At 59.6% G+C, this 55,810-nt stretch carries 54 protein-coding genes and 3 pseudogenes (1 of these 57 cut by a window edge); 39 read left to right on the top strand and 18 right to left on the bottom strand.

What is annotated here, in order from left to right:
* Positions 1 to 453: the beginning of a naphthalene 1,2-dioxygenase/salicylate 5-hydroxylase systems ferredoxin--NAD(P)(+) reductase NagAa gene (gene nagAa, locus RV1423_RS22045; RefSeq protein WP_011801871.1), read on the bottom strand. It extends 534 nt beyond the left edge of the window; only the first 453 of its 987 coding nucleotides appear in the window; the start codon lies at positions 451 to 453; the stop codon falls past the left edge of the window.
* Positions 454 to 569: 116 nt separating this feature from the next.
* Between nagAa and RV1423_RS22040 the strand changes: the two genes are divergently transcribed.
* The 5 genes from RV1423_RS22040 to RV1423_RS22020 all read left to right on the top strand — a co-directional run bounded on the left by RV1423_RS22040 (position 570) and on the right by RV1423_RS22020 (position 4,685).
* The gene (locus tag RV1423_RS22040; RefSeq protein ID WP_011801872.1) at positions 570 to 1,526 is read left to right on the top strand and encodes a LysR family transcriptional regulator; all 957 of its coding nucleotides are present in this window, start codon (positions 570 to 572) and stop codon (positions 1,524 to 1,526) included.
* Between the two features lie 425 nt (positions 1,527 to 1,951).
* On the top strand, positions 1,952 to 2,686 hold the full coding sequence (locus RV1423_RS22035; RefSeq protein WP_155835215.1) for a hypothetical protein: 735 nt from the start codon (positions 1,952 to 1,954) through the stop codon (positions 2,684 to 2,686).
* 36 nt (positions 2,687 to 2,722) lie between these two features.
* Entirely contained in the window at positions 2,723 to 3,481 is a 759-nt protein-coding gene (locus tag RV1423_RS22030) for a hypothetical protein (protein WP_011801874.1), read from the top strand.
* Complete coding sequence (locus RV1423_RS22025) at positions 3,478 to 4,089, top strand: hypothetical protein (RefSeq protein ID WP_011801875.1); 612 nt, start codon at positions 3,478 to 3,480, stop codon at positions 4,087 to 4,089. Before RV1423_RS22030 ends, RV1423_RS22025 begins: the two co-directional genes overlap by 4 nt.
* Positions 4,090 to 4,100: 11 nt before the next feature.
* Complete coding sequence (locus RV1423_RS22020; protein WP_011801876.1) at positions 4,101 to 4,685, top strand: lytic transglycosylase domain-containing protein; 585 nt, start codon at positions 4,101 to 4,103, stop codon at positions 4,683 to 4,685.
* Here RV1423_RS22020 and RV1423_RS30015 read toward each other — a convergent pair.
* Entirely contained in the window at positions 4,615 to 5,169 is a 555-nt protein-coding gene (locus tag RV1423_RS30015; RefSeq protein WP_011801877.1) for a hypothetical protein, read from the bottom strand. The two genes, RV1423_RS22020 and RV1423_RS30015, sit on opposite strands and share 71 nt — an antisense overlap.
* Positions 5,170 to 5,201: 32 nt before the next feature.
* On the bottom strand, positions 5,202 to 5,558 hold the full coding sequence (locus tag RV1423_RS22010) for a hypothetical protein (protein WP_011801878.1): 357 nt from the start codon (positions 5,556 to 5,558) through the stop codon (positions 5,202 to 5,204).
* A gap of 221 nt (positions 5,559 to 5,779) precedes the next feature.
* Here RV1423_RS22010 and trbB point away from each other — a divergent pair, with 221 nt between their 5' ends.
* The 3 genes from trbB (at position 5,780) to trfA (ending at position 8,525) form a co-directional block, all read left to right on the top strand.
* Positions 5,780 to 6,745 carry a P-type conjugative transfer ATPase TrbB gene (trbB, locus tag RV1423_RS22005; protein ID WP_011801879.1) on the top strand — a complete coding sequence of 322 codons (966 nt, stop codon included), beginning with the start codon at positions 5,780 to 5,782 and terminating at the stop codon, positions 6,743 to 6,745.
* A 29-nt stretch (positions 6,746 to 6,774) separates the two neighbouring features.
* A complete protein-coding gene (locus RV1423_RS22000) occupies positions 6,775 to 7,239 on the top strand; it encodes a hypothetical protein (protein WP_155835214.1) in 465 nt (154 codons plus the stop codon).
* A gap of 404 nt (positions 7,240 to 7,643) precedes the next feature.
* A complete protein-coding gene (gene trfA, locus RV1423_RS21995; protein ID WP_011801881.1) occupies positions 7,644 to 8,525 on the top strand; it encodes a plasmid replication initiator TrfA in 882 nt (293 codons plus the stop codon).
* Between the two features lie 14 nt (positions 8,526 to 8,539).
* Here the strand turns inward: trfA and RV1423_RS30010 are convergent, their stop codons facing one another.
* Positions 8,540 to 8,683, bottom strand: a complete 144-nt coding sequence (locus tag RV1423_RS30010) for a hypothetical protein (RefSeq protein WP_011801882.1) — start codon at positions 8,681 to 8,683, stop codon at positions 8,540 to 8,542.
* A 414-nt stretch (positions 8,684 to 9,097) separates the two neighbouring features.
* On the opposite strand from RV1423_RS30010, the gene RV1423_RS21990 reads away from it, so the two are divergent.
* From RV1423_RS21990 to RV1423_RS21965, 6 genes are all read left to right on the top strand, one after another.
* Positions 9,098 to 9,439 (top strand): TrbC/VirB2 family protein, encoded by a 342-nt coding sequence (locus RV1423_RS21990; RefSeq protein WP_011801883.1) that lies wholly within the window; start codon positions 9,098 to 9,100, stop codon positions 9,437 to 9,439.
* A 26-nt stretch (positions 9,440 to 9,465) separates the two neighbouring features.
* Positions 9,466 to 9,789 (top strand): conjugal transfer protein TrbD, encoded by a 324-nt coding sequence (gene trbD / locus RV1423_RS21985; protein ID WP_011801884.1) that lies wholly within the window; start codon positions 9,466 to 9,468, stop codon positions 9,787 to 9,789.
* Between the two features lie 3 nt (positions 9,790 to 9,792).
* A complete protein-coding gene (locus RV1423_RS21980) occupies positions 9,793 to 12,237 on the top strand; it encodes a helicase HerA domain-containing protein (protein WP_011801885.1) in 2,445 nt (814 codons plus the stop codon).
* A 158-nt stretch (positions 12,238 to 12,395) separates the two neighbouring features.
* Positions 12,396 to 13,097: a conjugal transfer protein TrbJ gene (locus tag RV1423_RS21975; protein ID WP_011801886.1), complete on the top strand. Its 702-nt coding sequence runs from the start codon at positions 12,396 to 12,398 to the stop codon at positions 13,095 to 13,097.
* A 14-nt stretch (positions 13,098 to 13,111) separates the two neighbouring features.
* Entirely contained in the window at positions 13,112 to 14,737 is a 1,626-nt protein-coding gene (trbL, locus tag RV1423_RS21970; RefSeq protein ID WP_034301401.1) for a P-type conjugative transfer protein TrbL, read from the top strand.
* Between the two features lie 9 nt (positions 14,738 to 14,746).
* Entirely contained in the window at positions 14,747 to 16,246 is a 1,500-nt protein-coding gene (locus RV1423_RS21965) for a toprim domain-containing protein (RefSeq protein ID WP_011801888.1), read from the top strand.
* 96 nt (positions 16,247 to 16,342) lie between these two features.
* On the opposite strand, the gene RV1423_RS21960 is transcribed toward RV1423_RS21965, so the two are convergent.
* Together RV1423_RS21960 and RV1423_RS21955 are read right to left on the bottom strand one after the other, a co-directional pair.
* Positions 16,343 to 17,254 carry a hypothetical protein gene (locus tag RV1423_RS21960; RefSeq protein ID WP_011801889.1) on the bottom strand — a complete coding sequence of 304 codons (912 nt, stop codon included), beginning with the start codon at positions 17,252 to 17,254 and terminating at the stop codon, positions 16,343 to 16,345.
* Complete coding sequence (locus RV1423_RS21955) at positions 17,251 to 18,345, bottom strand: hypothetical protein (protein WP_197034987.1); 1,095 nt, start codon at positions 18,343 to 18,345, stop codon at positions 17,251 to 17,253. The genes RV1423_RS21960 and RV1423_RS21955 overlap by 4 nt, the downstream gene beginning before the upstream one ends.
* A 164-nt stretch (positions 18,346 to 18,509) precedes the next feature.
* Between RV1423_RS21955 and RV1423_RS21950 the strand changes: the two genes are divergently transcribed.
* From RV1423_RS21950 to RV1423_RS28675, 3 genes are read left to right on the top strand one after another with little or no spacing between them, the layout of a single operon-like run.
* On the top strand, positions 18,510 to 19,163 hold the full coding sequence (locus RV1423_RS21950) for a type IV secretion system protein (RefSeq protein WP_011801891.1): 654 nt from the start codon (positions 18,510 to 18,512) through the stop codon (positions 19,161 to 19,163).
* 11 nt (positions 19,164 to 19,174) lie between these two features.
* On the top strand, positions 19,175 to 20,305 hold the full coding sequence (locus tag RV1423_RS21945) for a TrbG/VirB9 family P-type conjugative transfer protein (RefSeq protein WP_231502472.1): 1,131 nt from the start codon (positions 19,175 to 19,177) through the stop codon (positions 20,303 to 20,305).
* Positions 20,302 to 21,774 (top strand): TrbI/VirB10 family protein, encoded by a 1,473-nt coding sequence (locus RV1423_RS28675; protein ID WP_051516850.1) that lies wholly within the window; start codon positions 20,302 to 20,304, stop codon positions 21,772 to 21,774. The genes RV1423_RS21945 and RV1423_RS28675 overlap by 4 nt, the downstream gene beginning before the upstream one ends.
* Before the next feature lie 149 nt (positions 21,775 to 21,923).
* On the opposite strand, the gene RV1423_RS21935 is transcribed toward RV1423_RS28675, so the two are convergent.
* Both RV1423_RS21935 and RV1423_RS21930 read right to left on the bottom strand, forming a co-directional pair.
* The gene (locus tag RV1423_RS21935; RefSeq protein WP_011801894.1) at positions 21,924 to 22,658 is read right to left on the bottom strand and encodes a cytochrome c biogenesis CcdA family protein; all 735 of its coding nucleotides are present in this window, start codon (positions 22,656 to 22,658) and stop codon (positions 21,924 to 21,926) included.
* A 12-nt stretch (positions 22,659 to 22,670) separates the two neighbouring features.
* Positions 22,671 to 23,051, bottom strand: coding sequence for a thioredoxin family protein (locus RV1423_RS21930; protein WP_011801895.1), 381 nt, complete (start codon positions 23,049 to 23,051; stop codon positions 22,671 to 22,673).
* Between the two features lie 123 nt (positions 23,052 to 23,174).
* On the opposite strand from RV1423_RS21930, the pseudogene RV1423_RS21925 reads away from it, so the two are divergent.
* The 21 genes and pseudogenes from RV1423_RS21925 to RV1423_RS30910 all read left to right on the top strand — a co-directional run.
* Positions 23,175 to 23,531, top strand: a pseudogene (locus RV1423_RS21925) (transposase family protein); the annotation flags it as partial.
* A 215-nt stretch (positions 23,532 to 23,746) separates the two neighbouring features.
* Entirely contained in the window at positions 23,747 to 24,355 is a 609-nt protein-coding gene (locus tag RV1423_RS21920) for a TetR/AcrR family transcriptional regulator (protein ID WP_034301395.1), read from the top strand.
* Positions 24,356 to 24,427: 72 nt separating this feature from the next.
* Positions 24,428 to 25,015: a hypothetical protein gene (locus RV1423_RS21915; protein ID WP_034301393.1), complete on the top strand. Its 588-nt coding sequence runs from the start codon at positions 24,428 to 24,430 to the stop codon at positions 25,013 to 25,015.
* A gap of 109 nt (positions 25,016 to 25,124) precedes the next feature.
* A complete protein-coding gene (locus tag RV1423_RS21910; protein ID WP_034301390.1) occupies positions 25,125 to 25,571 on the top strand; it encodes a DUF883 domain-containing protein in 447 nt (148 codons plus the stop codon).
* Between the two features lie 198 nt (positions 25,572 to 25,769).
* The gene (locus RV1423_RS21905; RefSeq protein ID WP_034301386.1) at positions 25,770 to 26,471 is read left to right on the top strand and encodes a DUF6781 family protein; all 702 of its coding nucleotides are present in this window, start codon (positions 25,770 to 25,772) and stop codon (positions 26,469 to 26,471) included.
* Positions 26,471 to 28,219 (top strand): AarF/ABC1/UbiB kinase family protein, encoded by a 1,749-nt coding sequence (locus RV1423_RS21900; RefSeq protein WP_034301383.1) that lies wholly within the window; start codon positions 26,471 to 26,473, stop codon positions 28,217 to 28,219. The genes RV1423_RS21905 and RV1423_RS21900 overlap by 1 nt, the downstream gene beginning before the upstream one ends.
* On the top strand, positions 28,216 to 30,855 hold the full coding sequence (locus RV1423_RS21895; protein WP_034301380.1) for a UDP-N-acetylglucosamine--LPS N-acetylglucosamine transferase: 2,640 nt from the start codon (positions 28,216 to 28,218) through the stop codon (positions 30,853 to 30,855). Before RV1423_RS21900 ends, RV1423_RS21895 begins: the two co-directional genes overlap by 4 nt.
* Entirely contained in the window at positions 30,852 to 31,817 is a 966-nt protein-coding gene (locus RV1423_RS21890) for a patatin-like phospholipase family protein (protein ID WP_034301377.1), read from the top strand. Before RV1423_RS21895 ends, RV1423_RS21890 begins: the two co-directional genes overlap by 4 nt.
* A complete protein-coding gene (locus RV1423_RS21885) occupies positions 31,810 to 32,595 on the top strand; it encodes a polyprenyl synthetase family protein (RefSeq protein WP_034301374.1) in 786 nt (261 codons plus the stop codon). The genes RV1423_RS21890 and RV1423_RS21885 overlap by 8 nt, the downstream gene beginning before the upstream one ends.
* Before the next feature lie 20 nt (positions 32,596 to 32,615).
* Positions 32,616 to 33,716, top strand: coding sequence for an efflux RND transporter periplasmic adaptor subunit (locus tag RV1423_RS21880; RefSeq protein ID WP_034301371.1), 1,101 nt, complete (start codon positions 32,616 to 32,618; stop codon positions 33,714 to 33,716).
* A complete protein-coding gene (locus tag RV1423_RS21875) occupies positions 33,713 to 36,994 on the top strand; it encodes an efflux RND transporter permease subunit (protein WP_034301367.1) in 3,282 nt (1,093 codons plus the stop codon). Before RV1423_RS21880 ends, RV1423_RS21875 begins: the two co-directional genes overlap by 4 nt.
* A complete protein-coding gene (locus RV1423_RS21870; protein WP_034301364.1) occupies positions 36,991 to 38,289 on the top strand; it encodes a TolC family protein in 1,299 nt (432 codons plus the stop codon). The genes RV1423_RS21875 and RV1423_RS21870 overlap by 4 nt, the downstream gene beginning before the upstream one ends.
* A 19-nt stretch (positions 38,290 to 38,308) precedes the next feature.
* Complete coding sequence (locus RV1423_RS21865) at positions 38,309 to 39,418, top strand: HlyD family secretion protein (protein ID WP_034301361.1); 1,110 nt, start codon at positions 38,309 to 38,311, stop codon at positions 39,416 to 39,418.
* On the top strand, positions 39,397 to 41,379 hold the full coding sequence (locus RV1423_RS21860; RefSeq protein ID WP_034301358.1) for an ATP-binding cassette domain-containing protein: 1,983 nt from the start codon (positions 39,397 to 39,399) through the stop codon (positions 41,377 to 41,379). The genes RV1423_RS21865 and RV1423_RS21860 overlap by 22 nt, the downstream gene beginning before the upstream one ends.
* Complete coding sequence (locus RV1423_RS21855; protein ID WP_034301355.1) at positions 41,376 to 42,530, top strand: ABC transporter permease; 1,155 nt, start codon at positions 41,376 to 41,378, stop codon at positions 42,528 to 42,530. Before RV1423_RS21860 ends, RV1423_RS21855 begins: the two co-directional genes overlap by 4 nt.
* Positions 42,527 to 43,696 carry an ABC transporter permease gene (locus RV1423_RS21850; RefSeq protein ID WP_034301352.1) on the top strand — a complete coding sequence of 390 codons (1,170 nt, stop codon included), beginning with the start codon at positions 42,527 to 42,529 and terminating at the stop codon, positions 43,694 to 43,696. The genes RV1423_RS21855 and RV1423_RS21850 overlap by 4 nt, the downstream gene beginning before the upstream one ends.
* 4 nt (positions 43,697 to 43,700) lie before the next feature.
* Positions 43,701 to 44,555, top strand: coding sequence for an ABC transporter ATP-binding protein (locus tag RV1423_RS21845; RefSeq protein WP_051516849.1), 855 nt, complete (start codon positions 43,701 to 43,703; stop codon positions 44,553 to 44,555).
* Between the two features lie 17 nt (positions 44,556 to 44,572).
* Positions 44,573 to 45,355, top strand: coding sequence for a lipid asymmetry maintenance ABC transporter permease subunit MlaE (gene mlaE / locus RV1423_RS21840; protein WP_034301346.1), 783 nt, complete (start codon positions 44,573 to 44,575; stop codon positions 45,353 to 45,355).
* An 11-nt stretch (positions 45,356 to 45,366) separates the two neighbouring features.
* Complete coding sequence (gene mlaD / locus RV1423_RS21835) at positions 45,367 to 45,855, top strand: outer membrane lipid asymmetry maintenance protein MlaD (RefSeq protein ID WP_034301446.1); 489 nt, start codon at positions 45,367 to 45,369, stop codon at positions 45,853 to 45,855.
* 208 nt (positions 45,856 to 46,063) lie between these two features.
* Positions 46,064 to 46,804, top strand: a pseudogene (locus RV1423_RS21830) (IS5 family transposase); the annotation flags it as partial.
* A 17-nt stretch (positions 46,805 to 46,821) separates the two neighbouring features.
* Positions 46,822 to 46,953, top strand: a pseudogene (locus RV1423_RS30910) (IS66 family insertion sequence element accessory protein TnpB); the annotation flags it as partial.
* Here RV1423_RS30910 and istA read toward each other — a convergent pair.
* Positions 46,914 to 48,389, bottom strand: coding sequence for an IS21 family transposase (gene istA / locus RV1423_RS21825; protein WP_306410666.1), 1,476 nt, complete (start codon positions 48,387 to 48,389; stop codon positions 46,914 to 46,916). The pseudogene RV1423_RS30910 and the gene istA sit on opposite strands and share 40 nt — an antisense overlap.
* Here istA and RV1423_RS30950 point away from each other — a divergent pair.
* On the top strand, positions 48,367 to 48,783 hold the full coding sequence (locus RV1423_RS30950; protein WP_373419975.1) for a transposase: 417 nt from the start codon (positions 48,367 to 48,369) through the stop codon (positions 48,781 to 48,783). The genes istA and RV1423_RS30950 overlap by 23 nt on opposite strands.
* Here RV1423_RS30950 and RV1423_RS21820 read toward each other — a convergent pair whose 3' ends face one another.
* The 9 genes from RV1423_RS21820 to RV1423_RS21780 form a co-directional block, all read right to left on the bottom strand.
* A complete protein-coding gene (locus tag RV1423_RS21820) occupies positions 48,784 to 49,716 on the bottom strand; it encodes a tyrosine-type recombinase/integrase (protein WP_051516848.1) in 933 nt (310 codons plus the stop codon).
* 25 nt (positions 49,717 to 49,741) lie between these two features.
* Positions 49,742 to 50,554, bottom strand: coding sequence for a GAF domain-containing protein (locus RV1423_RS21815; RefSeq protein ID WP_049763678.1), 813 nt, complete (start codon positions 50,552 to 50,554; stop codon positions 49,742 to 49,744).
* 36 nt (positions 50,555 to 50,590) lie between these two features.
* A complete protein-coding gene (maiA, locus tag RV1423_RS21810) occupies positions 50,591 to 51,229 on the bottom strand; it encodes a maleylacetoacetate isomerase (RefSeq protein WP_011801836.1) in 639 nt (212 codons plus the stop codon).
* A gap of 9 nt (positions 51,230 to 51,238) precedes the next feature.
* Complete coding sequence (locus RV1423_RS21805; protein ID WP_011801837.1) at positions 51,239 to 51,940, bottom strand: fumarylacetoacetate hydrolase family protein; 702 nt, start codon at positions 51,938 to 51,940, stop codon at positions 51,239 to 51,241.
* A 93-nt stretch (positions 51,941 to 52,033) separates the two neighbouring features.
* Positions 52,034 to 53,089 (bottom strand): cupin domain-containing protein, encoded by a 1,056-nt coding sequence (locus tag RV1423_RS21800; protein ID WP_011801838.1) that lies wholly within the window; start codon positions 53,087 to 53,089, stop codon positions 52,034 to 52,036.
* Between the two features lie 18 nt (positions 53,090 to 53,107).
* A complete protein-coding gene (locus RV1423_RS21795; protein ID WP_011801839.1) occupies positions 53,108 to 53,698 on the bottom strand; it encodes a hemerythrin domain-containing protein in 591 nt (196 codons plus the stop codon).
* Between the two features lie 36 nt (positions 53,699 to 53,734).
* Positions 53,735 to 54,448, bottom strand: a complete 714-nt coding sequence (locus tag RV1423_RS21790) for an ABC transporter ATP-binding protein (RefSeq protein WP_011801840.1) — start codon at positions 54,446 to 54,448, stop codon at positions 53,735 to 53,737.
* A gap of 2 nt (positions 54,449 to 54,450) precedes the next feature.
* Complete coding sequence (locus RV1423_RS21785; RefSeq protein WP_011801841.1) at positions 54,451 to 55,203, bottom strand: ABC transporter ATP-binding protein; 753 nt, start codon at positions 55,201 to 55,203, stop codon at positions 54,451 to 54,453.
* Positions 55,200 to 55,810, bottom strand: a 611-nt coding sequence (locus RV1423_RS21780) for a branched-chain amino acid ABC transporter permease (RefSeq protein ID WP_034301335.1), incomplete at its 5' end; no start/stop codon positions are given. The genes RV1423_RS21780 and RV1423_RS21785, both read right to left, overlap by 4 nt.

Raw genomic sequence — 55,810 nt, 5'->3', positions numbered from 1 at the left:
ACTACTCAAGCCGGCCATCGAGTAGGGTCGGATGTGTTCGGGCGTGAATTGCACCGTGGCATATTGACCAGCGCTGAACTCAATCGGCTTGGCCAACTTGACCCGAATGCGACGAATGTCATGGGTTGCCTCTTCGATTGCAGTGACAGTGCCCTTCACAATGCGTGCGGTATGTACCACAACCTCGTCGACCTCGGGCAATTCGATCACGCAGTTGTCGGTCAGCACCGATTGGCATGCCAGTACGTAGTCGTCTTTTCCAGTGTGTGGTCTGCCGGCCTCAGGTCCACTGCTGCGCACCTGACCTGACAGCACACGGCAACGGCAGGTACCGCAGCGCCCTGACATGCAGCTGTAGGAAATTGGCAATTGGTTGGCTCTGAGCACGTCCAGCAGATTGCTTCCGCTGTCCACATTCAGACGCACGTTGAGAGGTTTTACGACGAGTTCCATATGTTGAGGCTGATGCCTTTGTCTCCTGTTTGGAGGTATTATGGAGACACCGTTGATATAAGTCTATAAAGAAAATCCAATAGATATAATCACCGTTGTGAATATTGGGGTGATGCATGGATCTGCGTGAAATTGACCTAAATCTTCTGGTTGTCTTCAACCAACTGCTGCTGGATCGCAGCGTTTCCACGTCTGCAGAGAAGCTGGGGTTGACGCAGCCTGCCGTCAGCAATGCACTCAAGCGCTTGCGCGCCGTGTTGAAGGACGAACTGTTTTTGCGGACCTCACGCGGTATGGAACCCACGCCGTATGCATTGCATTTGGCAGAACCGGTGATTTACGCACTCAACGCGCTGCAGACCGCATTCACCACACGCAACTCTTTCGACCCACTTGCCAGCACGCGCACCTTCAACTTGGCCATGACCGACATCGGCGAGATGTACTTTGTGCCGCCACTGATGAATGCTTTGTCTGAGGCAGCACCCCATGTGCGAATCAGTACCGTACGGCCTAACGCTGGGAATCTGAAGGAAGATATGGAGTCCGGCACAGTCGATTTGGCTCTAGGTCTGTTGCCCAACTTGCAGACCGGCTTTTTTCAGCGCCGGCTCTTTCTTCACAAGTACGTTTGCATGTTTCGCAAGGGACACCCATTGGCTAAATCGCCAATGACTCTCAAACAATTTACGGAACTCGATCATGTTGGCATCCTAGCCGCCAATACCGGGCATGGTGAAGTGGATGGCTTGCTTGATCGCGCAGGCATCAAACGCAAGATGCGCCTGGTCGTTCCGCATTTCATTGCTGTGGGTCACATACTTCAGACTACCGATCTCATCGCCACTTTGCCGGAACGGTTTGCCGAGCGATGCGAAGTGCCATTTGGTCTTGTTACGTCCCCCCATCCGGTCCGCCTGCCAGACATAGCAATCAACCTCTTTTGGCATGCGAAGTTCAACCGGGATCCCTCCAACATGTGGATTCGACAGCTCGTTGTCAAGCTCTTCGCAGACAGTGACGGAGAGCAATCTCCGCCGCGTGCGGCAAGGAGTACCCCAAGTTCAAGGTGACTGAAGGCGCATGAAACCACTCAATATTCACCACTTTGAGCGGCTCACATTTTGAAAGCTCCCGGCTTTGCCGGGGGGTCGGTACTTTCAATTCAACGGATTCAATGACCGCTGTCGGGCAGGAATTTCAGTTGTCTGGCCGTCAGGTATGGGCACTTAGCGTGCGCCTATCGCAGTCGGGTATCCGGCATATCGTTGTGTTGAATTTGGCGTGCTCCAAACCTGCCGTTCGAGACCGACGGCCGGAGTGGCCAGTCAACTCATTCGCCAACGTACCAGATATCCCCCACCCCGCACACTTCAGTCTCTGCTACTTCCACGCTGCTGGTGAATTGATTCGCCTGTCAGCGTACCTGTCAAGCAGGTTGTGCCACCTGTCGTGCCGCCTGTCACGCCACAACTTGCGCCCTGTCGGTATGGGGATCATGCACAGCATCAAATCGGAAATAGATTCAATTCTTCGTGAAGAAATTGTACTTGCCCAAAAGGATGACCCCGCTCTGATCGTGCGGTCGGCCTTCGAGGTCATTGAAGAATTTTTGGGTCAGGGCATGTCGCTGGAGAGAATCGCATCTGCGCTTCAAAAACATGACATAAAGATCACCAAGGGGCACCTTGTTCGCCACCTTGGCATAGTTCGGGAAGAGCGCGGGCTGAAGCCATTAAAAAGAGGCAAAAAACCCAGGTCCCCCGGTGCAGCGACTCCGGCCCCATCAGCGTCATGTCTTCAAATTCAACCGCTTACGCCTGCCAAAGCTCAAGGTGATACGCCCTACTCTGCTCTTGCTGCCGAGACGGACTCCGCGCCCAAGGCAACCGAACTGACTCGCAACCCTGATGAACAGGCAAAGCCGGTGACCACAGATACGGCGCGGTCAGGTGGAAAACATGGCGCAGCCCAACCAATTGGGGCAAGTCAAACTGTATTTCCAGACGAAATCACCAGGCTCAAATTCATCGAAGTGAAAGGCGAATTGCTGGACGTCACCAGGATGAATATTGATGACTATTTGACCGTCTCCAAGACTATCCCTGACAACGCAAAAATCCCCGACGGCATGTTCGAAATCATTGCCGCAGAAAACAGGATACGAGGCATGTACGAACGCGCGCTACTCCAGTATGACGAAGCCATCGCCAAGTGGAAATCAAGCCAATAGCTTCTTGCACGAATTTAAACAACTCAAAGGATGGTCATGATCAAATCGTATTTTGTGGACGGCGACAAAGGCGGCGTGGGCAAAAGCTTCGTCTCCCGGTGCCTGGTAGACAGCTTCATCAACCATGAAGTGTCGGGAATGCCAAAGATTGACAAATTGATTGTCATTGACGCCGATCCCATGAACCCGGATGTGGTGTGTGACAACGGCTACAAAAATGAGGCTGTCAACAACATCCATGTCATAGGCCTGCAACGCCCCATCAAATCAGAAGACGACTGGCTGAATCTGATCAACGAATTGGCTGAAACCCAGATCAATGAAACGGACAAAATCCGCCTTGTTTTTTCATTGCCGTCTGCGGCCGGTCTTTACATCACGGAGTCAGTGTTAAGCCTGATGGCATTGATGAATCCGACACCGATCTGGGTGATGGGCATTGATGCGTCGAGCACAAATCAGCTGGAGGCCCGCGTTGGCAAAAGCCCCATGTTTTACCAAAACGGGGTGGTGCTGATCAATCTGAAGCACGGGCCTGGCAAGGCTTTTGAATTCTGGGACAAATCAAGCATCCGCAAGACCCTGTTAAGTGGCGTGGACTATGCATGGTCGGAGCTGGAGTTGCCAGCCATGATGCCACGCGCGGCTGAGTTGATCGGGTCAATGCCCCTGCACATGGTGATCGACAAGGGCAATTTGCCGGGATCTGGTGTGGCCATCGGCACGCGCACGGTCGCCCAAACCTACCGTGGCATTGCCGGGCGCAAGCTGGCTGTCCTGGAGTCTTCGAGATGAGTGGTGTGGATGATGAAGACAAGCGCATCGGCAACACCATTTCCGGGGTCATCTCGCCTTCGCCCGCCGCGGCGCTTGCACGCCGCGCTGGCACCTTGATTGATGAACTGGCGGCCCGGCTCGCGCCCTCTGGCCTGCCATCTGATGTGCAACACATTGTTGACGTGGCGGTGCGTGCCGGCATGGGTGAGAGTGATCCCAACTGGATCTGGCTCTTGCCAGTATTGTTGCGCCAGGTGCCTGCTGCAGCCATGCGCATCGAATTTGAAGCGCTGTCTGGCGCATTGGTCAAAGGTGCGCCGGGGCTGGCGAAAGGACCTGGTCACGATGATGACAGCCTTGAGTCGATTGTGGTCATGATGACTGCCATGCGTGGGGAACTGCAAAAATTCCCGCGCCGTGTCGGTGAGACGCTGAAACCTGCAGTTGCTGAGGCGGTAGTGGATGCTTTGGAGGCTGCGCCTGGGCGGGTCAAAGTTGACCTGGATGATGCCAAGCTCCTGGCTGCAGCCCGCGAGGCATTCATGTCGCTTTACGTGTTGGCCGCTGTCGGGCTGGGTGCGTTTTCAACCGTGGCGGCTTTCATCATCGGCTCCAAATTTGGCTGACTGGGGGCGCCGTGCTTGAGCTCTTGATGATGTGTGCACCCGCCGTCGATCCGGTCACCATGGCCGCTGTTGTGAAGCAGGAATCCGGCGGCCAGCCCTGGGTTGTCAACAACAACACGACAAGAAAATCAATGGCCTTTGCGTCCAAAGCTGTGGCCGTGGCCGCTGCGGTGGCGGCTGTCGGCCGTGGCGAAAGTGTTGATATGGGGTTGGCGCAAATCAATAGCAAAAATTTGCCCGCGCTGGGGCTGACTGTGGAACAGGTGTTCGACCCCTGCACCAACATTGCTGCCGGGGCAAACATTCTGGCTGCGAGCTATGGAAGAGCCGGCTCGCTCGGCGGCGCCCTGAGCATGTACAACACCGGCCGGTTTGATTCAAAAATCGGCGCTACCTACGCCCAAAAGGTGTTCGGACAAGCCGGGGAAAAGGTACCCAGAATACCGGGTGGGCAACTGGCAAAACTGCCTGAAACGTCTTCTTTTGCAGCCAACCCTGCCGCCATGGCGGCCGTGCGACTGACGGTTACGCCGTCGCCGTTTGCTGCCGGGCTTTCGCCCGTGAGGACGGCTTTACAGCCCGCAAATTGGCGTTGAACCGCTTTTGGGCACTGGCGACAATTTGCCTTTTGAGTTGGGACAAAACGGCCCGGCCATTTGCACCCGTGAAGCCAAAGGCATCGCCCAAGTCGCTACCGGCCAAATTGTTCAGTTCATCAATTTGGTCCAGTTCCTGGCAGAACACCTGCTCAAATTGCAGCCGCTTGTCGAGCTGATCGGCCTTTTCATCTGGCGACTCAAACTCGTCGTGAATGTCGATCTCGCCAGCATCGTCTTCGTCACCCACGCCACCCAATCGTCTGCCACTGCCGCCCAAGCTTTCCAGGTTGTTGCCCCTGATTTTGTGCTTCAGAAGCTCAAACAGTGCGCCTTCATGGCCGGGTCGAAAGATGTCAAGGTTCTTGTTTTCTGATTGCCGAGTGAGATAAAAAACAATAATTTCCTGCTCAATATCCCGTGCATCTTCACGCAGTTTGAAAGCCCATTTTTTCGACAAGGATCTGAAGTGTTTTGTATCCATCAAGAACCACCTTTGCGGATTTATTAAGCTATTCACCAAGCAGGCGATATTTGCAAACTATTCGTCTTGATTAGTTTCTCAATCTGCCTTTTCAATGAATCTGGCAACTCGGCAAATTCTGTCAAGCGTTTGAACCCGGCCACCATCGCCTTGAGTGCGGCCTGCAGCGCCTTGACAGTAATTTTCCAGGTACGGGATTGGCCTAATTTTTGCCAGGTTCGACTGAGTAAGAAAGCTTTTTGAAGCAACTTTTGATACGCTTGATACTTCTTGACTGCCGCAACAAACGCAGAGTCACTATTGCAAATAGTCCTCAAGGTTTGCAAGTTCTTCTGTTCGCCAGCAGAGGCCGTTTTGATAATGCCATTGGCAAGCTCAGCTACCTTCATTTTTATCCCTTGAAAATGTGTTGATGTCTGTAAATATACAGAGTGGCCACAATTTCACAAGCTGAATAAATACCTCAAAATAAGGCAAGTGTCTGGCCAATAATTGGACAGCCGACAGCCAGTATTCAACGGCAATACCCCTTCAGTGCTGTCGGATTCTCGGGTTAGCGCACCTCTGAAAATGGATCTGCTTTGTGCTTGCGGATGGACGGTATGCCGGCATGAGCACACACCAGAACACGTCCAGCCATGAGTTCCACCGCAGGTCGGACGATGCACTGCGGCGCGCCCTCGGCGCTGACATCCTGGCCGCCCTGGCTGATGACCGGGTGGTAGAGATCATGCTAAACCCGTCGGGCGACCTCTGGACTGACTCCCATGTAGGCGGGATGCAATGCATTGGCAAGATTGACCGTGTACGAGCCATGGCGATTGTTGCCACGGTGGCGGCCATGCTGGGTACCACGGTCACACCTGACAACCCGATTTTGGAATGCGAGTTGCCCTTGGATGGTTCGCGGTTTGAAGCCTTGATTCCACCGGTTGTGCCAGCGCCAACTTTTGCCCTTAGAAAAAAGGCAACATTGATTTTTAGCCTGGCTGACTATGTTCGGACCGGGGTGATGACTGAGCTGCAAGCCACATTGATCAAAACGGCGGTTGCAGACAGAAAAAATATCCTGATTGCCGGGGGCACTGGCTCTGGCAAAACGACTTTAGCCAATGCCGTCTTGAATGAGATTTCTTTCATATCACCTGATCACAGAATCGTCATTATTGAAGACGTGTTGGAGCTGCAATGCAGCGTGAAAAACACGGTATTTTTAAGAACATCAGCCAATATTGACCAAGTTGGTTTATTGCGAGCAACGCTTCGATTAAGACCTGACCGAATTGTTGTGGGTGAGGTCCGGGACAAGTCGGCTCTGGCGTTGCTGAAGGCATGGAATACGGGGCATCCCGGCGGCATTGGCACCGTCCATGCAAATTCTACTGGTACAGCCTTGGTCCGAATCGGACAGTTAATTCAAGAAGCGGGTGTGCCTGCGGCACCTGAGTTAATCAGCGAAGCGGTCAATATGGTGATATCCATCCGCAGGAATTCCACCGGCCGAATTATTGATGAAGTAGCTGAAGTAACCAATTGGTCGAGTGCGATTGGTTTTGAGCTGAGACGACTTGGCTAATTTTGAATCAAATTCAAAACGAACGCCTTATGCAATTCAACTATTTTTTAGACACCCATATTTTGAATATCTTTGTTCAAAAATCGTATGGAAAAGCAATGTTGGCTTGTGAGTTTCTGATTGTCGGCATCTTACAATTTGACGTTGTTGCCGGCAATTTTTATGGTCAGGCAGCATGTCTTGTGGTTGGCATGGTATTTGTCAAATTGGCACACGTTGCCACACAAGCAGGGATCGGCAAGGCGGCTCAAATAGAGTACGCCATCAAACAAAAAAATAGGAACAGGGATGCTCATCAACAAAAAATTGCCAAGGTACTGCGGCGAGCTGCAACCGCACAGGTTGTGGCGCAATCATCGGTTTTTTGGTCGGCCATAAAAGCAATCGTTGCAGCAGAACTGCACGTGCGTTCAATTTTCAAATCGGTCCTGTGCACGGTGACCGACACACTCACGCCAAAGCTTTTCCCGTGCCCGCCAACCGCCTGCGCGTAAGCGTCGGCGGGTTATCGATCCCGTCCGCCGGCTGCGTGGGCGCGCAAAACCTCCAAGAAGCCCGCTGGGATCAACTTTCAAAAGTTGATCAGAATGCAAAGTTTGGAACTCCTGGCTGCTGCTGATGTTGCGGCAATACTCAAGATCAGTGAAGCATCCATTTGGAATTGGCAATACGGGCGCAAAACGCCGCCAATCGGCTTCCCTCCCCCGGTCAAAATTGGGGCATCCGTTCGGTGGCGGTCATCAGACATCCAGGTGTTTATCCTGGGTTTGCCGCTCACGACCACCGGTCGCATCCCACTCCCCGGGCTGGCACAAGCAGCCCCGGCCACGGTCGTACTGACCAAGCCGGTGCGTGGCCGTGGTCGGCCTCGTAAGAATCAAACAGGCGCCTCGGGTTGATGCGCCAAAAGCGGACCTTTGAAGAAAACCTGGCACTGGCCAAAGCACGGGGGCAGCAAGCTGCGGCACTGCAAACCGTCGTTGCAGAAAAGTCTTTGGAAGTCCAGTTGCCGCTGTGGGCAGAAGTTTGCCGGGGTGTTCCCAACAGCGTCCTGCGGTCGGCACTTTTTGGTGTGGTACGACGTGGCCCACGATCTTTCCAGCAGCGCGTGCAAAAAGCCAGCGTCGAAGGTATCAAGATCATTCACACAGGGCCACAACTGGATCAAGCGGATCTGGATGTCTGGGAACAAGCACTGCAGCTGGCCAGAACTGGCGGGCTTGGGTGCCGGATTCAGTTCACCGCATCACAATTCTTGAAGAGCATTGGACGCGGCAACGGCAAAAGCCAGCATGAATGGCTCAAAGGGGCATTCGCACGGCTGGCGGCCAGCGTGGTGGAAATCAAAGATGCGCACCGGGCATATTTCGGGGCCATCCTGCACCACGGTGGCAGGGATGATAAGACTGGCCGCTACGTCATTGAGATGAACCCGAAAATCATCGAACTCTATGGCCTCGACGGCTGGTCAAGTGTGGAATTTGACCAGCGCATGGCGCTGAAAAAGCGGCCGCTTGCCCAGTGGCTACACGGCTATTACAGCTCCCATGCCAAGCCCTTCCCCGTCAAAGTCGAAACCCTGCACCGGCTGTGCGGAAGTCAAAATGCGGCCATCAAGGGATTCAAACAGGACCTCAAGTCAGCCCTGGAAAAACTGGAAGAAGTCACCAACTGGACTTGGAAAATCGATGCTTCAGACTTGGTGCACCTGTCAAAAATGCCAACTGCAAGTCAATCAAGGCACTTGCTGAAGCGTGGTCGATTTCGCGGACTGCCCTGAGCCCGAGCGTCAAATCAAGTAACTGTGACCCAGTTGCCTGGCTGCAAGCCAGGCAACTGGGCAAACTCGCGGGTGTGGTTGGTGACCAGCAGGGCCTGTTGGCTCAGGGCGTGAGCGGCAATCATGGTGTCCGGCGAGCCGATGGGTGTGCGTGCCACGGCGCTCCGGGTCAGCCCGATGCAGGGGCAGTTTTGAACGCCGCAGATTAGAGATAGATTAAAGACAGATTAGCTGCATTTTGCACCACCCCCAAGCGATTGATTTGCCTTGAGATTTTGACAATTTTTACTTTGTCGCGGTATGTGCTATGCCGTGCGCCGGTACCTGCTATGCCGTGGTTTGGTATGCGCTATGCCGTGCCGGTATGTCCTATGCCGTGTTCGCCGGTATGTGCTATGCCGTGGTTTTGTGGATAACTTTTGCCGTCCGGCTGCTGGCCTCTCACTCCGCCAGACCCGAGTAGTTGAGCTGTATGGCACGGGAGCGCGACGCGTCGATTTGTTCATTTGCAGTCCAGCGGTATCAAGCACCAGCCAAACAGGCCGGTGTCTTTTTTCCAACTGGAGTAGATCGTGCATTTCCAAACAACCAAGCCTATCAAATCACTCAAAAAGCTGGTCACGCCCGTCATCTCGGGCATGGCCGCACTGGTATCCCAGGTGGCCCACGCTGGCCCAGCCCTGCCCTGGGACGGCCCGATCACCACGGTGGTCAACAACCTGACTGGGCCGGTGGCCACCGGCATTTCGACCGTGGCCTTCCTGGCAGCAGGCGCGGCACTGATTTTTGGTGGTGACGACTTGGGCGGAATTGCGAAGAAACTTTTGTACGTGGTGCTCGGTGTGGCGCTGATCGTCTTTGGTGCCAACTTCCTGAGCATGATCGGTCTGGTCAACAGCGGCGCCTTGATCTGATGGTCCGTCGTTTCTGATCGCAAATCATGGCTGATCAAAGCAAAGATAGCGGCGCTGACTTTTCAGTACCGTTGCATCAATCCATGCTCAGGCCCATGCTGCTGCTGGGCGCTGAGCGAGAGCTGATCCTGGCACTGGGCATCGTGGCCGGTGTGTTCATTGTTTCCTTGTTTCAACTCTGGGCCGCCATTTTTGGTCTGATTTTGTGGGCCGTCGGCGCATGGGTGCTGACTCGCGCGGCCAACTTTGACCCCCAACTCTCCAAGACCTTTGCTCGCAGTTTGCAATACCGCAAGCTGTACAAGAGTGCCGCAACACCGTTTGCGTCGCCGCGCAAATTCGGAGGCTGAAAAATGCTCTTGAAAGAATTTCGCAGCCAGGCCCAAGGCCTGCCGGATCTGTTGCCCTGGGCGGCGCTGATCGACAACGGCGTGGTACTCACAAAATCTGGTGGCCTGCTGGCGGGTTTTGAATTTCGCGGCCCGGATCTGGACAGTGCCACCAAAGAGGAACTGGCGGCCGTGTCGGCTCGGATCAATGCGGCCCTGGCTCTTGATGACGGCTGGTGCTTGCATGTGGATGCCGTGCGCCGTCAATCCCCTGGTTACCCTTTGGACGGCGCTTTTCCGGACCGTACCACCCGACTGCTGGACGATTGCCGCCGTCTCGCCCATGAAGGCGATTGGGCTGGCTTTCAAAGTGACTACACGCTGGTCTTGTGCTGGCATCCGGACCGTGATGCTGCGGCAAAAGCCGAGATGCTGTTTGTGGACGGGGCTCAAAAGACTGGAGTGGCAGAGCGCAGTTTGACTCGCTTCAAAACTGTTCTGGCTGAAATTGAATCGCGGCTGGCAGGAACGCTAAAGATCCGTCGCCTGGTGGACACTGTCGACACTGAAACCGGATCGGTTGAGAGTCAGCTTCTGGCGCATTTGGCTTCTTGTGTCGCTCTGGCACCACGCGCCAGTTTTGTCATGGGCACGGTGCCAATGTACCTTGACGCGGTACTAGGCCAACACGACTTTGTGACGGGATTCGAGCCCCGGATTGACGACAAAACAGCTATTTGCATCGCCGTGACGGGCTTTCCTGGCGCCAGTTTCCCCGGCATTCTGGACTTCTTGTCACGCTTGCCGGTGGAATACCGCTGGTCAAATCGTTTCATTTTCATGCCGGTGCGTGAAGCGGACAAGGCCCTTGGCAACTACCGTTCAAAGTGGGCGCAAAAGCGGCTGTCACTGATGAACTTGATGCGCTCAAGCCAGGGTGGCGGCGTCACCCACGTGAATGCGGATGCAGACGATATGGCTGCGGATGCGGTCGCCGCCATGGCTGAGGCCAGCAGCGGCCTGGTGCGATTTGGCTTTTACACCAGCGTTATCCTGCTCTCCAGCGCAAACCTCCAACAATTGCGTGATGCCGCGCAATACGTAACCAAGATGATCGCCAATGCCGGGTTTTCAGCTCGGGTCGAATCCGTCAATGCGGTGGAAGCTTATCTGGGAAGCATGCCTGGCAATCTGTATGCCAATGTGCGCCGCCCACTGGTCAACACCTTGAACCTGGCGCACTTACTGCCCCTCACGGCAATTTGGGCCGGTCCGGATGCTCACCCGTGTCCCTTTTATCCTGAGCATTCGGCGCCGCTGTTGCAGGCAAAAACTGATGGTGCAACACCTTACCGGCTTTGTCTGCACGCGGGCGATCTGGGTCACACGGCCATCATCGGACCGACTGGATCGGGCAAGTCCACTCTGTTGGCAACACTGGTAGCGCAGCATTTCCGCTATCCGGGCGCGCAAGCCTTTGTCTTTGACAAGGGCTATTCCATGTTCCCCTTGGTGGCTGCTGCCGGTGGTCAGCATTACGACATTGCAGGTGAATCGGACAACATCACGTTTTGCCCCTTGGGACAAATTGACAATGAACTGGAGCGCACCTGGGCGGCTGAATGGCTTGAAAGCCTGGCAGAACTGCAAGGTGTGGCCATGTCACCAGAACTGCGCAAAGAGCTCTTTCGCGCCGTCAACCAGTTGGCGGCCTCCACAGACTGCGCGGAGCAACGCACGCTGTCAAACTTTCTGTTGACCCTGCAGGACAACCGTCTGCGTGAAGCGCTGGAATACTACTCGCTGCGTGGATCAGCGGGGCGGTTGCTGGATGCCGAAAGCGATGGACTGCAGGCGGACATCTTCCAGGTCTTCGAGCTTGAACACCTGATGGCTCGCGGCGAAAAGATCGTGCTGCCCGTTCTGGCTTACCTGTTTCACCGGCTTGAGCAGCGTTTTCACGGTCAACCTACCTTGTTGGTGCTTGATGAGGCCTGGATCATGCTGGGGCACCCTGCATTCAGGGCCAAGATTCGCGAATGGCTGAAGGTGCTGCGCAAATCGAACGTGGCCGTCATTTTTGCGACCCAGTCCCTGAGCGATCTGTCTGGCAGCGGGATTGCCGATGTGATTTTCGAGTCTTGTCCCTCAAAAATTCTGTTGCCCAACCCGCAAGCGCAAACCGAAGCCTTGTGCGGGCTGTATCAAGCGATTGGACTCAACCGTCGGCAAATCCAGATCGTCAGCAATGCCATACCTAAGCGCCAGTATTACCACCTGCACCCGGACGGCTCCCGCGTTTTTGAATTGGGACTGACTCCGCCGGAAATGGCCTTTGTTGGGGCAAGTGGACGCGAGGATTTGGCGCGGATTCGTCATCTGCAAAAGCTCGATGCGCTTACCTGGCCGTCTGCCTGGTTGCGGGAACGCGGTCAGTTCGATGCCGCCCGTTTATGGGATAGCTATTGACTGTGACAGGTCAGCAAAGAGCATCTGGCCCGACGCTCGCACAGACCTCCCCTGTGTCACCACGGTTTTACTGGTTGTTTGATCGTGGGAGGGCCACTTTTTTGCGTCAACTTGCGTCTGGCCGGTATGGGACAACAGTATTCAATAAAGGAAATCCCATGAAGCCCAAGAAGCTGCTTTCCAGCGCCGCAGTGGCGGCTGCCTTTGCTTTTGCGTTGATACCATCCGCTCACGCCGGTGGCGGTGGGTTTGTGGGTGCCATGGAAGCCACCCAGTGGCTGAACAACGCCGAGCTGGTCAATGTCTATTCAAGCAATCTGGAACAGCTGCAGCAGCAAATCCAGATGTACCAGAACATGTACCAGAACACGCTCGGCATTCCGATTCAGGCGTGGAGCGGCATTGCGGCGCGTTTGACATCGTTGGTCAGCACGATTCAAAACACGCAAGGCATTGTGAACGCCACTGTCAATTCCATCACCGACATGCAAACAACCTACGGCAACGGAAATTTGCTTTCGAACCAACAGCAAAATCTGGTGAATTGGAACAAGGGCTTGAACAACCAGATTGGGGCGGCTTTGCAGCAATTGGGCTTGAACGCAAACAATTTTTCGACAACGCAAAGTGCTTTGCAGCAAATTCAGTTAGCATCCCAGACTGCGGCGGGCCGGTTGCAAGCAATTCAGGCTGGCAATCAAATTGCCGGCATGATGATCAATGAAACCCAAGCACTGCACGGCACCATCATTGCGGCGGAACAGGCCCGACTGAATGCCATCGCCAAACAGGAAAACGAAAAGTACCAAGACGAGCTTTTGTACCGCAACTTCTTTCGTAACCATTCCGGCCAATACTGAGCGGAGTGCTATCGATGCGGGTCGCCATTTTTCTGCTGCTGTGCGGCATCACGCCATGGGCGAATGCCGCTGGCATGATGGACACGCTGGTGAGTCAGGTTCAAGGGGCATCCGGCGGCTGGATGACGACTGCTTTGGGTTACGCCACCAATTTGTTCTTTGGCTTGGCTGCCCTTGAATTCGCCTGGTCGGCGATTCAGCTCACGCTCAAAAAGTCAGAGCTTTCGGAAATCATGGTGGGGACCTTGTTCAAGGTCATGTCCCTGTCATTTTTTGCCATGGTGCTGATCAAGGCGCCCGAGTGGATTCCTGCCATCATCAATTCCTTCAAGGCGGCCGGTGCCGGTGTGGGTGGGACTTCGGTTTTGTCGCCATCGGCGGTGTTTGATCAAGGCTTGCAAGTGGCCGCCAGTCTGATGCAGTTCTCCAATGATGCCGCGCCCAGCACCGGCAGCATGATCATCAACACCTTGACAAACTCTGGCCAGGGCCTGGGCAAATTCATGTTGAGCTCCATCATCATTGGCGTTGCCTCTGTTTTCATCATTCTTGGCTACGGTCTGATTGCCGTTCAACTGCTCATCACATTGGTTGAGTCTTATTTGATTATTGGCGGGGGTGCCTTGATGCTCGGGTTTTCCGGCTCACGCTGGACGCACAATTTGTCTGAAAAATACTTTGGCTATGCGATTTCCATTGGCGTCAAGCTGTTCACGATTTATTTGATCATTGGCTTTGGCAATAGCTTTACCCAAGCGCTGAAAGACACCATTGCAGCTGCCTACGCCGCACATCCTGAAGGCCCCAGTTTTGGTGACTATTTGGGTGTGGGGGGCGCGTCGCTGTTCTATGGAGTCACTGGCTACATGGCACCCGGCCTGGCGGGGTCGATGCTCAATGGCACGGTGGCCATGTCTCTGCAAAGCGCTGGCACTGCGGCTGGCATGGTGGGTGGCGCGCCGGTGGCGGCGGGACTTGCTGCAAGTGCGGCTGGTGCGCGCGCCCTGGGGCTTGCGGGCGGTGCCATGGGTGCGTTAATGCCCGTTCAAAGAGCTGCGGGTGCCATTGGTGGCTCTTCTGCTGGCGTCGGATTTGGTGGTGGCATCAGTGGCATGGTCAACCCTGTCAACCCTTTTCAAACCAGTGCGAACGCGAGCAGTGGTGGCCAGGGCGTACCCGGTGGTTTGGGCGCTGCAGTCCAAAGCGGCATGGCTGGCAAGTCGGGTGGCGGCACTGGCAGTCACCTCGGTGCATTTTCACCCTCCCCCTCGCCGCCTCCTTCTGACAGTCCTGTGGGTTGGCAAGGCTTGAACGCGGGTAGTCAAAGTTTTGGCCAGACCCAAGCTCCCGGTTTTGTTGATGCGCGTTTTGATCCGTTTGCCAGTTCACGTGATGGCGGCTCCGGAAAAAGCCAGCCAACCAGCAACGAAACTGGTGGCATGCCTGCCAATTCATTCGATGCAAAGTCTGCCCAACAACGATTTGAGGCTGACTACAAGCAAGAACCAAGTGGCGTGGCAGACAAGCTCAACAGTTTTTCAAAGCGTTTGCAATACGCTGCGGATCGCAGGAAGCCGCATTGGGTGAGTGATGGTCATCTGGGTCACGCGCCAGGCTTGCGCATGGGGCTCGATTCTTGAGGAATCACCATGGATTCACTGCAAAAGACTGAGAACTACCTTGTTGCCCGAGGCTGCGACATCCACAAAGTCAAGGACCATTTGGTCGAATTTCGTCTGCCCGGTGAAACCAGCCGAACGCCCGGTGGCCGACTGTCCCTGGCACGGGACGGTACTTTGAAAATGTGGCATCGCTACGCAGAAAAAGGACTTGCAGCGGGTGAGCCTTGGCTTCCCGCAGGCGACATCCCGATTGGCGACAAATCGACTCCGGCGCTGCGGGCGCATGTTGACCAGCTGACCGTGCACCAAGAACTGGCGGCATTGATCAAAGTGCCCAAATTTTCGTCTGTACCAGGGCAACTGCGCTCGTATGACCCGGAACAAGTGTGGCGAGCGGCTGATGCGGCCTTGCAGGCGGCGGGTTTGATTCCGTCGCGCTTGAACGGACGTTACTGCGATGGCTCGGATCAAAAACCTGTCTACAAGCTGCTGGTGTCCAACGACGGTCTTGCAACCGCTTTTTCATTTCGTGGCGACATCGATCTGCCTGCACCGTGGCGGGTAGGCAGGCAAACCAGTGATGGCAAGAAAACCATGTTTGTCACGGGACGCGATTTGGGGCTGGATGGCGATCTTGCACCACCCCGGTCTTCACCTGCTTTACCGCGCCCGGTGAAAACGCCTGAAATTCATCCGGCCGATCTGGATCTGAATCGAGACACCATCAAGTCATGGATGGCTGCTGAAAACCCGCCTGCTGATCATAGGCACCTTGTCAAAGGTAATGCCACTTTGGATGGCTCGCAGTTGCGGGTGTATCCCGGGCATCATAGATATACCGGCACGATGATGGTTCCCATGTTTCGCCCTGATCCGATGGGCAGGCGAGACACGGTGGAGGTGTGCGGTGTGCATCACCTGATGCCCAAGCTTACGTTCAGCACCGACAAGATCATGGCCAAAGGCTCGCGAACGGTCGGCGCCTTTGTGCCTTTCCCAGCTCCTGATTCGTTGATGAGAGCAATCGTCGGCGATTCCCTGGCTCCGATTCAGGCATGGCTGGCAGTCGCTGACAAAACGAAGCCACTCGTGATCTGTGAAGGGGTGGCAACAGGACTTGCGATTCAACAGAGCGGTGCAGGCAACACGCTTTGCGCCTTGTCGTCAAACAATGTGATGGAAGTCGCCAAATGGGTCAAAAATGCGGGCCTTTTCGATTCATTTCCGGGTGTCGTGATCGCGACTGACCACGACATCGGCCGTGACGCGGCGGGAAGACTGAAATCAAGCGCCATCCCGAGGGCGTTTGAAGCTGCCAAGGTGACGGGGTTCGCTTTGGCCGTGCCTACTGCGACAAGTCAAGTTGGCACTGATGCGCGGGATCTGCTCGGCGAGGGCGGTCCCCAGGCCGTTCGTGACTACATTGCCAGCGCTGCACCGGCTGCCGACGTGGAAAAAGCGAGACCCGATATTTTTCTGTCGGCGAACGTAAATCAGCTTTCCAAAGAACCAGAATTCGAGCGGTGACACCAGACACTGATTGATTCTCTGGCGTCAGCCTTGTCCCTGGCATTGGACGCCAGAATGATGATCAGGTCACACGCCAGGTGGCTTGCGACGCATTCATCGGACCTTGGTAAGTTGCAGGTAGCGCCGGATGGCAATATTGAATTGGCGCATGTCCATAGGTTGGCTGGAAAGCAGTCCGAAGTTCACGCTGTGCAATGCCTCAAGCTGATCCTCATAGCTGTCGAGCAAAGCCTGCATGCCAGTATTGATGGTGTCCAGTTTGGCTCGGGTACTCTCGGGTGCTCTCAACTCCTGCACCGCCTGCTGCCAGATGTGGGGCCATTGTTCGACGGCGGTTTCGTCGAGTTGGTCACAGAGGTGGGCCATGGCAACGACGCGGCCGAGGTCTTTGTTCGCGCGTTTGATCAGGCGCCCATCCATGGGGTCAGACATCCTTTTCTCCTCAATTTGAGGATGGTGCAGGAGGTTGGACAGCGCCATAGTTGCAACGCTGGCCAGCTGAAGGCCACTTGCGTGCCTCACCGGTTTGAACTGGGTTACACCCAGGTACGCAAAGCTGGGAATTTCGAAGTGACTGTGAGGGGTCTCCACCCGTTCGCTGTAACGGGTTTTACCTTCCGCGTCGGGAGCCAGCTCTGGCGGGGCGCCGAGCAACTCCAGGAACCACTCGTCTTTGCCTTGGCCAGGTGGCTTGAGGCGCACCACGGGCAATTTATCCTGTGGGGTTGTGCCATCAGCGGGGTGATCGTACTTTTCGGTGTTCACCCGCGGCTCCCACCCTTCATTGATCAATGTGGTGGCTATTTCCTTGGCAGAAATGACGGCGGTGGCGTTGGGTGTGAGCATGCCATCGATGTCCTTGGTGCGCAGTTCGGTGTCGGCATCCTGGATCAGTTGAGCGGCAGCAGAGAGGCTGCCGACGATGATGATGTTGCTGTGGTGCTTTTTGGGTAGTGCCAGGGCCAGCTTGTGCAAGACGACGTGGGCGTTGAGGGATTGGCTCATGGTTTTTGTCCTTGCTTCATCAGTTGCAGTGCATCATTGACTTGGTGGGTCAAACCGGCTTTTTGCATGTTGGCGATGCAATCGGGCAGTGCCCCCCAGTTTTGGCCGTCCTGATACACAAAGAGTGAGGCCGGTCGGTCGATGAAGTGGACCACGACATGGGCCATTTCAGTGCGGCCTTTGTATCGCTCCAAGCCGGGGTCAATTTCAGTGATGAACGACAGATCTGTTCTTCGGGTGCCGTGCACGAGGATGTCCAACTGCGGGGAGTTGGTGGCGTCCAAAGTCGGCAAGTGGTGCAGTGCCCCCATGAGGCCGCCAACGGCGAGGTCGTCGCGCTGCAATCGGGCTAGTTCCTTGGCCAGACGGTTGGCACTGCGCGGTGCGCCCGAGCGATCAATGAAGTAGGCACTGGAGAGCTGGTTGGTGCGCTGGATCCAGTGGAGCCAGTCGCTCTGGGCAAAGTAATGCAGGCGAAGGGTTTTGTCTTCCGGGTCTTTTTCTATGCAGTGGTCATAGGTGTTGAGCACTTTATAGATGGTTGGCAGGCTGGCCTTTGTGTCGGCGGCTATGGTGCTTATGCTGACCCCCGGCAGGGATTGAAGGTGGCGCTGCAGAAAGTAGGCCAGGACAGCTTCCTGACTGGCTGTGGTGGGTTTTCTGAAAGGGTCGCTGACAGTGGATGCGCCATCCATGGCGAGCCTCTCGCTGTGCTGTGCCGTGGCCCGGATGTCGTGAAGCATGATGCGTCCCGCGATGTGTGGCTGAGTGATGCGTTTGAATTGCTCGACTTCTATCTCCACCCGTTTTTTGGCAAGTGTGCAGCTGTGCAGGTAAATGTGGGCGTCGGTGAGGTCCGGTTGTGCCTGAAGTTCATACGCAGCGTCCAGCAGCAGGGTGCGCAGGTCTCGCGTGTTTTTGAGGTCGTGCGATCGCAGCTGGAAGTGGCGGCCCAGTGCATCTGACACTTCGCTGTAGTCGTCAGGGTTGCGACGCACGGTCCGGTAGGGGTTCTGTTCTTGCATGGGCTTTATGTGCGCATTAAATTTGTGGCGCGTATTTATTTTAATGCGCGCAAATAAATGATGCAAGTTCAACACATTGCAGGTGGCTGGCTCGGGAGACCATTTTCTGTTTGTGGATGGTGGCGTTGGTAAATGTGCCCTTACCCGCCAGCTGGGCTCCATGCTTTCCCTTTTTTGTGCTGCTTGCGCCAAAACGGTATTTGGCAACAGCACTCAAAAAGGACGCATGCATGTCAAAACAAAATCCATACCTCAACGCCCGCCGGGAGTGGGATGAGCGCTACGGAGGGTTGATCTCACGCGCGCGCAATTGGCAACTGATTGCGGCTGGCTCCTTGGCTGTCGCGGTTGTGGCTGTGGTGGGCATTGCTTTCATCGGGTCCCAATCAAAGATTCAACCGTTTGTGGTTGTCACCGATCAACTCGGCTCTCCGGTTGCTGTGGCCCGTCCTGCGCCGGTTGCAAAAAGTGATTTCGACAAGCGGTTAATGGTGGCCCAACTGGCCGCCTTCATCAAAGACGTCCGCTCCATGTTGCCCGATGCTGTTGCCCAACAGGTCACGCTCAACCGGGTGTATGCCATGGCGGGGCGCGACGTGGCCGGATTCTTGAATGACTTCTTCAAGGACAACTCGCCTTTCTCGGTCGATGGTTCGGTCACCCGCGTGGACATTTCGTCGGTCATTCCCCAAGGCGGTGAAGCCTACCAAGTGTCCTGGGTGGAAACCAAAGCCAGGCCCGGCGCGACGTCTGTGGCAGAACACTGGAAAGCCGTCGTCACGGTCGGGGTTGACGCCAAGCTGGCAGAAAACCCCAAAGTCGCGCTCTGGAATCCATTTGGCATTTACGTCAAGTCCATCTCCTGGACCAAAGAAGCTCTGTAAAGGCAGTCATCATGAAAAAATCCCTCCTCACCCTCACCCTCACCCTCACCGCTCTTGCCTTAGCTGCCAGCGCATTTGCACAGTCAAATGCTGCTGCTTCGCACACCAAGCCGCCCACCGTCGAAACCATTGAAGCGGACGATCATGGCCAGATGTCCACTCAACCATTACCCCCGCGATCAGTTCCAGCAGTTGAATCCCTGGCTTTGCATCCCACCCCTGCAAAGCAACAAATCACGGCATCCCCTGAAGTCTTGGCTCCGACACCCATGCTGCCATCAGCCAAGGTCCAGGTAAGAAAACTTCCTGTCGCCGATGCCGCAAGGCTTGCCGCCGCGCAACGCTGGGAACAAACGGGCGTGGCTGATGCGCTCGTCGGTGCCGGTGGCGCTGTCGAATATCCCTATGGGTATTCACGTCCCACGATTACCTGCGCCCCCTTACACGTCTGCTCTGTTGCGCTGCAAGATGGCGAGGCAGCAACCAGCGTGTCGATTGGCGATACGGTGCGATGGCTATTGCAAAACGCAACGGCTGGAGCGAAACCTGTGATGATGATCAAACCGACACAGGCAGGCCTGTCAACCAATCTGGTGGTGACGACTGACAAAGGCCGCATCTATTACATGCACCTGGTGTCGAGCAAAACCGAGTACGTGCCTATGGTGAGCTGGTATGACCCAGCGGCCATGACCCGAGATCTGAGTGCTGAGGCGCAGGCGTTCGCACGGCAAAAGGCAGAACTTGAGGCATCGATTGCGGCCACCAAGCTTGCCGCTGAACAAGCCAAAGCCCAACGGGTCGTGGCTGACAGGTCGGTTGGCAAGCTTGATCCGACAACACTTGATTTTGGCTACAGCTGCATGGGTGAGGCGGCGTTCAAACCGGCACGGGTGTTCGCCAATGAAACGCACACGTTCATTCAATTGCCGCCGGGTGCAGCAGCCAGCGATGCACCAGCCGTGTTCAATACCTCGAACAACGAAACCGAGCTGCTGAATTCCCGGCTGGTGAATGGCTATTACATCCTCGATGGCAAACCCGCCAAACTCAGTCTGGTTCTGGGTGTGGGTGCCAGCGCCCAAACCGTCAAATGCCAAAAATTAGTGCCAAACAGTTTGTTCAGCTGGGGCGCCAAATGATGTTCAGATTTGGCAAAAAGTCCCAGACTGACGATCCAGCGGACGTTGAGGTGGCGGCCATTGATGGCCCGGGTCAGCCGCTGGAAATTCATACGCCACCACCTGGCACCAAGCGACTGTCCAAGAAAGGGCAGTTTTTACTCTTGGGCGGCGCGTCCACGGTGGCATCGGCGATTTTGATCGGCGTGATGATCAGCGGCAAAAGTGGTGGCAATGCTGAGTCTAAAAAGCAATTGACCGCCAGTGATGCACCGGGCCAAACGGCCCCGTACAAGGAAAACGCAGAAGACATCCAGCGCAGAGCAACTGTTGCCGCTGCAGCGGTTGGCAATCAAGCCACTCTTCAAATAGCTGATGGTCAGCAGACAGGGCCATTGACAAGCCGCTCGTCAAATCCAAAAGGCAGTTCTGGTGGAACTCAAACTGCCAGTGGTGGTGCCTCACCGCCCTCGCCCGCTGAGGCCCATCGGTTGTGGCTGCAAAAGCGCAAGTATGAGCGCATTCAGGGGCAGATCATGGCTTCTGATTCCGCAGAAACCTCTGACATCAGCAAGGGTGGTGCCGCGCTGGCTGCCAAATCGGCTACGGGAGGAATCATGGGAGTGAATGCTGATGGTGAGGGCGTGGTTGGCGGTGTGAATCAAAAGCTCTCAGCCGCCAACGGGCGTGCTGCGAATGCGCGTGCGTCTGCCACGGCTGAGGCCATGCGCATGGCGAATTTGCCAGCCGGGGTGGCAGGTATCAGCAGTAACTCAGGAAATTTACCTGCCACTCTGGCCGGTGGCGGTTCCGCCGGTCTTGATCCTGCAGTGGCGGCCCAAGCGCGCAACAAGGCTTTCATGAAAGAAGCATTTGACAACGGCTACTTGCCAGAATTGCTCAAACCCAAATTGGGGGAATTTGAATTGACGGCTGGCTCCGTCATCCCCGCGGTCATGCTGTCTGGCATCAATTCCGATCTGCCTGGAACCATCGTGGCCCAAACCCGCCAAACTGTTTATGCCACCAATGACCCTGACGCTGTGGTGATCCCGCAGGGCTCGCGTCTGATCGGCAGGTACTCTGCTGATGTCGCCTATGGTCAATCACGGGTGCTGGCGGCTTGGGATGAACTGATTTTGCCCAATGGCTCGCGGATTTCATTGCATGGCATGTCGGCGGCCGACGGTCAGGGTCAATCAGGCATTGAAGATCAGGTCAATAACCACTTCTGGAAAACCTGGTCGTCAGCTCTGTTGGTGTCCTTTTTGGGTGTTGCCGCCCAACAGTCGCAGCCACAAAACCAGGGTGCATTCAACACCCCGTCCGGTTCGGCTCAAGCCTCTGCTGCCGCCATGAATTCCTTGAGTGATGTCAGTTCGAAGATTTTGCAAAAAAGCTTGAACATTTCGCCCACTCTGCAAGTTCGCCCTGGCATGGCTTTCAACGTCATGGTCAACCGCTCGATCATCTTGCCGACCTACCGATGATCATGGCACGGCACTGTGACTCTAACACCCCTTCAAACAGGCTGATGCCAGGGAGTGTCAGCTTACGGGCAAATCAATTTCATGAATTTGAAAGCCATCTAGCCGCCCATCTTGGCTGACTCCAACATGCCCGAGCAAACGTGTCGTCTCTATATTCCTACAGTGAAATTAACCCAGGCATCCGGCAACCACTTCAGAACCTGCGCTTCAAGCCATTTATCGCCGCCAGTCAAAATCGCGACCCCCATGGCACCGAGTAACAACGCAAAAACATAACGCACGCTTTCGATGCGTGCTAGAACCCAGTCTCGCATGCGCATAAAACCACTGCGCGATGCGTAAGCCACCGCCACCAATGGGATGGCTGCACCCAGGCCAAAAATGCCAAGCACCAAACCACCACGCGCCACACCACCTTCACTGGCTACCAGCGTCAGGGCCGATCCCAGCAATGGTCCAGAACAGGGGCTCCATACCAGGCCGAGAACACTTCCAAGCATCAGCGCGCCCACCAAGGAGCCACTGTCGAGTTTGGCCGATGCAGCATTCGCCGAACTGGCAATCGGTAACATCCATTGCGTGAACCGTTCACCCAGGGCCGGAACCAGCATCACAATAGCGAAGGCAATCAGCATTGCAGCACCACCCGCGCGCACGGTGTCGCCGTCAATACCAAGAGCCGGGCCTAGCGCACCGAGGACCATTCCGATCAACGCAAATGAGGTCGTCATGCCCACACCCATGGCGACGGGTGCGAAGCGGTTACCCTGCAAAGCGCCTCCCAATACCAGCGGCAACAGTGGAAAAACGCACGGCGACAAAGTGGTCAGGCTACCGGCAAACAGGCTCAACCCAACTTGTGGAACAGTCAATGAAAGGGTCATGGTCGCACCGGGTCAAAGTGCTGATTTCAAGGCGCCGCGAAGACCCCCTGGTGAGGTATCGCCGACCACGCGATAGGTCTCTTTCTGACCACGCAGCACCACCAGAGTGGATTGGGCTCGCACATTGAAACGGCGTTTCAGGTCTTTTTCGGTGTCGTAGTTCGCCACCAACACCGTGATATCCAATCCGGCTTCGGACTTCAGATCTTGCAAGACCTTCGTTTGAGCGCGACAAGTCGGACACCAATCAGCATGAAAGTGAAGCGCCACCGGTTTGTCGGCCTTTTGCGCCTGATCCAACGCACTCGCAGAGTACGGCTTGATCTCCAACGCATGCGACACCAACGCACCGAACACAAGAAGCGTTGAGAAAATGATTTTTCCGATATTCATAAGAACCTTTCAAGGATGTAATGCGCAAACAGTTGCGGCTACTTTTTTTGGTTCTTCGTCAATTTCACTGTAATTTTTTGGTTACTGCGGGAGAATCCAGTTTTCAAAATTGTCAATAGCAGTATGAAAGACACCGCGCTGTATGAGCATCTTCTTGGACTGAAGTCCCCCTGGTCGGTTAAGAAGGTAGACCTTTCCTTAACGGACCAGTGCGTGGTGGTCGAAGTTGTTTTGAAGAAGGGCCAGGTGTGGGCTGACCCAACAGACGCAACCAAGAGGGCACACATCAATGGCTGGAGCGAGCGCCAGTGGCGACACCTCGATACTTGCCAGTTCGAGACCATCATCAAAGCCCGAGTCCCCCAACTCAAGTACAGCGACGGCACAGTCGAAGAATTGACGGTGCCCTGGGCAGAACGCTACAGCCGGGTCACCACAATGATGGCCGGGTTCGTTATCAAGCTGCTTGAGGCCTGCCCAAGACGCAATCGACCTACATCCGGGCCGTTCGCAGGTTTGCCAAGTTTCTGGGTACTCAATTGCAGAATGCTGGAAATGCATGTGCCGCCTAGACCCAGACTCCTAACAGCGCATAGCGAAGAAAACTGCCCTTTGATTGTCGGTTCGGGTTGCAGGATAGCAAGAATTCGTGTTTAATGAACGTTCGTTAAATAAAAAAGCAAAGGTAATATCGAATGGCGAAGCAAGCTTTCACGAATACACGAGAAGAAATACTCAGTCTGTCAGTTTCGCTCTTCGCAGCACGCGGATTTGACGGGGTGTCGATGCGCGATATCGCACAAGGAGTGGGCGTGGCGCCGGCTGGCCTCTACCACTACTTTTCGGACAAGGAGCAACTCTGTCTGGACGCCGTCGGATATGCATTCAAAGAAAAGGTCGAGCCCTTAACGTTCTTTTTGAACGGCGCAGGGGATCCCTGGGGTCGACTTGAAGCGTTCATAACCCAGCTTACGCGCATGCTTGCCAAGGAGAAGGACTTTAGGCGCCTGATTCAGTGGGTATTGCTGGACAGCAATGAGCAGCGCTTGCAAAGCCTGGCCGATCGAGTCTTTCGAGACCTATTCAACGCACTGCGCAATCTCGCCGGCGAGGTCGCTCCGGGCCATGACCCCCAGCCGCTCGTTATTTCAATGATCGGTCTGGTGATCTATCCCTTTGAAACCCAGGCGGTGCGACGTTTCCTGCCGGGCTACCAGCTACAACATGAAGACCCCAAGGCCATTGCGCGGCATGTCGTCGGCGTGTTGCGCAACGGTCTTGGTGGAGATAACGAGGAAAAATGACAACAGCGCCCCGTCCAAGGCAAACGTGCGGAGCAGACGTACCCTGCTTCATAACTGCAAGGGGAAGAAGTGATGAAACTGAAAAAATGGTTGATCCTGTCGGCACTGGTAATCGGCGCAAGTGCGCAGGCCGCGGAAGAAACCGCGGCAAAGCCGGTTGAGACGCCCAAGGTGTCTTTGCTACAGAAGGCTGAGGAAGGCGCGAAGAAGGCGGCCGAGGACGCAAAGGATGCGACGCGCAAGGCCGCAGAAGCCGCCAAGCAGGCGGCAGAGAAGGCTGAACAAGCCGTCAGTGAAGCCTCGCAGAAAACCGCCGAAGCAGCCCATCAGGCCGCGCGAGATGCTGATGAAGCTGCCAAATTGGCAGTCCGCAAGACTGCACAAGCCACCCGCAAAGCGACCGCAGCTACCAAGGAGGCCGCACAGAAGGCCGAGGAAGCCGCTAAAAAGGCCGCCGTAGCGACCAAGGAAGCCGCTCAGAAGGCCGGGGAAGCGGCGAAAAAGGCAGCTAGATCTGGCAAAGAGGCTGCGCAGAAAGCGGCCGAAGCCGCCAGAGACGCCGCACAGAAAGCCACGCAAGCCACCCGAGAGGCTGCCGACAAAGCGCTTGAGGTAACCAAGGAAACGGTCAAAGACGTCAAAGATGCCGTGACGAAGTAACCCTTGGCAGGCGGACTGCTTCGAACGGGCTAGGCCGCCATGAGCGTGCTTACTAACCTGAAAAATTGTTATACCGATATTTTTTCTTAATCACTGATGGAGGTTTTCCATGTCTGAATTCAACAAGCCCGGTTCTATAACCAAAGACAAACTGATAGCCGACGTGAAGCAGATTGTTGCCGATGCCGATGCGCTTTTGCAGGCCACGACCGATCAAGCCAGCGAGAAGATCGCCGGCTTGCGCACCCGCCTGCAGGCAAACCTGAAGGCGGCCCCAGACCGACTTGCCGAGTTCGCGGCCACGGATGTCGACAAAACCAGGCAAGACATCCGGGACGCGCTGCAAAAAACGTCGGACGCGGCTCAGCGTGCGGCAGAAGCCGCTGTTGAAGCGGCGCAGAAGGCCGAGGAATCGGTCAAAAAAACTGTCGAGTCCAGCAAGGAAGCAGCCCAGCAAACGGCTGAAGCCGCCAGAGACGCAGCCCAGAAAGCAGTTACCGCCACCAAGGAAGCTGCCGACAAAGCACTGGATGCGATGCAGAGCTGGATGCGTTAACGGAAATGGCCGGCATGGCCAGAGTTGCCATCGACAAGTCGTTCTTGGCAAGTACACCCCGTCCACATGAGTGGGCGGGGCGGGTGAACGACAGGTGTTCTGGCGACGTTTTCCCACTCCGACGGTGGATATTTGTGATGCATGGCATCGTACTGACACCTCATTATTCAGGCACTCATTTTTACGAGGATCGCCATCGTGCAAGATGAAACAGGCAACACTTTGAGCGTTGCCAACGATACAACGACACTCGAAGCTGACGTGTGCAGCGCCGTCGAGCAGGGGCGCGATGTGCAGAAAATTGTGCGACTGCTCACCTTGCGCAAGATCAATGCGCGCTCGCTCGATATCGAATCCCTGCGGCAGATCACGCGTGCTGTACTGAGCGGCGCGCGAGCAGGGGCGCAAAGGGGGTTGCAGCACTCAGCGGAACAAACCAACATCACACGAGTACACCTCCAACGGGCTGTCGCCGGGCTGGACGCTGCGTTGGCGCAGCTGGCCGAGGCCTCCAAACTGGCGCTGGAAGAAGCGGCGGCCCGGGCGCAGGCATTTTCCAGAGAAGACCTCACCCGCGCGCGATTCGACCTGGAGAGCCTGGAAGCGATGTTTCTCGAAACCATGCAAGCATCGGCCTTGGGAGTCAAGGATGTAGCGCAAGAAATCCTCTACGACCTGGTTATGCATACCCGCATTCATGGTTCTGCGGTGGGCAGACAGTTGAGAAAAACCTTGCCCGTCATTACGCAACAGCTTGACGCCGCAGGACGCACTCAGGTCGTGACTGGCTTGCATCTGGCACAGGCCACTTCCGACCTGTTGCGTCAAATCGCTGCTGGCGAGCTCACCGGCGTGGCCGATCACGTCATGCCTGGCCATCCCCAAGGCAAGGGCGACTGATGCTGTGGCAGGCCATGACTGCAGTGCGTGACCTCGGTCGGCTGCACGACATCGCCTCGATCCTGATCCGCTACGGCTTCGGCGATATGGTGCGCCGAATGGGACTTGCCGATGCGCTGGCGCGGACCGGACGGGCATTGCACTGGAACAATGCAGAAGAATTCGCGCACATGCCTCCGCCCGCCCGGGTGCGCCGGGCGCTGGAAGAGATGGGGCCGACTTTTGTCAAGCTCGGCCAGGTGCTCGCTACCCGCGTCGATCTGTTCGAGCCAGAATGGATCGCCGAATTCGGCAAGCTACAGGACAGCGCACCCGCTGCTTCCTACGCCGGGATACGTCAGCAGCTCACCGAAGACCTGGGCGCACCGCCCGAGGAGGTGTTCGCCACCTTCGATCCCGAGCCGCTGGCGGCTGCCTCCGTCGCACAGGTACACCGCGCCCGCCTCGAAGACGGCAGTGAGGTGGTGGTCAAGGTACGTCGGCCCGGCATCCGCCCGATCATCGAAGCCGATCTGCGCTGGCTCGCGAGGCTGGCGGAACTTGCTGAGGGGGAAAGTCAGGAATTGCGCGCCTTTCGACCGCAGGAAGTGGTGCGCCAGTTTGCCCAGTCGCTGCGCCGCGAACTCGATTTCGCCGGTGAATGCCGCAATGCCGAGCACATTGCGGAGAATTTTTCCGGCTATGCCGACCAAGACGAGCGCACCGGCGACATCACTGCCGAAGCTGCGCCTGAACCGTCTGCCGTGCTCCCGATCATCGTCATTCCCCGCGTCTATTGGCAGTGGACCGGCGAGCGGGTGTGCGTGCAGGAATTCATCGCCGGTATTTCCGGGCGCAAGCTGGCTGACGTCGACCAGGCCGGACTCGACCGCAAGGTCCTCGCCCGGCGCGGCGCGCGCGCGGTACTGAAGATGATCGTCGAGGACGGTTTCTTTCACGCCGACCCGCACCCCGGCAACGTGTTCTACCTGCCCGGCAACCGCATCGCCTTCATTGACTTCGGCATGGTCGGGCGACTCACCGAGGAGCGGCGCGACCAGTTGATCCGCCTGCTGCTGGGGCTGGTCAAGCACGAGCCGCGCCGCGTCGCGGACGTGATGCTCGACTGGACCGGCGACAGCGCGGTGGACGAGGATGGCCTGCTGCTGGAAATCCAGACCTTTGTGCAACAGTACCATGGCGTGGCGCTCAAGCAGCTCCGGCTCGGCGCCATGCTCTCCGATCTGGTGGCCATTTTGCGTCAGCACCAGCTGGCATTGCCGCCCGATCTGAGTCTGCTGGTCAAGGCTTTCATCTCGCTCGAAGGCATGGGCCGCGAGCTCGACCCCGACTTCGACATGGCCGGCGAGGCCATGCCTTTGCTGGAGCAGGCGCTGCGCGCACGTTATGCCCCCACGGCCATCCTCCAGCGCGGCTGGCGCGGGGTCAGCGAGGCGCTGTCGCTGGTGGCCGGTCTTCCCCAGGATGTCTCCCGGCTGCTGCGCGCGGCGCGGCGCGGGCGGCTGGAAATCCACATCGATGTCACGCACTTGAAACGTGTCGGCAACCAGCTCGACAGCGCCGCCAACCGGCTGGTGGTCGGCATCGTCATTGCGGCGCTCATCATCGGCTCGTCCATCGTCATGACCGTGCCCGGCGGACCCACCTTGCTGGGGCTGCCCTTCTTCGGCCTGCTCGGCTTCGCCGGTGCCGTCATCGGCAGTCTCTGGCTGCTGCTCTCGATCTGGCGCAGCGGGGGCGAGAAATGAGCGGACCGCAGACCTTGGGCGTGGACCCGCTCATCGCGCTGGCGCTGGTGATCGCATTCGCCCTGCTGGCGGCCCTGGCATGGCGGGCGCTGGTGCGGCGCCGTCACCGGGTGCGGCAGCGGGCTGCGCACCCGCTGGCGGCGGGCGATGCCGGGACCACTCCACCCCGAAAGATCGTCATTTTTTACTCGTCCATCGGCCACGGCCACATCAGCGCCGCGCAGGCCATCGAGCAGGAGATCGGCCGGCTGGCGCCGGACGCGCGCGTGGTACTGCAGGACATCCGCGAGTTCATGCACCCGCTCTGGCGCCGGGTGGACGAGCGGCTCTACTGGTTCATCGCTGGCAATCTCCCGGAAAGCTTCGACGCGCTGTTCCATGCCCTGCAGGCGCGCGGCAAGCGGGTGCCTTCGCTGGCCTGGCTGTCCAACGACTACCCGCAAGACAAGGTGCGCAGCTTCCTGGAGGCACAGGCCCCCGACACGGTGCTCGCCACGCACTACGGATCGGCGCAGGTGCTCGGGACCCTGCGCGAGCGCGGGCTGCTGGCGCAGGTGAACATCGGCTGGCTGCACACGGACTTCTTCGAGGGCTATTTTCCGCGCATCTCGAAACGGATCGACCGCACTTTTCTCGCCCACACCGACCTGGAATCGCGCTGGCTGGCGGCGGGTGTTCCGCCCGACAAGGTCACCACCAGCGGCATGCCGGTGCGCGCCCCGGCCGCCGACGGCGCAACCCGGGAGACGGCGCTCACGGCGCTGGGTCTGGCCCCGGATGCGCCCACCGTTCTCATCACCTCCGGCAAGGAGGGCGTCGGCGACTACGCGCTCGTGGTGGAGAGCCTCGCCCGCCACCACCCGGGCCCGCTGCAGATCATTGCCGTCTGCGGCGCCAACGCCCGGCAGCAGGCGCTGCTCACGGCACTGCAAAAGCGCCTGCCCGAGCCGGTGGCGCTGAAGGTCTGCGGCCTGGTGCCGCACGCCGACCTGCTGGCCTGGATGCGCGCGGCGGACCTGTTGATCACCAAGGCCGGGGGCATGACGCCGGCCGAGGCCTTTGCCGTAGGCACCCCCACCATCTTGCTCGATGTGGTGAGCGGCCATGAGCGGGAAAACGCCGCCTTGTTCGTCCGGCTGGGGGTGGCCGATCTGGCCGACACCCTGGCGCAGGCGGGCGAGCTGGCGGCCGCGGTGCTCGCCAGCCCGCAGCGGCAGACGGCAATGCGCCGCGCCCAGCTCGCCTTTCACGACCGTGCCGGCCTCGGGCGCATCGCCCGCTTCGCGCTCGACCCGGCCCTGCCTGCGCCGGGTCTGCCTGTGGACTTCGGCGCCGAGCACGGCAGTGCCGTCGCCGACATCGACGCGGCGCTGGCGCGGCTCCAGGCCGAGGTGCCCTGCGACATCGAACTGCTGCTGTCCTACTCGACCGCCAAAACACCGCAGCGCGTGGTGCTGGAAAACCCGTTCGGGCACATTGCCATCCGCGTGGACGACACCGTCTACAGCGCCAACTATGTGGCCGTGCCGGGACAGGACCCGAACCTGCTGCAGCATGTGACGCTGGCCGACTACCTGTACGGCGTGCAGCCGCCGTCGCCGTCGCAGGTGCATACCAACACCTATGGCATGGCCTATGGCCGCGAAACGCTTGGCTTGCGGGTGGCGGGCGTGGCGGGGGAGCGCAAGGCGGCCATGGCCGCCGAGGCGCACCGGATCGAGGAGGCGTTTCGGCAAGGCCGCCTGCTGTGGGACCGCAGCGAGTTCAATTGCGCCGATGTGGTGGTGCGCATCCTGCACGCGGGCGGCTATGAGCGCTCGCCACCGCTGGGGCGGCGGTGGCTGCCGGTCATGCCGCTCGATATTTTCGAAGAAGCCCGGCAGGCTTGCGAGGAAGACGCTTCCCTGCGCATGGAACTGGTGGCCTACCGGCAGGTGCCGGGCGCCCACGCGGTCTATCGCTTTTCGCGTTTTCCGCTGTCGCTCGGGCAACCGCTGCGCTCGGTGGCGCGGGCGCTGCGCGAGGCGCCGCGGGAGCCTCTCGAAGCGGCCGCGACCAAACAGCTGACCGGTTATTTCGGCGACCACCAGCTTTATTTTGAGGACCTGCGCGGCCACGGGGCTGGCGCCCTGGCCGACGATCCGGCGCATTTCAGCCGCGTGCAGCGCAGCCTGGCCGGCGCCCTGGCGGCCGACCTGCGGCGCTTGCTGGCGGCCCAGGCCAGACGGCCTCTGCGGGAGATCGGGCGCCTGGGTGATCTTGACGGCGCACAGGACATCCTGCGCCTGCTGGAGCGCAGCCTGGCGCTGGCGCGCATCGCCACCGAGCGGGCCGACGAGGTGCTGCAAGACCGGGGGGCGCGGCGCATGCGGGTGCTGTTCACCGAACTCGTGGACGAGTACGGCCGGATCGACGCCTGGCGCCTGCGGCGCCAGGAGATCGAGGCCTATCTCAAGCGCTTTCAGGTCTTCGAGGCCGCCGTGGGGCGTGAATTCCCGGCCCGCCATGGCGCGCGACTCGCGCGGGCCACGACGCTCCGGCGTTCACTGCGGTACGGTATCCGGCGTCTGCGCCGGCGCGTCGGTGGGCGGCACCGGCCTGCGGAGCATGGACCAGACAAGGGCAAAAGCCAATGAACGAGCCACAAACCAACCAGGCCCCGGCGGCGGGCCTGACGCCGCCAGCTCGGCCCCGGATCGGCCTGGCGCTGGGCAGCGGTTCGGCGCGTGGTCTGGCGCACATCGGCGTGCTGCGCGCCCTGAAAGAGGCGGGCATCACGGTCGACCTGGTGGCCGGCACAAGCATGGGGGCGGTCATTGGTGCCGTCTTTGCCTCGGGCAAGATTGACGGCCTGAGCGCCAGACTGCGCAATCTCGACTGGCCGGGCATCGTCGCCCTGCTTGACCCGGTGTTTCCCCGCTCGGGGCTGATCGACGGCCAGCGGGTCGCGGAATTCGTGCGCGCCCATGTGCCCAGCGCCCGCATCGAGGACCTGCTGCTGCCCTTTGCCGCCGTGGCCACCGACATCACCAATGGCGAGCAAGTGGTGGCCACGAGGGGCGACCTGACTGAGGCGGTGCGTGCCAGCATCGCGGTCCCTGGTATCGTGACCCCGGTGCGCAGCAACGGCCGCATCCTGGTCGATGGCGGGCTGGTCAATCCGGTGCCGGTAAGCGTGGCGCGTGCCATGGGGGCCGATCTGGTCATCGCCGTTGACCTCAACCACGACATCGTGGCGGGCCGACTGTCCCACCCCGTTGCCCACTCCAACGGCCATGCACCCATCATGGCGCGCCTGTTGGAGAGCCTGCAGGCCATCAGCAGTCCGGTGCTGGCGCAATTCGAGGCCTGGCTGCACAAGGCACCCCTGGAGCCGCTTCCAGGCATTTTCGACGTGCTGCTCGCCTCGCTCTACATCATGCAGGCGCGCGTCACCGACGCCACCCTGCAGCAAGACCAGCCAGAGGTGCTGATTCAGCCGCCACTGGGCGCGGTGCGCTTCATGGAATTTGACCGCGCCGAGGAAATCATCGACATCGGCTACCGCAGCGCGGCCGAACAACTGGCCCATTGGACAAGAACAAAAACCCATGAATGACGACCATCCCATGAACTTCCCCGAGACCGTGATCGCCAGCGTCCACGCCGCCGTGGCGAGTACCCTGACCTGTGAGGCCTTGCCGGTCCGCGGCGCCTTGCGCCTGTTGCTGTCTGGCCAACATACGCCGATCCGGGCGCTGGTGACCTGCAGCCTCCACGCAGGGCAGCCGGGCATCGACGCCGGCACGGCGCTGGACCTCATTCATATCGGCTTGCAGCAATTGCATGCCCACGTCGATGCGACGAGCGGCGCGTCCGCGCTGCTTGGTAATGCCGCCGCCGTGCTGGCGGGTGACTACCTGACCACCGGGGCTTTCCGCTTGCTGGTGCGCTGCGCTGACATGCGCGTCCTGGCGTTGGTTTCCGATGCGGTCAACCGGGCTTCGGAGCTGGAGGCCACCCAACTGGGCCTGGATCCAGACGCCCGAGACGATCCGTCGCGGCTGTTGCAGACCCGGCAACGACTGGCAGCGCCGCTGGGTGAGGCGGCCGGCGCCACGGGCGCCACCCTCGCGGGCTACCCTGAGCCGCTCGCCGGCATGGCCCGGCGTTACGGCGAATACCTTGTTTCAAGCCACGTTTTGCAACAGGAAGCCGATGCCATGCCCCCTTCCAAGGCACGCACGGCCCTGCAGGACGCCGCGCTCGATTTGTGCCGCCAGGCGACGCGGGAAGCGCGGGCCATCGCGGCGGCCACAGGCAACGGGCGCCCGCCCGAACTGGCTGAACTGATCGCGGCCAACCTTGGCGCCAAGGCATCGGCATACAAACCCTAAATCAGTACCTCGACATCATCATGAAAGTCCCTCTTGTGAAAAAAAGAAAAAACATCCTCCTCTGCCTGGCGCCGTTGGCGCTGGCGGCACTCCTGGGCGCCTGCGGCAAGGCGCCGCAGACTGCGGCTGCACCTGATGCGACCAGCCGCCCCCTGCCGGTCATGACTGCGTCCGCCGGGGCGCCGCTTGAATACACGGTGGTCGGCTCGGTGGTGTCGGACCAGCGCGTCGAGGTCGCCTCGCGGCTGAGCGGCTATATCCGCGACATTCTGGTGCAGGAGGGCGACCGGGTGCGGCGCGGGCAGTTGCTGGCCCGTCTTGACGCCTCGGATGTAGAAGGCGGCATCCGCCAGGGGCAAGCGGCGGGCGGCGCGGCAGAGGCGGCGTTGCGTGATGCACAGATTGACCTGGAGCGCTTCCAGCGTTTGTTCGAGCGCGGCAGCGTTTCGGACAACGAATTGCGCAAGATGCGCCTGAAATTCGAGGCCGCGCGCGAAGCCCGTAACCAGGCGCGCGCCGGCCTCGACACGGCGCTGGCTCAGCGCGCCTACGCCGAAATCACCAGCCCGGTGGACGGCGTGGTGGTGGCGCGCCACAAACGAACGGGCGACCTCGCCGTGCCCGGCGCGCCGCTGCTGACCCTGGAGTCGGGCCGCGGCCTGCTGTTCGAGACCTTCGTCGCCGAAGCCCAGGTCGCTGCCATTGCAGCCGGCAAGGCGGTGGAGGTCAGAGTCGACGGTCTGCCCGCGCCCTTGAAGGGCACGGTGAGCCGGGTCGTACCTTCTGGCGACCCCGTCAGCCGCAGCTATCAGGTCAAGATCGCACTGCCCGAAACGGTGGGGCTGATGCCCGGCATGTTCGGGCGTGCGGCGTTCGGGCTCGGCGCGAGCCAGGCGCCACTGGTGCCCAGACAGGCGTTGGTCGAGCGCGGCGGGCTCACCGGTGTCTTTGTGGTCGATGGCGAAGGCCGGGCGCGCTTTCGCTGGCTGCGCATAGGACGCGAGTGGCCCGATCAGGTCGAGGTGAGCGCCGGCCTGGCAGCCGATGAGCGTTTCGTGGCAGCGGCTACACCGGCCCTGCGCGAGGGCGACCGCGTCACTGCCGCGAAGGAGGCGCAATGAGCAAGCACAAGCTCAACAGCGCCGGCCGCCTGGCAGACCTGTTTGCCACCTCCAAGCTGACCGTGCTGTTCATGCTGGCCTGCACCCTGCTGGGGCTGCTGGCCGTGACGCTGACCCCGCGCGAGGAAAACCCCCAGATCATCGTTCCCGGCGCCCAGATATGGGTGACACTGCCCGGCGCCTCTGCCGAGGAGGTGGAAGAACTGATGATCCGCCCGCTGGAGGGCATCGTCAAGCAGATTGCCGGCGTTGATCACACGTATGCAACCGCCGTGAACTCGATGGGGGTGCTGATGGTGCAGTTCAAGGTCGGCGAGGACAAGGAAAAATCCCTGGTCAAACTCTACGACCGGGTGCTGGGGCAGCGCGATCGCCTGCCTGCGGGCGCGGGCGAGCCGCTCATTCGCAGCGTGGATGTGGACGACGTTCCCATTGTCACGGTCACCCTCGCCTCCGAGATCTACGACGACTACGCCCTGAAGCGTCTGGCCGACCGCCTGATGGAAGGACTTCGCAGCCTGGACAAGGTCTCTGCCATTTCCGTCAAGGGCGGGCGCGACCGGGAACTGCGCATCGAGCTGGACCCGCAGCGCCTGCAGGCCTTCGGCGTCACGCTGGACCAGGTGCATGCCACCCTGCGCGCAAGCAATGTCGCCGCGCCCCTGGGCACGGTGGTGCAACAGGGCCAAAACCGCCAGGTGTTCCTGGACGGCTTTCTGACCTCGGCGCAAGACCTCCAACGCCTGATCGTCGGCAGCCACGCAGGACGCCCGATCTACCTGGGCGATGTGGCGCAGGTCATCGACGGCCCGCCGCAAGAGCGCACGCACCTCAGTCGTCTCGCTTTCGGCCCGGCGGACGGGCGTTTTGGCAAGACGCAGCAGGCGGAGATGCCGGCCGTCACGCTGGCCGTGGCCAAGAAAGCCGGTAGCAACGCCGTCTTTGTTGCCAACGATGTGCTGGAGCGCATCGAGCGGATGAAGGCCCAATTCGTACCGGCAGGGGTCGAACTGGTCGTCACCCGCAACGACGGCGAGAAGGCGGATGCCGCCGTCAGCGGGCTGATCGAGCACCTGGGTATCGCGGTGCTGGCCGTGTTCCTGGTAACGGCCGCGTTTCTGGGACTCAAGGAGGCACTGATCGTGGGCGTGACCGTGCCGCTGATCCTGGCCCTGACCCTGGGCGCTGCCTATCTCTTTGGCCTGTCCATCAACCGCGTCTCTCTGTTCGCGCTCATCCTATCGCTGGGGCTGCTGGTCGATGGCGCGATTGTCGTGATCGAAAACATCCACCGCAACTACAGCCGTCTTGGCAAGCAGGACAAACGCCGGGTCACGGTGCAGGCCACCAACGAAATCGGTAACCCCACCAACCTGGCGACGCTGGCGGTGATGCTGGTTTTCGGCTCGCTGCTGGTGGTCAGCGGTATGCCGGGGCAGTATTTCTACCCCGTCGCTTTCAACGTGCCGGTCGCCATGGCGGCCTCGCTGCTGGTGGCCTACGCGGTGGTGCCCTGGGCCGCCAACCGCTGGCTCAAGCCCGGCGAAGGGCACGACCTGGAAGACCACGATACCCAGGACCGCCTGCACCGGTTCTACCGCGCCATCATGTCGCCGCTGGTGGATCGCTCGCGCAGCCGCTGGCTCGCGTTCCTGTTGGCGGGATTGGCCATTGCCGTGTCGTTGCTGCAACCGGCCTGGCAGTTCGTGCGCCCGGCCGGTTTGGGTGGGCCGCAGTCCTGGTTCGGCGTCGAGCTGGCCATGATGCCCAAGGACGACAAAAACACCTTCAACATCACCCTGGACATGCCCGCGACCGCGCCGGTGGAGACGACCGACCAGTTCGCGCGCGAAGTCGGTGCGCTGCTGCGCGAGAACGCCTACGTTCGCAACTACCAGAGCTGGATCGGCGAGGCCGGCGTGATCGACTTCAACGGCTTGCTGCGTGGCGCCGGCAACAAGCAGGGGGCCCATGTCGCCGAGATCCGCGTCAACCTGCTGAACAAGGCCGAACGGGGCAAGACCTCGATCGACATCGTGCGCGAGATGCGACCCACACTGCAGACCATGGCCGCGCGTTACCCCGGCAGTACGGTGCAACTGGTGGAAGACCCGCCGGGGCCGCCGGTGCGCGCCACCGTCCTGGCCGAGATATACGGCAAAGACTTGCAGCAACTGCGCGCGCTGTCCGAGCAGGTCAAGGCGGCCTTCCGGCAGACGCGCGACATGGTGGAGGTGACCGACTCCGAGGCCCAGGACGTCTACCAGTACCGCCTGACGGTGGACCGGGAAAAGGCCGCGCTGTCCGGGCTGAGCGTGGCCGAAGTAGCCGTCGCGCTGCGTCGCCTGATCGACGGCGAGGAAATTGGTCGGGCCCGCATCGCCGGCGAGAAGAACCCGGTGCCCATCCGCTTGCGGATTCCCCGGCGCCACCAGATCGACCCCGCGCTGCTGGCACGCGTGTCCGTGACCAACCGGCAGGGCCAGCGCGTGCCGCTGTCCGAGGTGGTGCAAGTCGTCCCCGGCGCAGTCGACCGAGCGATCTCGCACAAGGATGGCGAGCGCGTCACCTACGTCGGCGGCGAACTCGAATCCACCGCCCCCGTCTATGCCGTGCTCGACCTTGACCGGCGACTGGACGGCTTGCTGCTCGCCGATGGCAGCCGCCTGACCACCGGCAACCTGCGCCTGAACCCGGTGGCGCCCGACATCCTGGAGGGCCCCCGCCTGCTGTGGGACGGCGAACTGCGCATGACGCTGGACACCTACCGCGACATGCTGGGCGCGCTAGGCCTGGCGCTCACCTTCATCTTTCTGGTGCTGGTGGCCTATTACCAGTCGTTCAGCCTGCCGCTGGTCGCCATGGCGGCGATCCCCCTGGGACTGGCAGGCATCTTTCCGGGGCACTGGCTCATGGGACAGCCCTTCACCGCCACGTCCATGATCGGCATCATTGCGCTGGCCGGGGTTGTGGTGCGCAATTCGCTGCTCATCATCGATTTCGTGCTGGATTACCGGCGACAGGGCATGGACTTGCGCGAGGCCATCCTCGAAGCTGGCGCGGTGCGCCTGCGACCGATCCTGCTGACGGCATTGGCCATCGTGCTGGGCAGCGCTGTGATGCTCACCGACCCGGTGTTCGGCGGACTGGCCATCTCGTTGATTTTTGGTACGCTGGCATCCACCGTGCTCACCCTGGTCGTTGTGCCGCTATTACTTTATCTGCTGCTTCGCTACAAGGACCGGAAGGAAGCAACCCTGGACAAAGGAACCTTATGAACCGCTCGATAAAAGTTCGCCGCCTGTTGCCGCTGGCGGCTCTGGCCGCTGCCCTGCTCGCCGGCAACGCCGCTGCCGAGTCCCTGCAACAGGCCTGGGACACCGCGCTGGCCGTTGACCGTGGGCTCAAAGCGTCACATGAAGGCACCGCCGCCGCCGCGAGTCTGCTGGAGGCGGCCAAATCCGCCCGTCTGCCGAATGTCGCGCTGGAAGCAGGCTACACCGCCCTCAATGAGACACCGGCAGCCAAAGTTGATTTTTTCGGCCAGTCGCTGCAAATGCCGCTGGCCCAGCGGGAAAGCGCCGCCTACAAGGCCATGGCGACGCTGCCGCTCTACACGGGTGGCCGCATCACACGCGGCATCGATGCCGCCACGGCGGGTCTGGAGGCGGCGCGGCTGGGCGAAAGCGCCGACGCACAGAACCTCAAACTGCGCGTGGCGGATGCTTATGTCAGCGTGCTGCGCGCCAGCCGCATGTTGAAGGTCACCGAGAGCCACGTCACCAGCCTGGAGGCCCATGCGCGGGACGTGGGGAACTTGCACGAGCAGGGCATGGTGGCCAAAAGCGACCTGCTCTCGGTGCGGGTGGCCCTGGCCGATGCCAATCAGCGCAAATTGCAGGTGGCCAATGGGCTGGATCTGGCGCGCGCCGCCTACAACCGCCTGCTGGGGCGGCCGCTGGATCAGCCCGTTTCGCTCGACGAACTTTCGCCCGAGGCAACGACACCGGAGCCGCCTCCCGCCCTGACCGAGCGGGCACTGGCGCGGCGCAGCGAGCTGGCGGCACTGGCGCGTCAGATTGAAGCGATGCATCATCAGGCCACCGCCGTGCGCGGCGAAAACGCGCCGCAGGTCGCGCTTTCCGGCGGCTACGGCTACCAGGAGAACCGCTATCAGGTGCACCCGGGGCAATGGATGCTCACCCTGGGGGTCAAGTGGAATCTGTTCGATGGCGGCGTGGCCGGTCACCGCGCCAGCGCTGTCGAGCGCCAGGCCGCGGCATTGACGGAGCAACGCGACGAGCTGGCCTCCATCATTGCGTTGCAGGTACGCCAGACCTGGCTGGATGTGGAAGAGACCCGCAAGCGCCTCATCGTCACCCAGTCAGCCATCGCCCAGGCCGAGGAAAACCTGCTCGTAGCGCGCGACCGCTATGCCAACGGCCTGTCCACCCATACCGAGGTGCTGGATGCCGAGACCCTGCGCACGGGCAGCCAGAGCAACCACGCCAATGCGCTGTTTGATGCCGCCCTGGCGGGGCTGCGTCTGAAGCGCGCCACGGGCGAACTCTGAATCCGAGGAGATTGATGCCATGAAAACATCCCTCAAACGCTTGCCCATTGCGGTGCTGCTGGCCCTGCTGGCCGCCATGGGCCTGGCCGCCGGGTGGTGGCTGCTGCGCCAGCCGCCGCTGCCAGAAGGCCTGATCCAGGCCAACGGCCGCATCGAGGGCGATCATTACCTCGTCGCCGGCAAGATGCCGGGGCGCGTGGCCGAGCTCTTCGCCCGGGAAGGCGATGCGGTGCAAAAAGACCAGGTGCTGCTGCGGCTCGATGCCGCCCAGGTGGACGCCAGGGTGGAGCAGGCGCGGCAGGCGGTGGTCGCGCTGGAAGCACAGATCAAGGCGGCCCAGACCGGGCTGGCGATTTTCCGCAAGGATGCGCCGCTGACCGTTCAGACCGCCGAGGCTGGCGAGGCACTCGCGCGTTCCCAGCGCGCGACGGCGCTCGCCAACGCGGCACAGGCGGAGCGGGATGCCGCCCGTTTCAAGCGGCTCGTGGAATCCGGCACGGTGGACCGGCATCGTTACGAGCAAATGGAACTCGCCAGCCAGGTGGCGCAAAACCAGGCAGATGCGGCGCGGCACGGCGTCACCAGCGCCGAAAAACAGCTCGCCCAGGCCAGGCTTGGCCTGGAGCGCATCCGCGCCAGAGAGGACGAATTGGCGGCCCTGGCCGCACAGCGCGACCAGGTCAAAGCGGCGCTGGCCGAGGCGCAGAGCGTGCAGGACGATCTCACCATCCGCGCCCCGGCGGCGGGCGTCATCACCACCCGCATGGTTGATGTGGGCGAAGTCATCGCGCCCGGCGCGCCGATGTTCGACATCGTTGATCTGGACCGGCTCTACCTCAAGGTGTTCATCCCGGCAAACGAAATCGGCAAGGTGCGCCTGGGCCTGCCGGCGCGCATCCATACCGACGCGTTTCCGGACGAACCGCTCGCGGCCACCGTGCGCCATATCGCCTCGCAGGCCCAATTCACCCCCAAGGAGGTGCAAACGCCGGATGAACGCGTCAAGCTGGTGTACGCGGTCAAGCTCTATCTGGACGCGAACCCGCAGCATCGCGCCACGCCCGGCCTCCCGGCCGATGCCGTGATCCGCTGGAAAGAGGACGCGCCATGGGCCAAGCCGCGATGGTAGGCAAGGACGCGCCCGTCGTGCGGGTGCAGGATTTCGTCAAACGCTATCGCAAGCTGACGGCGGTCGACGGTGTCAGCCTCAGCATTGAGCGCGGCGAGATTTACGGCCTGATCGGCCCCGACGGCGCTGGCAAAAGCAGCCTGATGAAGGCCATCGCCGGTGTGCTCTCCTTCGAGGCAGGCACGCTTCACGTCCTCGGCGAGAAGATCGATTCCGAAGCGGCAGCCGAACGGGTCAAGGGCCGGCTTGGTTTCATGCCGCAGGGCCTGGGGCTCAATCTCTACCCCGAACTGTCGGTGGAGGAGAACATCGATTTTTTCGCCGAACTGCGCGATGTCCCGCCTGCGGAACTGGCCTTGCGCAAGCACAAGCTGCTGGCCATGACGCGCCTGGACAATTTCCGCGACCGGCCGATGAAGCAGCTCTCCGGCGGCATGAAGCAAAAGCTCGGTCTCGTCTGCACGCTGATCCACGAACCCGAGCTGATCATCCTGGACGAGCCGACCACCGGCGTGGATCCGGTGTCGCGGCGGGATTTCTGGATGATCCTCACGCAATTGCTGCGCGAGCGCGGCGTCACGGCGCTGGTCTCCACCGCCTATATGGACGAAGCCGCGCGTTTTCACCGCCTGTCCCTGATGTTCGGCGGACGGGTGCTGATCGAGGGCGAGCCGGACGTGATCCTGCGCGAGGTGCCGGGCGCGCTGGTCGAGCTGGTGGGCGAGCCGCAGGTCGAGGCTTTGTTGCGGTTGCAAACGCGCTTTCCGCAGGCGGAAGCAGTAGGACCAAAATTGCGCGTGTTTGTACCGGGGGCGACGCCGCAACTTGCCCGTGCGCAGGTCGAAGCGCAGCTTGAGGGGCTGATGGTGAACGATATGCAGGCCGTGGCGCCCGAGCTGGAAGACGCCTTCATCGCCCTGTTGCAGCAGCGGCAACTGGCCGGGCAGGACGATGCCCGGCAGACACAGGTCTGGCTGGATGGCGATCCGCCCAAGGGCGACGGCGTCGCCATTGCGGCGCGGGAACTGAGCCGCGATTTCGACCACTTTCGCGCCGTTGACCGGGTCAGTTTCGAGGTACGCCAAGGGGAAATTTTCGGCCTGTTGGGCGCCAACGGCGCCGGCAAGACCACGGCGATCAAGATGCTCACCGGCATCCTGCCACCCACGGGCGGCGCGGGTACGGTGGCGGGTGCGGACATGCGCCACGCCAGCCAGGCCATCAAGGAGCGCATCGGCTATGTGTCGCAGGCGTTTTCCCTGTATCAGGACATGACCGTTCAGGAGAATCTGCGTCTGTTTGCGCGCATTTACGGCGTGCCGGGCAGTCGTCTGTCTGAGCGTATTGGCCGCGTGGTCGCGCTGGCGGGACTCTCCGGGGTCACAGCCCAGCTTGTCAGCAAGTTGCCGATGGGCATCCGCCAGCGTCTGGCGCTGGCCTGCGCTCTGGTGCACGGGCCGCGCGTGTTGTTTCTCGATGAGCCGACCTCCGGCGTGGACCCCATCGGCCGGCGCCGTTTCTGGGAAATCCTGGTGCATCTGGCACGGGTCGAGCAAGTGGCCATCCTCATCACCACCCATTACATGAACGAAGCCGAGCATTGCGACCATCTGGCGCTGATGCACGCCGGCCGCGTCATCGCCGACGACACCCCGGCCGCGCTCAAGGCCGCACTGCAACAGGAGGCCGGACGAGTGCTCGACATCGCCGCCGAACCGGTGCTATCGGCACTGGAAGCGCTGGAGCAGGCGGAGTTTCCCGACGCGGCCCTGTTCGGCAAACGCATCCATCTGCTGGCTCGGGATGTCACCGCTGCCGAGGCGCGCATCCGCACGCTGTTTGCCGAACGGGGCATCCAGTTACTTGATATCGTCCCGCGCACACCGACCCTGGAAGATGTGTTCGTGCATCGCATCCTGCAACAAGAACAACAGCATGAACAGCAGGAGGCATCCGCATGAATGCCCGGCGCATCGTCGCGCTGGCCTACAAGGAATGGCGCGAGATTCTGCGCGACCGGCTGTTTTTCACGCTGGCCTTCGTGGTGCCCGCAGCCTTGATGCTGGTCTTTGGTTACGGCCTGACCCTGGACGTGGAGCACATCCCGTTCGCGGTGGTCGATCACGACAAGAGCGCCATGAGCCGCGATTACCTGCACCGCTACATCGACTCGCGCTACTTCGATTACCAAGGCGACGTGGCGAGCGAACGCGAGATCGAACCCCTGCTCACCGACAGCCGCATCCGCCTGGCCATCATTATCCCGCCGCGCTTCCAGGAAAGCCTGATGTCCGGGCGGGCGGTGGCGGTGCAGACCCTGATCGACGGCACCTTCCCGTTCCGCACTTCCAGCAGCAAGGGTTACGTGGTCGCCATCAATGCGGCTTTCAACAGCGAACTGCTGGGAAGTTACATTTCGCGCCGGCTCGGCGTGTCTGCGGAAACAGCTAAAGCCATGGCGCAGCCGGTTGGCGTGCAGCTGCGTTACCTCTACAACCAGGAGGTCAAGAGCGTCTGGTCCATCGCGGCCGTGCTGATGATGTTCGTGCTGATGATTACCCCGCCATTTCTGACCGCACTGGGCGTGGTGCGCGAAAAGGAGAACGGCTCCATCTACAACATCTATGCATCGACCGTGACGCGCGGCGAGTTCCTGATCGGCAAGCTTAGCCCCTACGTGGCCATCTCGGTGATCAATTTCCTGCTTCTCTGGCTCATGGCCACGCAGCTCTTTGGCGCGCCCTTCAAGGGCGATCCGCTGTTCTTCTTCCTCGCCTCGGTGGTCTATGTGAGCTGCACCACCGGCATCGGCCTGCTGGTGTCGCTCTTCGTGCGCACCCAGGTGGCGGCGATGATGCTCACCGTCATCGTCACCATCGTCCCTTCCGTGCTGTACTCGGGCCTCTTGGTGCCGATCGCCTCGATGGAGCCGGGCGCAAAACTCGAAGCCCACCTGTTCCCGGCCATGTATTACACCGACATCGTGCTCGGCAGTTTTCTCAAGGGCGTCGGCCTGGAACAGTTGTGGGGCAAGGTGCTGGCGCTGCTGATCTACGCCGCCGTGCTGTGGACGGCGAGCTTCCTCATGTTTCACAAGCGGCCAAAGTCATGAACGGCGGCCCGGCAGAAAACCGCGCGCGGCTTTACCTGTGGTGGTCGCGCCTCGCGGCGATGACGGCCAAAGAGCTGATCCAGTTCGGGCGCGATACGCTGCTGCTGGTCGCTATCGCCTACCTGTTCGTCTTCGACACCTACATGGCGGGCAGCGTCAGCATGCAGCTCAACCACGCCGTGGTGGTGGTGCATGATGCCGACCACAGCGCGGCCTCGCGCAAGCTCATTCATCGCTTCCGCCCGCCCTATTTCAGGCTGGGCGGAGAGGTGTTGGACAACCGCGAAGGGCAGCGCCTGCTGGACCAGGGACAGGCGCTGGTGGCGCTCGACATCCCGCCGCACTTCGAGCGCGACCTGCTTCAGGGCAAGCCCACCGACGTGCAGGTTCAGGTCGATGCCAGCAACACCGTGCTGGGCTTTCTCGCCTCCAGCTACGCCGCGCAGATCATCGGGCAGTACGGTTTCGACCAGGCGCTGACCCGCCTGGGTGTCACTGAGCGTTCAATGCAAAACGTGCCCATGATCCGCGACGAGCACCGCATCCGGTACAACCCGAACCAGAATGACGCCTGGTTCATGCCCATTGCCGAACTGCTCACCGTCATCACCATCATGGCCATCATGCTGCCCGCCGCCGCCGCAGTGCGCGAGAAGGAGCGCGGCACCATCGAACAGTTGCTGGTGTCTCCCCTGACGCCGATCCAGATCCTGCTGCCCAAGGTCATCGCCATGACCCTGGTCATCCTGCTGGGCACTGCGGTAAGCCTGTTCTTCGTGCTGCACGGGATCTTCGATGTGCCGATGAAGGGCAGCCTCGTGCTGTTCTTCGCCGTAACCACGCTCTACACCTTCACCACTGCAGGGCTGGGCCTCTACATTGCCACCCTGAGCCGCAACCTCGCCCAGGCGGCCATGCTGGCTATTCTCGTGTTGATGCCGATGATCTTCCTCTCCGGTGCCTGGACCCCGCCGGAAGCCATGCCCGCCGGGATGCGGGAGGCCATGTTTCTCTCGCCGCTCTACCACTTTATTGAAATGGGCTATGGCATCCTGTTGAAGGGAGCCGGGCTGGACGTGTTGTGGGACTCGCTGCTGAGTCTGGTACTGCTGGGAATCGTGATCTTCAGCTTCGGCGTTTGGCGTTTCAAGCGGCAGTTCGGGTGAAATCATGCGCCCGAACTTCTTTTCTAATATGACCTCCTCCACTGGAGAATCTCTTGTCGAGCTGCGCAACCTGACCTTTGGTTATGGTGATCGGGTCATTCTGGACGACATTTCCCTGTCCGTGCCGCGGGGCAAGGTCACGGCCCTCATGGGGGCGTCCGGTGGTGGCAAGACGACCATCCTGCGACTGATTGGCGGGCAGAATCGAGCGCAGTCAGGCGAGCTGTTGTTTGATTCGCAGGACGTGGGCCAACTCGACCAGAAAGGCCTGTACGCAGCGCGCCGCCGCATGGGCATGCTGTTCCAGTTTGGCGCCTTGTTTGCGGACTTGTCGGTGTTTGAGAATGTGGCGTTTCCGCTGCGCGAACACACCGATTTGCCAGAAGCTCTGATTCGCGACATTGTTCTGATGAAGCTCAATGCGGTCGGCTTGCGCGGGGCGCGTGACCTGATGCCCAGCGATCTGTCGGGCGGCATGGCACGGCGTATTGCGCTGGCACGCGCTATTGCGCTCGACCCGGAACTGGTGATGTACGACGAACCGTTTTCCGGACTTGATCCGATTTCCCTCGGCACGTCGGCGCGCTTGATACGCCAACTGAACGACTCCATGGGGTTAACCAGCATTTTTGTATCCCATGAACTGGAGCAGACATTTGCAATTTCCAACCACGTGATTATTCTGGCCAATGGAAAAGTTGCGACACAAGGAACGCCCGAACAGGTGCGTCGTAGCACCGACCCGCTGGTGCATCAGTATGTGAATGGCTTGTCGGACGGTCCGGTGCGGTTCCACTACCCTGGCCCGTCGATCAAGGAAGATTTTGGTTTGGGCGCATCGGCTGTCCAACAGTTTTAACAGAGGGGGGAAGCGCCATGAACTGGTACAAGCCAGCTGATCTCGGATTTGCCGTTCGCCGCAAATTGGCCGACCTGGGTTATGGTGCCCGCCTTTTCTATCGCCTGTTGACAACGCTGGGCGGCAGCTTAAAACGATTTGGACTGATCCGCGACCAGATTCATTTTTTGGGCAACTACTCACTGCTCATCATCGGGGTGTCCGGGTTGTTCGTCGGCTTTGTTTTCGGCCTGCAGGGCTACTACACCTTGCAACGTTTTGGCGCATCCGAATCATTGGGGCTGATGGTAACGCTCACTCTGCTCAGGGAGTTGGGGCCGGTGGTGACTGCCCTGTTATTCGCGGGCCGGGCTGGTACCTCGTTGACGGCCGAAATTGGTCTCATGAAAGCGGGCGAACAAATCAGTGTCATGGAAATGATGGCGGTCGACCCGGTGCTGCGCATTCTGGCGCCCCGGTTTTGGGCCGGCGTCATCGCCATGCCCTTACTGGCCGCCGTTTTCAGTGCCATGGGCATCCTCGGTGGCTGGGTGGTGGGCGTGCTCATGATTGGCGTCGATGCCGGTTCGTTCTGGAGCCAGATCCAGGAGGGCGTCGATGTCTGGCAAGACTTGGGCAACGGTGTTCTCAAGAGCATCGTTTTTGGTTTTACCGTGACCTTTGTCGCGCTGTTGCAGGGTTATGAAGCCCAACCCACGCCCGAGGGCGTGGCGAGCGCGACCACCCGAACCGTGGTGGTCGCGTCCCTGTCGATTCTTGGTCTGGATTTCATCCTGACTGCCATGATGTTTACTATTTAAGGGAGAACGTGGTGCAACGCTCGAAGATTGATGTGTGGGTTGGTATTCTTGTGCTGATTGGTGCGGTGGCCATCCTGTTTTTTGCTCTGCAGTCCGCCAATTTGTTGAGTTTGAATTTTCAGAAAAACTATTCGATCAACGCAAAATTTGACAATGTCGGCGGTCTCAAGCCCAAAGCGGCGGTGCGAAGTGCGGGCGTGGTGGTGGGCCGTGTCGGCAAAATCACCTTTGATGACAAATCCTTTCAAGCCCGCGTGACCTTGACCATGGAGAGCCGTTATGTGTTCCCCAAGGACAGCTCCCTGAAAATACTGACCAGCGGCATGCTGGGTGAGCAGTACCTGGGAATCGAACCCGGTGCCGATGAAAAGACACTGGTGGCGGACGACACCATTTCCAGCACTCAATCAGCCGTTGTGCTGGAAAGCCTCATCAGTCAGTTTTTGTACAGCAAGGGCACCGATGCAAGCAGCGCTGACGTCGGCAAGGCCAACAAATGAAGGCAAATCTGGCGCTACTGCGTGTTGCAAACACGAGCGTTAGATGTTCGCTGCGAGTGGGCATGTTGCTGACACCTTTTTCGCTCTCAGGGATGGGCTCATTTAGCCCAATTGAGACTTGCTTGCTTTTGAGTTAGGGCAATGACGATTAAGCTCCAAGCTGGCCAATGATTTGCATGTGAGTAGGCAACTTGCCGAGGATGCACCAATGAAACAACAGACCCTTGCCATGGCGGCTGACCAATCTTTCCAGAATTACCGCAAGCTCACCCGGCGTGATGAGTTTCTGAAGACGATGGAGGCTATCGTTCCATGGACAGCGTTGTGTGAAGTGATCGAACCCCACTACCCCAAGGCTGGCAACGGGCGTCCTCCCATCGGTCTTGAGCGCATGTTGCGCATTCATTTTGTCCAACACTGGTTCAACCTGGCTGACTTGGCCTGTGAGGAAGCGCTCTACGACAGCGCGAGCCTGCGCAGCTTTGTGGGTATTGATTTGGGGCGTGAGCCGGTGCCCGACTCCACGACCATTACGAAGTTTCGCAAGCTGCTCAATGAGAAAAAACTGGGCGAGGCATTGTTTGCCCAAGTTGGTCAGGAGTTGCAAACGCGAGGCTTCAAGGTCAACACTGGCACCATCGTGGATGCCACCATCATTGGTGCACCGAGTTCAATCAAGAATGCGGACAAGGCCCGTGACCCCGATATGCACCAGACCCGCAAAGGCCAGCAATGGTATTTCGGAATGAAACTCCACATCAGCGTGGATAGCCAAAGCGGCCTGGCCCACAGCGCAGTCGTGACGGCGGCAAATATTCATGACAAGCATCCGCTGCCTGATCTGCTGCACGGTAACGAGCGGCGCGTCTACGGCGACTCGGCCTATGCCAGCCAGAAGGATCTGATTGCCAGCAAGGCACCCAACGCCAAAGACTTCACCAACCAGCGTAACCCATCGTGCACACCATGCTCAAAGAACCAGACCTTGCCAGATATTCGACCCGGCGCACCCACCGGACTTACACACGCCAGTTCAAGGCCGAACTGGTAGCGGCCAGTCAACAACCCGGTGCTTCCATTGCTGCCATAGCCAGAGGCCACGGCATGAATGCCAACGTGCTGCACCGCTGGCTCAAAGAACATGAACGAAGTGGGTGCCACCAACTTGTCGCTGCAAGTTCATCAGGCGCGGTGGCCTTAACTGCACCTGCCCCCGCCCCCGCCTTCATCGCCTTGAAGCTACCCACCGCCATGCAAGAGCCTGCCGATTGCGACATCAAGGTAGAACTGCGCAAAGGCGCAGTCTCGATGATCCTGACATGGCCCATCAGCGCCGCTGGCGACTTGGCGCAATGGACCCGCGCGATTCTCAAGTGATCCGCATCGATACCATCTGGCTGGCAACAGCCCCCATGGACATGCGAGCAGGCACCGATACCGCCTTGGCCCGCGTGGTCTCGGTCTTTGGTGCTGCCCATCCGAACACGGCCTACCTCTTTGCCAACAAGCGGGCAATCGATGTTGACCCGCGCGCTCTTGAAGCGGGCGATTTGCATGCGCGTGGCTGGCAGCGGTTTGAGGGCCGGCTGGTCCAGGCTGGCGAACGCGTTGGCGCGGCATCCAGGGAGCTTCTTGAAAGGACGCTGATTGAGGTCCTGCAGCAAGGCAGCAATCGCTTTGTTGAGTGCGCCCAGGCTGAAGAAGCGTTGGTGGCGCAGGCGCGCCAGAATCCAACGCTCCACCACTTGAACTGCCACCTCTACCTTGGGTTTATCACGCGGTTTTGCGGGACGCGCCGGTAGCACGGGCAGCTTATAGTGTTCAGAGAGTTCCTGCAGCAAGCGGTGGTTGGTGGGCTCATAGCGGTCAGGCTTGGCCATCAGCGCACGCGGCTGATCTGGTACCAGCAGGCGTGGCCGGCCACCGATAAATTCAAGGGCGGCAATGATGCTGGCAATCCAGTCAGCGGCCTTTTGGGTCGGCGTGGCGCAGGCATAGGTGTAGTTCGAGGCGCCCAGAACGGCCACGAACACCTGGGCCTGGGTAATCTCGCCTGTGTTGGCGTCAACCACCGGGACTGTCTGACCGGCGTAATCCACGAAGAGTTTGTCGCCTGCCTCGTGGGTCTGGCGCATGGAGCGTTTGAGCCGCTTGGCCCATTGCCGGTACTTCTCGCAAAAGGCGCTGTACTTGTACGCCTCGCCCTGGTGTTGCTGCTGGTACTCCTCCCAAAGCAGTTGCAGGGTGACGCCGGCTCGCTTGAGTTCGCTGTGTATTTGGGCGTAATCGGGCTCGAGATGGCGGGCCTGTCGGGTCACCGGTGGCCGGTAAAGCCGCGCCTGAAGTTCCTCGTCGCTCAAATTCTGAGTCTGCGCCCAGTCCAGCCCGGCAGCGCGGGTGTAACTGGCGATCTCGCTGACCGTGGATTTGGAAATACCCAGCGCCGCGCCGATTTGGCGGATGCTGAGGTTGCCGCTGTGCAGCAGCTGCAATGTGTGTCTGATTTTGCTCATGGTGACCCTTGGTGTGGGCATAGCTGGTTTCCAGTCAAAAAAACCGGGCAGCGTACGCTCGTTTGGGTCACTCAGAAAACTGCTGGGGTGTCCGCCTTCAAAATGGAATGCTGTCCGCCATCACCGTGGACCGCTGTCCGCGATGACGCTGGAACGCTGTCCGCCATCAGCATGGAATCGTGTCCGCCATCGCGTGGAATACGCAGGTGATGCTCAGTTGCCGGTGGACAACAACCATATTGAGAACCAGATTCGTCCGATTGCCATCGGTCGCAATTATCCAAGGTTCGCGATTATGGAAGATTCGACCAGACGGGCCAGAAGAGGGCCACCGGGTGATCGACTTCGCCGCGACGTATTTGTCGAATATCGCAACGTCGCTTCGCGGGTGCGGGCGGCGATGAACCATCCATAATCACAAAGTCTGAAGGAACCTGAGCACATTGTCCGTTGGGTGGTATCGCAGCGACGTGCGCGAGGGCGCCTGAAGCATCTTCAGTGCCCGCTCCTTCATCTGCAAGTCGGCCTCGACGTAGCGATGCGTGGTGACTGGGCTCTCATGTCCCAGCCACAGCGCGATGACTGTGATGTCCACACCGGCTTGCAGCATATGCATGGCCACCGAATGACGAACCATGTGGGGAAAGATGCGGCGCCTTGCCAGTTCAGGGAATTGCTGTGAAGCGCGACTGACTGCACGTTTGAGACGGTCGGTGAAACCGATGCGAGTCAGTGGACGGCCGTCCCGCCCCGGAAAGAGTGGTTCATGCGGTGCGCGGGGATACTGCCGCAGCCAACGCCGCAGGTCCTTGGCGGTAGCGGGCCACAGCGGAACCGATCGTTCTTTGCGGCCTTTACCATGGATGCCAATCCACGAGGTAGGCCCGAGCACCAAATCGGACACACGCATGCCGAGCAGTTCGGAGACACGGGCGCCAGTGTTATAGAGTGTGGCCAGCATGACCCGATCGCGTTGCCCGACCCAGGTGTCGGCGTCTGGTGCAGCGAGGATCGCCTCGATATGCTCGCGGGACAGAAAGCCGACAAGCGGCTGCTCGAAGCGCTTCATGGGGATTGCCAACACCGACTGCGCCTGTGCTGCGATGGCAGGCTCTTCGAAGGCCGCATATTCCATGAAGGAGCGGATGGCGGCAAAGCGAGCGTTGCGGGTGCGGCTGCAGTTGTGGCGCTGCCGCTCAAGATGGTTGAGGAATCCGAGAATGAATGGCGCGCTCAAGTCCTCAATGGCAATGTCATGAATCATTTCATCCGTCGAATACAGAGACGCTCGCCGCCCTGCGACTGCACGGGCACGCGTGACTTTGTCCTCGACGACCATGATGGCCATCTCGATCTCTAACGGTGATGGCGGATTATGTTTGAAAAACTCGGATGAGGTCCGATGCGACCCCATATCGAGCATCAGAATTTGCGAGAGTTCGAAGCCCGTGCCTGATGCGACACACGTGCTGTCTTTGCCGACCCGCCATCGGGGTATCCAGCATGGCCGGAGAAATCTGGAAACGCACGATCAGGTGCTCACTTGATTGCGACACCAGAAAACGGTTTTCGATCGAAGACGCGTAGAGGCCAACCACCGATCCCGCATCAAAATTAAAGGCAATTCCTTCGCTGGACATATCCAGCACACCGGCCAGCTTGCCTTGGATGTCGCGAATGGGGGCAGCCGCGTAGTGCATGAAGTTGACACTTTCGAAAAAGTACTCAGCCCCCTGTACATATACCTGTTTACCGGTGCGCGCCACAATGCCGGGGGCCGTCGTTCCTATGGCCTCTTCTGCGAAGTTGACGCCTATGCGATGCGCCACCGGTGTGATTTTTTCGTGCACGCGCCCGGAGCAGGTGGCCCCAATCAGTACACCGCTGGGGTCGGTCAGCATGGCACCGCAATTCGTGGCCCCCAACACCGCGCCCAACTCATTGGCTTCTGCCAACCAGGCATCGCGCAGCAAGCGGTTCTTTTGTAAAGCCAGCTGAGCCCGGCTGGCTGACACTGGCTGAAACTCCAAGCGTCCGCTCGGGTCCTGTTTCTGTCTCAGGCATCTCGCCCAGGACTGAAACACAGCATCGCTAACAACGCCCGACGGCAGCTCGCCTTCCTCAAAATATCGTTGCCGGGCCAATGCAATCCGGTCCGCCTGGGTAGTGAAGAAGATGGATTGCATGGCCGGTGCTTCTGGAAATGGCAGACGCTACGCCATTTACGACGCGTCTGGCTGGGCCATGGGTGTCGCCCGCTGGAAAGCCTCCAGAGCGGCACACTGCGCATCCACCTCCATGATCAATGGCCAGCGCCCCAGGTCTACCTTGAACCGACGCGCACTTTCAATTTGGGGAATCAGGTACACATCGGCGATGCTGGGTCCGTAGCCAAAGCTGAAACCAGCGCGCCGGGTATCGGCCGCCAGCAGGGCTTCATAAGCATCAAAACCATCACCGATCCAGGTGCCGCACCATTGGTTGATGGCGGCATCATCTGCGCCAAAGCTGGCGCGCAGCGTGTCCAGAATGCGCTTGTTGTTGACCGGATGGATGTCGCAGCCGACGATGGCCGCCAGCGCCCGCACATGGGCCCGGTCGTTCAAATCGGCGGGCAGCAGCGCGGGCGTGGGGTAGCGCTCTTCTAGCCATTCGATAATGGCGACAGACTGCGTCAGCACTTGGTCCCCATCCACCACCGCGGGCACCAGGCCCTGCGGATTGAGTGCCTTGAAGGCTGCACCCTGGTGTTCGCTCTTGCGCAGGTCCACTGCCACGTAATCGTAGCCCAGACCCTTGAGGTTGAGCGCAATCCGCAGCCGGTGGGATGTGCCGCTGCGAAAGAAGTTGTAGAGCTTCATCGCGTCTGCTTACTTGGGCGCGCCGACCGTCAGGGCCACTTCGGCCACACCTTCCACGCGACCGGTAATCTTGTCACCAACCACCACCGGACCGACACCTTCGGGCGTGCCGGTGTAAATCAAATCACCCGGTTGCAGGTGGTAAAACAGGGAGAGATCGGCAATGAGTTCACGGATATTCCAGATCAGCTTGTCCACATTGGAGGACTGCTTGGTCTGCCCATTGACTTCCAGGGCGATGGCGCCACTTTCAATCACGATACCTTCCATGGGCACGATTTCCGAGCAGACGGACGACTGCTCCACATCCTTGCCCAAGTCCCAGGGGCGACCCTTGTCGCGCGCCACCAGTTGCAAGTCTCGGCGTGTCATGTCCAGGCCGGCTGCGTAGCCGTAGATCAACGTATGGGCATCTTCCGCCCTCACGCGAAAGCCCGCCTTACCAATGGCCAGAACCAATTCCATCTCGAAGTGGTAGTTGCTAGTCTCGGGTGGGTAGGCCACGGTTGCGCCCGAATCCGTCAGGGTCTGTGGCGCTTTGGTGAAGTAAAAGGGGCGCTCCACGGATTTGTCCACCGGACGCCCCATTTCCACCGCGTGGGCGTGGTAATTGCGGCCGACAAAGAACAGGCGGTTGATGGGAAAACGAGCGTCCAGGCCACGGACTGGAACGGACATTGCGGGTGGAGGGTTAAACAGGTATTGGGTCATGATCGTGCTACTTTTTAAGGATATTGAAGGGGTGTCTAGTGGGATGGTTGCAGTACCACGCAAGCGAGCACTTGCAGGAATGATTGTTGGGACTCAGCCACGGTCCTCGTACACGCCAAGCTTGCGATGCAGTGGCGCTTCATCCGCCACAAACAGGAAGGCGGGCGAAGTGGCGGAGCAGTTTTTCAAGGTCACGGCGGTATAGCCGGGCGCACAGCAGGTGTCGGCCTCGACCATGGTGAAGCCGGTGGCTTCCACTTGCACATCAGTCTGGCCTTCGATCTGGTGGAACACCTGAGCCGGCGAGCGTGCTGGCAGGCGCAGCGTTTCCCCTGGACGCAACATCAGCGCATAAAAGCCCAGAATGTTTTCCGCATCCGCACCGGTCTCGGGGTTCACATAGGTGACCTGCACGGCGTCTTGTCCGGATTGCTCCTCGGCCAGCGACAGCAATGCCGCCTTGGCATCAGCCCAGGGGTAGCGCAGCATGGGGTAAGCCTTGTCCGAGCGCTGGAACACCTTGGTGGGAGCCACGCCACCACGGGCATAGGCCTTGTAGCCCTGTCCGGATGTGACACTCTGGCTGGGCCCTTCCAGATGGTAGGAAGTCTCTGTGTAGTAGACCAAGGGCAGATCCAGCACATCCAGCCAGATCACCGGATCTTGGCCGTCATGCCCGTGCTCATGCCACAGGCCGGTGGGCGTCAGAATCAAGTCACCCCGCTGCATGGGGCATTTTTCTCCACCCACCAGAGTCCATGCGCCGTCGCCTTCCACCACCATGCGAACCGCATTGGGTGTATGGCGGTGCACCGGAGCCAGTTCCCCTGGTAACAGTAACTGCATGCCGAGGTACATGGCGGCGCTGGCCTGCATATTGTTGAGACCATGCCCCGGATTGGCCAGCACCAACACGCGGCGCTCGGCCTTTTCAATGGGCGTTAACTCCCCGGCCTGAATCAGCAGCTCACGAATCTCTCTATACGGCCAATGCGTGGTCTGTGTCTTGCGCGTTGGAATATTCGGCGGCAACACGCCACGCAGGCTGGGCCATAGGGGAACCAGGTTGCGTTGGGTGAGTTGGTCGCGATAGGCCTGCGGCAGGTCTTCCAGACGCCCCAAGGTGTCAAACCGATTGTTGTCTTCCATATTTTTCTCCAGAATGAATCAGGCTGCACCCAAACCCAAAGGTGCGGGTGTGCGTTTAACGATGTCGTGAAACAGTTTGTCAAACAACTCGTGGTCTGCCGAACCCACCAGAGGGTCGGCGTTTTGCGCAAAGGCATGGGCGATGGCATCCCAGTCCGATGGCAAGAGATGGGTTTCTGCTAGCGGCAGGAGTTCGTTTTCCTCCGCACGCAGATGCTTCCATGTGAAGTCGGCGTAGTTAGCAACCGTTGCCTGCAATGCGTCCATGCTGCCAGGCACACCAGCTTCGAAGTTCCCCAGATCGCGTCGCATGCCGGCCAGCGCGGCCGGCTCGGCCTGGTGCTGACTCTGCAGGGCATCGATCAGGCTGTCGGCCAAATGCGTGCGCTGTTTTAGATGGGTAAACAGCCAGTCGTCTTCCTTCGGATGGTGCAGGCGGTCAGGAAACGCGTCAATGTAATAGACCATGGCCCAAAACAGCCGGAAGTCCATGGTCATACGCTCTGCCTGAACCTCCAGCAGCATGGCCTTGATGTTGTTTATCACCGCAGCCAAGGCGCGATGCTCGGCGCGAATGATGCTGATGGCCTTTGACTTTGAATCGTTCATATTTTTCCTCTCTGCCAAGTTGCAGGGATTGTTTTTTTAGACACCCAGGTACTCATGCACGATGCGTGGCTCAGCTCGCAGTTCGCTGGAAGTTCCCGACCAGACGACCACGCCTTTTTCCAGCACAAAATGGCGATCTGCCAACTCCAGCAAGGGACCCAGGTTTTTATCGATCACGATCAGGGACAGGCCCTCAAGCTTCAGTTCCCCCAATGCGCGCCAGATTTCTGCACGAATGAGCGGAGCCAGACCCTCGGTCGCCTCATCCAGTACAACAAGACGCGGATTTGTCATCAAGGCGCGACCAATAGCCAGCATCTGTTGCTCACCGCCCGAAAGCTGCGAGCCCATGTTGCTGCGGCGCTCCTGCAGACGGGGAAAGAAGCCATACACCCGCTCCAAGCTCCAGTGCTTCAGACCGTTGGCGGCATTGCTGCGCGTCGTGGCAATCAGGTTCTCTTCAACCGTCAGATTCGGTAAAATCTGGCGCCCCTCTGGCACCAAACCCAAGCCCAGCTTGGCGATTTGGTAGGATGGCAGACACTCTGTGCGTTTGCCAGCAAACTCGATCTCACCGGCCTTGGGATCCAACATTCCAAACAGGCACTTGATGGTGGTCGAGCGGCCCATGCCGTTGCGACCCAGCAGGGTGATCACCTCACCCTCGGCCACGGATAGATCGACACCAAAGAGCACCTGTGCCGCGCCATAACCCGCCTTCAATCCCGTCACTTTTAACAAAGGCTTCATGATCAAGCGATCTCCTCTTCACCAAGGTAGATGGCACGCACTTCCGCATTGCCACGAATTTCCTCAGGTGTTCCGGTCACCATGAGGCGACCGTAAACCAGCACGCTGATGCGGTCTGCCAGGGCGAACACCGCGTTCATGTCATGTTCGACCAGCAATATCGTGTACTTGCGCTTGAGCGACTTGAGCAACGCCACCACCGCACCCGACTCCTGCACACTCATGCCAGCCATCGGCTCGTCCAGCAGCAAAAATTTTGGCCGCGCCGCAAGTGCCATGGCCAACTCCAGCTGGCGGCGTTCACCGTATCCCAACTCCGATGCCGGCGCATCAGTGCGCGTGTTGAGCCCAGCGGCCTCTATCCCTTCCCGAGCCGCCGCCAAGGCCTCACGGTCACCGAGCAAAGATCGCCAAAATTTGAACGCATGGGTGCGCGCACCCAGCGCTGCCAGCGTCGCGTTTTCCAATACCGTGAATTCGTCGAACACCGAGGTGATCTGGTAAGACCGCACCAGCCCCATGCGAGCGCGCGCATTGATCCCCAAGTCAGTCACATCTGCATTGCCAAAGCGGATGCGCCCACTGTCCGAGCGCAGCTCACCCGACAGCTGGTTGATCAGCGTGGTCTTGCCAGCACCATTGGGGCCAATGATGGCGTGAAGTTCACCTTCCTTGATATCCAGTGACACCTTGTCGGTGACCAGGATAGCGCCGTAGCGTTTGGTGATGGTATCGGTTTGAAGCAGTACCTTCATACGCTGCGCTCCTTTTTCATCAGCTTTTCCAGCCAACCCGTCAGGCCTGTTTTACCCAGCATGGCAACACCCAGAATGGCAAGGCCAAACACGGCCATCCAGTGCTCGGTGGCAGCTTTCAGCAGCTCTTCAACGCCTAGAAATGCCATGGCACCCAAGAACGGCCCGAAGACGCTGCCCAGCCCGCCCAACACGATCATGACGATCAGTTCACCCGACACCGTCCAGGCCATGCTGCTGGGCGATGCATAGGCATTCAGATTGGCCAGCAACATGCCCGCCATACCGCACAGCACAGCGGAAATTGTGTAGGCTGCAAGCTGGTAGCGCTGCAAGGCCAAGCCCACGGACATGACCCGTCGGGCATTCTGGCGACCCGCGCGCAAGGCCATTCCGAAAGGCGAGGTCCGCAGTCGCAAGACCCAGTAGGTCAATGCCACCAGCAAGCCCCAGGCACAGTAGTAAACCGACAACGGGGTGTTCAATTGCAAGCCAAGGAAGTCACTGGCGGTGGCAATGCTCATGCCATCGTCACCGCCATACTGCTTCAGACTGACGATGACAAAGTAGCCCATTTGCGCGAAGGCCAGCGTGATCATGATGAATG

Source organism: Herbaspirillum sp. RV1423 (assembly GCF_000577615.1).
Classification (GTDB): Bacteria; Pseudomonadota; Gammaproteobacteria; order Burkholderiales; family Burkholderiaceae_D; genus Herbaspirillum.
The sequence above is the reverse complement of the archived record's forward strand: the minus strand, read 5'-3'. Positions and strand labels throughout refer to the sequence as shown.

What these genes read in the sequence shown, in the direction of transcription:
- RV1423_RS21870 (WP_034301364.1), top strand. Translation starts at nt 36,991, where the DNA reads ATGAACCGCTCGATAAAAGTTCGCCGCCTGTTGCCGCTGGCGGCTCTG.
- RV1423_RS21945 (WP_231502472.1), top strand. Translation starts at nt 19,175, where the DNA reads ATGAAAAAATCCCTCCTCACCCTCACCCTCACCCTCACCGCTCTTGCC.
- RV1423_RS21785 (WP_011801841.1), bottom strand. Translation starts at nt 55,203, where the DNA reads ATGAAGGTACTGCTTCAAACCGATACCATCACCAAACGCTACGGCGCT.
- RV1423_RS21790 (WP_011801840.1), bottom strand. Translation starts at nt 54,448, where the DNA reads ATGAAGCCTTTGTTAAAAGTGACGGGATTGAAGGCGGGTTATGGCGCG.
- RV1423_RS21915 (WP_034301393.1), top strand. Translation starts at nt 24,428, where the DNA reads ATGAAACTGAAAAAATGGTTGATCCTGTCGGCACTGGTAATCGGCGCA.
- RV1423_RS21950 (WP_011801891.1), top strand. Translation starts at nt 18,510, where the DNA reads ATGTCAAAACAAAATCCATACCTCAACGCCCGCCGGGAGTGGGATGAG.
- RV1423_RS21975 (WP_011801886.1), top strand. Translation starts at nt 12,396, where the DNA reads ATGAAGCCCAAGAAGCTGCTTTCCAGCGCCGCAGTGGCGGCTGCCTTT.
- RV1423_RS21865 (WP_034301361.1), top strand. Translation starts at nt 38,309, where the DNA reads ATGAAAACATCCCTCAAACGCTTGCCCATTGCGGTGCTGCTGGCCCTG.
- RV1423_RS22025 (WP_011801875.1), top strand. Translation starts at nt 3,478, where the DNA reads ATGAGTGGTGTGGATGATGAAGACAAGCGCATCGGCAACACCATTTCC.
- RV1423_RS21910 (WP_034301390.1), top strand. Translation starts at nt 25,125, where the DNA reads ATGTCTGAATTCAACAAGCCCGGTTCTATAACCAAAGACAAACTGATA.
- RV1423_RS28675 (WP_051516850.1), top strand. Translation starts at nt 20,302, where the DNA reads ATGATGTTCAGATTTGGCAAAAAGTCCCAGACTGACGATCCAGCGGAC.
- RV1423_RS21895 (WP_034301380.1), top strand. Translation starts at nt 28,216, where the DNA reads ATGAGCGGACCGCAGACCTTGGGCGTGGACCCGCTCATCGCGCTGGCG.
- maiA (WP_011801836.1), bottom strand. Translation starts at nt 51,229, where the DNA reads ATGAAGCTCTACAACTTCTTTCGCAGCGGCACATCCCACCGGCTGCGG.
- RV1423_RS22040 (WP_011801872.1), top strand. Translation starts at nt 570, where the DNA reads ATGGATCTGCGTGAAATTGACCTAAATCTTCTGGTTGTCTTCAACCAA.
- RV1423_RS22010 (WP_011801878.1), bottom strand. Translation starts at nt 5,558, where the DNA reads ATGAAGGTAGCTGAGCTTGCCAATGGCATTATCAAAACGGCCTCTGCT.
- trbD (WP_011801884.1), top strand. Translation starts at nt 9,466, where the DNA reads ATGGCTGATCAAAGCAAAGATAGCGGCGCTGACTTTTCAGTACCGTTG.
- trbB (WP_011801879.1), top strand. Translation starts at nt 5,780, where the DNA reads ATGAGCACACACCAGAACACGTCCAGCCATGAGTTCCACCGCAGGTCG.
- RV1423_RS21850 (WP_034301352.1), top strand. Translation starts at nt 42,527, where the DNA reads ATGAACGGCGGCCCGGCAGAAAACCGCGCGCGGCTTTACCTGTGGTGG.
- RV1423_RS21845 (WP_051516849.1), top strand. Translation starts at nt 43,701, where the DNA reads ATGCGCCCGAACTTCTTTTCTAATATGACCTCCTCCACTGGAGAATCT.
- RV1423_RS22000 (WP_155835214.1), top strand. Translation starts at nt 6,775, where the DNA reads ATGCAATTCAACTATTTTTTAGACACCCATATTTTGAATATCTTTGTT.
- RV1423_RS21795 (WP_011801839.1), bottom strand. Translation starts at nt 53,698, where the DNA reads ATGAACGATTCAAAGTCAAAGGCCATCAGCATCATTCGCGCCGAGCAT.
- RV1423_RS21885 (WP_034301374.1), top strand. Translation starts at nt 31,810, where the DNA reads ATGAATGACGACCATCCCATGAACTTCCCCGAGACCGTGATCGCCAGC.
- RV1423_RS22035 (WP_155835215.1), top strand. Translation starts at nt 1,952, where the DNA reads ATGCACAGCATCAAATCGGAAATAGATTCAATTCTTCGTGAAGAAATT.
- trfA (WP_011801881.1), top strand. Translation starts at nt 7,644, where the DNA reads ATGCGCCAAAAGCGGACCTTTGAAGAAAACCTGGCACTGGCCAAAGCA.
- RV1423_RS21860 (WP_034301358.1), top strand. Translation starts at nt 39,397, where the DNA reads ATGGGCCAAGCCGCGATGGTAGGCAAGGACGCGCCCGTCGTGCGGGTG.
- RV1423_RS21980 (WP_011801885.1), top strand. Translation starts at nt 9,793, where the DNA reads ATGCTCTTGAAAGAATTTCGCAGCCAGGCCCAAGGCCTGCCGGATCTG.
- RV1423_RS21960 (WP_011801889.1), bottom strand. Translation starts at nt 17,254, where the DNA reads ATGAGCCAATCCCTCAACGCCCACGTCGTCTTGCACAAGCTGGCCCTG.
- RV1423_RS21900 (WP_034301383.1), top strand. Translation starts at nt 26,471, where the DNA reads ATGCTGTGGCAGGCCATGACTGCAGTGCGTGACCTCGGTCGGCTGCAC.
- RV1423_RS21930 (WP_011801895.1), bottom strand. Translation starts at nt 23,051, where the DNA reads ATGAATATCGGAAAAATCATTTTCTCAACGCTTCTTGTGTTCGGTGCG.
- RV1423_RS21805 (WP_011801837.1), bottom strand. Translation starts at nt 51,940, where the DNA reads ATGACCCAATACCTGTTTAACCCTCCACCCGCAATGTCCGTTCCAGTC.
- RV1423_RS22030 (WP_011801874.1), top strand. Translation starts at nt 2,723, where the DNA reads ATGATCAAATCGTATTTTGTGGACGGCGACAAAGGCGGCGTGGGCAAA.
- RV1423_RS21800 (WP_011801838.1), bottom strand. Translation starts at nt 53,089, where the DNA reads ATGGAAGACAACAATCGGTTTGACACCTTGGGGCGTCTGGAAGACCTG.
- istA (WP_306410666.1), bottom strand. Translation starts at nt 48,389, where the DNA reads ATGCCCACACCAAGGGTCACCATGAGCAAAATCAGACACACATTGCAG.
- RV1423_RS30015 (WP_011801877.1), bottom strand. Translation starts at nt 5,169, where the DNA reads ATGGATACAAAACACTTCAGATCCTTGTCGAAAAAATGGGCTTTCAAA.
- RV1423_RS21880 (WP_034301371.1), top strand. Translation starts at nt 32,616, where the DNA reads ATGAAAGTCCCTCTTGTGAAAAAAAGAAAAAACATCCTCCTCTGCCTG.
- mlaE (WP_034301346.1), top strand. Translation starts at nt 44,573, where the DNA reads ATGAACTGGTACAAGCCAGCTGATCTCGGATTTGCCGTTCGCCGCAAA.
- RV1423_RS21875 (WP_034301367.1), top strand. Translation starts at nt 33,713, where the DNA reads ATGAGCAAGCACAAGCTCAACAGCGCCGGCCGCCTGGCAGACCTGTTT.
- RV1423_RS21820 (WP_051516848.1), bottom strand. Translation starts at nt 49,716, where the DNA reads ATGGCCATCATGGTCGTCGAGGACAAAGTCACGCGTGCCCGTGCAGTC.
- RV1423_RS21890 (WP_034301377.1), top strand. Translation starts at nt 30,852, where the DNA reads ATGAACGAGCCACAAACCAACCAGGCCCCGGCGGCGGGCCTGACGCCG.
- RV1423_RS21965 (WP_011801888.1), top strand. Translation starts at nt 14,747, where the DNA reads ATGGATTCACTGCAAAAGACTGAGAACTACCTTGTTGCCCGAGGCTGC.
- RV1423_RS21815 (WP_049763678.1), bottom strand. Translation starts at nt 50,554, where the DNA reads ATGCAATCCATCTTCTTCACTACCCAGGCGGACCGGATTGCATTGGCC.
- trbL (WP_034301401.1), top strand. Translation starts at nt 13,112, where the DNA reads ATGCGGGTCGCCATTTTTCTGCTGCTGTGCGGCATCACGCCATGGGCG.
- RV1423_RS21935 (WP_011801894.1), bottom strand. Translation starts at nt 22,658, where the DNA reads ATGACCCTTTCATTGACTGTTCCACAAGTTGGGTTGAGCCTGTTTGCC.
- RV1423_RS21855 (WP_034301355.1), top strand. Translation starts at nt 41,376, where the DNA reads ATGAATGCCCGGCGCATCGTCGCGCTGGCCTACAAGGAATGGCGCGAG.
- RV1423_RS21920 (WP_034301395.1), top strand. Translation starts at nt 23,747, where the DNA reads ATGGCGAAGCAAGCTTTCACGAATACACGAGAAGAAATACTCAGTCTG.
- RV1423_RS30950 (WP_373419975.1), top strand. Translation starts at nt 48,367, where the DNA reads ATGGTGACCCTTGGTGTGGGCATAGCTGGTTTCCAGTCAAAAAAACCG.